52 protein-coding genes are annotated in these 53155 nt (G+C 67.8%); 15 read left to right on the forward strand and 37 right to left on the reverse strand.

Annotated elements, in window-relative coordinates:
* Position 1 precedes the first annotated feature (1 nt).
* Positions 2-1186 carry a cysteine desulfurase family protein gene (locus tag E3O62_RS08005; protein ID WP_134398123.1) on the reverse strand — a complete coding sequence of 395 codons (1185 nt, stop codon included), beginning with the start codon at positions 1184-1186 and terminating at the stop codon, positions 2-4.
* 95 nt (positions 1187-1281) lie between these two features.
* Here E3O62_RS08005 and glgX point away from each other — a divergent pair, with 95 nt between their 5' ends.
* Complete coding sequence (gene glgX, locus E3O62_RS08010) at positions 1282-3324, forward strand: glycogen debranching protein GlgX (RefSeq protein WP_134396258.1); 2043 nt, start codon at positions 1282-1284, stop codon at positions 3322-3324.
* A 46-nt stretch (positions 3325-3370) separates the two neighbouring features.
* Complete coding sequence (ybaK, locus tag E3O62_RS08015; protein WP_134398124.1) at positions 3371-3865, forward strand: Cys-tRNA(Pro) deacylase; 495 nt, start codon at positions 3371-3373, stop codon at positions 3863-3865.
* Positions 3866-3923: 58 nt separating this feature from the next.
* Here ybaK and glgP read toward each other — a convergent pair whose 3' ends face one another.
* Positions 3924-6497: an alpha-glucan family phosphorylase gene (glgP, locus tag E3O62_RS08020; protein ID WP_134398126.1), complete on the reverse strand. Its 2574-nt coding sequence runs from the start codon at positions 6495-6497 to the stop codon at positions 3924-3926.
* 185 nt (positions 6498-6682) lie between these two features.
* Between glgP and E3O62_RS08025 the strand changes: the two genes are divergently transcribed.
* On the forward strand, positions 6683-8653 hold the full coding sequence (locus E3O62_RS08025; protein WP_134396322.1) for a maltotransferase domain-containing protein: 1971 nt from the start codon (positions 6683-6685) through the stop codon (positions 8651-8653).
* The gene (gene glgB, locus E3O62_RS08030) at positions 8650-11040 is read left to right on the forward strand and encodes a 1,4-alpha-glucan branching protein GlgB (RefSeq protein WP_134398127.1); all 2391 of its coding nucleotides are present in this window, start codon (positions 8650-8652) and stop codon (positions 11038-11040) included. Before E3O62_RS08025 ends, glgB begins: the two co-directional genes overlap by 4 nt.
* Before the next feature lie 122 nt (positions 11041-11162).
* Here the strand turns inward: glgB and E3O62_RS08035 are convergent, their stop codons facing one another.
* Both E3O62_RS08035 and E3O62_RS08040 read right to left on the reverse strand, forming a co-directional pair.
* Entirely contained in the window at positions 11163-12164 is a 1002-nt protein-coding gene (locus tag E3O62_RS08035) for a tetratricopeptide repeat protein (protein WP_134396262.1), read from the reverse strand.
* The gene (locus E3O62_RS08040) at positions 12161-13963 is read right to left on the reverse strand and encodes a hypothetical protein (protein ID WP_174720123.1); all 1803 of its coding nucleotides are present in this window, start codon (positions 13961-13963) and stop codon (positions 12161-12163) included. Before E3O62_RS08040 ends, E3O62_RS08035 begins: the two co-directional genes overlap by 4 nt.
* 251 nt (positions 13964-14214) lie before the next feature.
* Here E3O62_RS08040 and E3O62_RS08045 point away from each other — a divergent pair, with 251 nt between their 5' ends.
* Together E3O62_RS08045 and E3O62_RS08050 are read left to right on the forward strand one after the other, a co-directional pair.
* Entirely contained in the window at positions 14215-15837 is a 1623-nt protein-coding gene (locus E3O62_RS08045; RefSeq protein ID WP_134398131.1) for a hypothetical protein, read from the forward strand.
* Positions 15838-15857: 20 nt separating this feature from the next.
* Positions 15858-16928 (forward strand): AI-2E family transporter, encoded by a 1071-nt coding sequence (locus E3O62_RS08050; RefSeq protein WP_134398133.1) that lies wholly within the window; start codon positions 15858-15860, stop codon positions 16926-16928.
* Between the two features lie 12 nt (positions 16929-16940).
* Here E3O62_RS08050 and E3O62_RS08055 read toward each other — a convergent pair whose 3' ends face one another.
* The 9 genes from E3O62_RS08055 to rpsB form a co-directional block, all read right to left on the reverse strand.
* Positions 16941-17669, reverse strand: coding sequence for an alpha/beta hydrolase (locus tag E3O62_RS08055; protein WP_134398134.1), 729 nt, complete (start codon positions 17667-17669; stop codon positions 16941-16943).
* 28 nt (positions 17670-17697) lie between these two features.
* Positions 17698-17994 carry a hypothetical protein gene (locus E3O62_RS08060; RefSeq protein WP_134396267.1) on the reverse strand — a complete coding sequence of 99 codons (297 nt, stop codon included), beginning with the start codon at positions 17992-17994 and terminating at the stop codon, positions 17698-17700.
* Positions 17995-18033: 39 nt separating this feature from the next.
* Positions 18034-18642, reverse strand: a complete 609-nt coding sequence (locus tag E3O62_RS08065) for a lytic transglycosylase domain-containing protein (RefSeq protein ID WP_134398136.1) — start codon at positions 18640-18642, stop codon at positions 18034-18036.
* Positions 18643-18782: 140 nt separating this feature from the next.
* Entirely contained in the window at positions 18783-19331 is a 549-nt protein-coding gene (locus tag E3O62_RS08070) for a DivIVA domain-containing protein (RefSeq protein ID WP_134398138.1), read from the reverse strand.
* A gap of 46 nt (positions 19332-19377) precedes the next feature.
* Positions 19378-20373, reverse strand: a complete 996-nt coding sequence (locus E3O62_RS08075; RefSeq protein ID WP_241973381.1) for a phosphatidate cytidylyltransferase — start codon at positions 20371-20373, stop codon at positions 19378-19380.
* Between the two features lie 15 nt (positions 20374-20388).
* Positions 20389-20943, reverse strand: coding sequence for a ribosome recycling factor (gene frr / locus E3O62_RS08080; RefSeq protein ID WP_104103176.1), 555 nt, complete (start codon positions 20941-20943; stop codon positions 20389-20391).
* 31 nt (positions 20944-20974) lie between these two features.
* Positions 20975-21691: a UMP kinase gene (gene pyrH, locus E3O62_RS08085; protein ID WP_134396269.1), complete on the reverse strand. Its 717-nt coding sequence runs from the start codon at positions 21689-21691 to the stop codon at positions 20975-20977.
* A 160-nt stretch (positions 21692-21851) separates the two neighbouring features.
* Entirely contained in the window at positions 21852-22679 is an 828-nt protein-coding gene (gene tsf, locus E3O62_RS08090) for a translation elongation factor Ts (protein WP_134398140.1), read from the reverse strand.
* A gap of 9 nt (positions 22680-22688) precedes the next feature.
* The gene (gene rpsB, locus E3O62_RS08095) at positions 22689-23609 is read right to left on the reverse strand and encodes a 30S ribosomal protein S2 (RefSeq protein WP_134398142.1); all 921 of its coding nucleotides are present in this window, start codon (positions 23607-23609) and stop codon (positions 22689-22691) included.
* 323 nt (positions 23610-23932) lie between these two features.
* Between rpsB and E3O62_RS08100 the strand changes: the two genes are divergently transcribed.
* Positions 23933-24508, forward strand: a complete 576-nt coding sequence (locus E3O62_RS08100; protein ID WP_134398144.1) for a M23 family metallopeptidase — start codon at positions 23933-23935, stop codon at positions 24506-24508.
* Between the two features lie 68 nt (positions 24509-24576).
* Here the strand turns inward: E3O62_RS08100 and E3O62_RS08105 are convergent, their stop codons facing one another.
* Positions 24577-25572, reverse strand: a complete 996-nt coding sequence (locus tag E3O62_RS08105; RefSeq protein ID WP_134396273.1) for a tyrosine recombinase — start codon at positions 25570-25572, stop codon at positions 24577-24579.
* A gap of 11 nt (positions 25573-25583) precedes the next feature.
* Entirely contained in the window at positions 25584-26483 is a 900-nt protein-coding gene (locus E3O62_RS08110) for a phosphodiesterase (protein WP_134396274.1), read from the reverse strand.
* A 285-nt stretch (positions 26484-26768) separates the two neighbouring features.
* Between E3O62_RS08110 and E3O62_RS08115 the strand changes: the two genes are divergently transcribed.
* Both E3O62_RS08115 and E3O62_RS08120 read left to right on the forward strand, forming a co-directional pair.
* The gene (locus tag E3O62_RS08115; protein ID WP_134398145.1) at positions 26769-27221 is read left to right on the forward strand and encodes a hypothetical protein; all 453 of its coding nucleotides are present in this window, start codon (positions 26769-26771) and stop codon (positions 27219-27221) included.
* A gap of 113 nt (positions 27222-27334) precedes the next feature.
* The gene (locus E3O62_RS08120; protein ID WP_134398147.1) at positions 27335-28897 is read left to right on the forward strand and encodes a hypothetical protein; all 1563 of its coding nucleotides are present in this window, start codon (positions 27335-27337) and stop codon (positions 28895-28897) included.
* A 12-nt stretch (positions 28898-28909) separates the two neighbouring features.
* Here the strand turns inward: E3O62_RS08120 and E3O62_RS08125 are convergent, their stop codons facing one another.
* From E3O62_RS08125 to E3O62_RS08150, 6 genes are all read right to left on the reverse strand, one after another.
* A complete protein-coding gene (locus E3O62_RS08125; RefSeq protein WP_134398149.1) occupies positions 28910-29092 on the reverse strand; it encodes a hypothetical protein in 183 nt (60 codons plus the stop codon).
* A 521-nt stretch (positions 29093-29613) separates the two neighbouring features.
* A complete protein-coding gene (gene dprA, locus E3O62_RS08130; RefSeq protein WP_134398151.1) occupies positions 29614-30873 on the reverse strand; it encodes a DNA-processing protein DprA in 1260 nt (419 codons plus the stop codon).
* Positions 30870-32405, reverse strand: a complete 1536-nt coding sequence (locus tag E3O62_RS08135; protein ID WP_134396283.1) for a YifB family Mg chelatase-like AAA ATPase — start codon at positions 32403-32405, stop codon at positions 30870-30872. The genes dprA and E3O62_RS08135 overlap by 4 nt, the downstream gene beginning before the upstream one ends.
* Positions 32405-32761, reverse strand: coding sequence for a YraN family protein (locus E3O62_RS08140; RefSeq protein ID WP_134396285.1), 357 nt, complete (start codon positions 32759-32761; stop codon positions 32405-32407). Before E3O62_RS08140 ends, E3O62_RS08135 begins: the two co-directional genes overlap by 1 nt.
* A 244-nt stretch (positions 32762-33005) precedes the next feature.
* Positions 33006-33719 carry an SGNH/GDSL hydrolase family protein gene (locus E3O62_RS08145; protein WP_241973382.1) on the reverse strand — a complete coding sequence of 238 codons (714 nt, stop codon included), beginning with the start codon at positions 33717-33719 and terminating at the stop codon, positions 33006-33008.
* A 58-nt stretch (positions 33720-33777) separates the two neighbouring features.
* Positions 33778-34917 (reverse strand): dipeptidase, encoded by a 1140-nt coding sequence (locus E3O62_RS08150; protein WP_134398152.1) that lies wholly within the window; start codon positions 34915-34917, stop codon positions 33778-33780.
* A 141-nt stretch (positions 34918-35058) separates the two neighbouring features.
* Between E3O62_RS08150 and E3O62_RS08155 the strand changes: the two genes are divergently transcribed.
* Both E3O62_RS08155 and E3O62_RS08160 read left to right on the forward strand, forming a co-directional pair.
* The gene (locus E3O62_RS08155) at positions 35059-35871 is read left to right on the forward strand and encodes a metal-dependent hydrolase (protein WP_134396289.1); all 813 of its coding nucleotides are present in this window, start codon (positions 35059-35061) and stop codon (positions 35869-35871) included.
* A gap of 60 nt (positions 35872-35931) precedes the next feature.
* Positions 35932-36378 (forward strand): nitroreductase family deazaflavin-dependent oxidoreductase, encoded by a 447-nt coding sequence (locus tag E3O62_RS08160; protein WP_104103135.1) that lies wholly within the window; start codon positions 35932-35934, stop codon positions 36376-36378.
* Positions 36379-36453: 75 nt separating this feature from the next.
* Here the strand turns inward: E3O62_RS08160 and E3O62_RS08165 are convergent, their stop codons facing one another.
* From E3O62_RS08165 to rpsP, 11 genes are all read right to left on the reverse strand, one after another.
* Positions 36454-37923: a glyceraldehyde-3-phosphate dehydrogenase gene (locus E3O62_RS08165; RefSeq protein WP_134398154.1), complete on the reverse strand. Its 1470-nt coding sequence runs from the start codon at positions 37921-37923 to the stop codon at positions 36454-36456.
* A gap of 72 nt (positions 37924-37995) precedes the next feature.
* Entirely contained in the window at positions 37996-38319 is a 324-nt protein-coding gene (locus E3O62_RS08170) for a DUF2469 family protein (protein ID WP_066596196.1), read from the reverse strand.
* 12 nt (positions 38320-38331) lie between these two features.
* A complete protein-coding gene (locus E3O62_RS08175) occupies positions 38332-38973 on the reverse strand; it encodes a ribonuclease HII (RefSeq protein WP_134396293.1) in 642 nt (213 codons plus the stop codon).
* A gap of 3 nt (positions 38974-38976) precedes the next feature.
* Positions 38977-39723 (reverse strand): signal peptidase I, encoded by a 747-nt coding sequence (gene lepB / locus E3O62_RS08180; protein WP_134396295.1) that lies wholly within the window; start codon positions 39721-39723, stop codon positions 38977-38979.
* Positions 39724-39808: 85 nt separating this feature from the next.
* Positions 39809-40153, reverse strand: a complete 345-nt coding sequence (gene rplS / locus E3O62_RS08185; RefSeq protein WP_104169856.1) for a 50S ribosomal protein L19 — start codon at positions 40151-40153, stop codon at positions 39809-39811.
* Between the two features lie 192 nt (positions 40154-40345).
* Positions 40346-40924 (reverse strand): MFS transporter, encoded by a 579-nt coding sequence (locus tag E3O62_RS08190; RefSeq protein WP_134398156.1) that lies wholly within the window; start codon positions 40922-40924, stop codon positions 40346-40348.
* 36 nt (positions 40925-40960) lie between these two features.
* On the reverse strand, positions 40961-41704 hold the full coding sequence (gene trmD / locus E3O62_RS08195; protein WP_134396299.1) for a tRNA (guanosine(37)-N1)-methyltransferase TrmD: 744 nt from the start codon (positions 41702-41704) through the stop codon (positions 40961-40963).
* A gap of 9 nt (positions 41705-41713) precedes the next feature.
* Positions 41714-42595 carry a formate/nitrite transporter family protein gene (locus tag E3O62_RS08200; protein WP_134398157.1) on the reverse strand — a complete coding sequence of 294 codons (882 nt, stop codon included), beginning with the start codon at positions 42593-42595 and terminating at the stop codon, positions 41714-41716.
* Positions 42596-42682: 87 nt separating this feature from the next.
* Positions 42683-43372 carry a ribosome maturation factor RimM gene (rimM, locus tag E3O62_RS08205; protein WP_134398159.1) on the reverse strand — a complete coding sequence of 230 codons (690 nt, stop codon included), beginning with the start codon at positions 43370-43372 and terminating at the stop codon, positions 42683-42685.
* 22 nt (positions 43373-43394) lie between these two features.
* Positions 43395-43631, reverse strand: a complete 237-nt coding sequence (locus E3O62_RS08210) for an RNA-binding protein (RefSeq protein ID WP_134396304.1) — start codon at positions 43629-43631, stop codon at positions 43395-43397.
* 2 nt (positions 43632-43633) lie between these two features.
* Entirely contained in the window at positions 43634-44059 is a 426-nt protein-coding gene (gene rpsP / locus E3O62_RS08215) for a 30S ribosomal protein S16 (RefSeq protein ID WP_134396306.1), read from the reverse strand.
* A gap of 285 nt (positions 44060-44344) precedes the next feature.
* Between rpsP and E3O62_RS08220 the strand changes: the two genes are divergently transcribed.
* Positions 44345-45481, forward strand: a complete 1137-nt coding sequence (locus E3O62_RS08220; protein WP_134398160.1) for a glutamate--cysteine ligase — start codon at positions 44345-44347, stop codon at positions 45479-45481.
* A gap of 152 nt (positions 45482-45633) precedes the next feature.
* Here E3O62_RS08220 and E3O62_RS08225 read toward each other — a convergent pair whose 3' ends face one another.
* Positions 45634-46473: an LLM class F420-dependent oxidoreductase gene (locus E3O62_RS08225; protein WP_134396310.1), complete on the reverse strand. Its 840-nt coding sequence runs from the start codon at positions 46471-46473 to the stop codon at positions 45634-45636.
* Positions 46474-46543: 70 nt separating this feature from the next.
* A complete protein-coding gene (gene ffh / locus E3O62_RS08230; RefSeq protein WP_134398162.1) occupies positions 46544-48118 on the reverse strand; it encodes a signal recognition particle protein in 1575 nt (524 codons plus the stop codon).
* 83 nt (positions 48119-48201) lie between these two features.
* Between ffh and E3O62_RS08235 the strand changes: the two genes are divergently transcribed.
* Complete coding sequence (locus tag E3O62_RS08235; protein WP_134398164.1) at positions 48202-48513, forward strand: putative quinol monooxygenase; 312 nt, start codon at positions 48202-48204, stop codon at positions 48511-48513.
* A 30-nt stretch (positions 48514-48543) separates the two neighbouring features.
* On the opposite strand, the gene E3O62_RS08240 is transcribed toward E3O62_RS08235, so the two are convergent.
* Both E3O62_RS08240 and ftsY read right to left on the reverse strand, forming a co-directional pair.
* Positions 48544-49047: a DUF2004 domain-containing protein gene (locus E3O62_RS08240; RefSeq protein ID WP_166784589.1), complete on the reverse strand. Its 504-nt coding sequence runs from the start codon at positions 49045-49047 to the stop codon at positions 48544-48546.
* A gap of 7 nt (positions 49048-49054) precedes the next feature.
* Entirely contained in the window at positions 49055-49930 is an 876-nt protein-coding gene (ftsY, locus tag E3O62_RS08245; RefSeq protein WP_134396317.1) for a signal recognition particle-docking protein FtsY, read from the reverse strand.
* 147 nt (positions 49931-50077) lie between these two features.
* Between ftsY and E3O62_RS08250 the strand changes: the two genes are divergently transcribed.
* Positions 50078-50308 (forward strand): hypothetical protein, encoded by a 231-nt coding sequence (locus E3O62_RS08250; RefSeq protein ID WP_134398166.1) that lies wholly within the window; start codon positions 50078-50080, stop codon positions 50306-50308.
* A 104-nt stretch (positions 50309-50412) separates the two neighbouring features.
* The gene (locus tag E3O62_RS08255; protein WP_134398167.1) at positions 50413-50793 is read left to right on the forward strand and encodes a four-helix bundle copper-binding protein; all 381 of its coding nucleotides are present in this window, start codon (positions 50413-50415) and stop codon (positions 50791-50793) included.
* A gap of 37 nt (positions 50794-50830) precedes the next feature.
* Here the strand turns inward: E3O62_RS08255 and E3O62_RS08260 are convergent.
* The coding region (locus E3O62_RS08260; protein ID WP_166786445.1) for an AAA family ATPase at positions 50831-53155 on the reverse strand (2325 nt) is incomplete at its 5' end.

Raw genomic sequence — 53155 nt, forward strand, 5'->3', positions numbered from 1 at the left:
CTCAGCGGCCCGGCATCCGGTCGGCCAGGCCGGCCCGGGCCGCCCGGGCGTGGGCGGCCGGGAGGGCGGCGAGCAGAGCGTCGACGTCGGCCTCGGTGTTGGTGCGGCCGAGGGTGATCCGCAGGGCGCCGCGCGCCTCCACTTCGCTGCGGCCCATGGCGCGCAGCACGTGGGAGGGCTCGGGCACGCCCGCCTGGCAGGCGGACCCCGTGGACACCGAGATGCCCGCCACGTCGAGCAGGAACAGGAGCGAGTCACCCTCGCAGCCCGGGAAGCTGAAATGCGCGGTGCCCGGCAGATGGTTTTGCGGGTCCGGGTCGCCGTTCACCACAGCGGAGGGCACGGCCGCGGAGACGCCGACGACGAGGCGCTCGCGCAGCGCGGAGATCCGCGCGTTCTCGGCCTGAAGGTCGTGCAGGGCGTTGGCCGCGACCGCGAACGCCACGGCCGCCGCGACGTCCTGAGTGCCGCTGCGTACCTGACGCTGCTGCCCGCCGCCGTGCAGCAGCGGCTCGACCGTGGCCCGGCGCGCGAGGGCGAGCGCCCCGATCCCGACCGGGCCGCCGATCTTGTGCGCCGAGACGCTGAGCGCGGCCACGCCGGCCTGGCTGAGGGCGTGGAAATCGATCGGAACGTGACCGTACGCCGCCACCGCGTCGACGTGCACCGGGATGCCGTACGCCGCGGCGAGCGCGGCCACCTCGGCGACCGGTTGCAGGGTCCCGACCTCGTTGTTGGCGCTGAGACAGGTGACCAGGGCGATGTCGTCGGGGTTCGCGGCGATGGATTGGGCAACCGCTGACAGGTCGATCCGGCCGAGGGCGTCCAGCGGCAGCCACTCGACCACGGCCCCCTCGTGGCGTTCGAGCCACTCGACCGTGTCCATGGTGGCGTGGTGCTCGCCGCCGGGAACGAGGATGCGGGTGCGCGGCTGCCTGGCCCAGAACAGCCCCTTGATGCCGAGGTTGATCGCCTCGGTGCCGCCGCCGGTGAAGACTACCTCGATCGGGTCGCAGCCGAGGCTGGCGGCGACCTGCTCGCGGGCCTCCTCGAGCATCCGTTTCGCGTTCTGACCCTGACTGTGAACGGATGCAGGATTGCCCACCACCCCCATCGCCCGCACGTAGGCGTCAATGGCTTCGGGCAGCATGGGGGTGGTTGCCGCATGGTCCAGATAGATCGCCATCTCACTCCTTTCGCGCTCGCTCGAGTTTCGCCGGGTCCCACCGGCGGTTCTCCGGGTGGTAATACACGGCTTCTGCACTCATTACTCTAGAACGCATGACCCCGCCTGATCCCCTGCACAGCCTCGGCGTGCGAGTCACGACCCACGGCGGCGAACTCCGCGTGTGGTCGGAGACCGCTGACGCCATCGACCTGTGCATCTTCGACGCCACCGACCCCCATTGGATCATCAAGACCGTGCCCATGGTCAAGGATGAGCACGGCGTCTGGTCCGGACACTCTCGAACCCTCTCCCCCGGACGCCGCTACGGCATCCGCGTCTCTGGTCCCGCCGCCCCCCGCAACTCCTTCCACCCCGAGAAGACACTGGTCGAACCCTATTCCCGGGGACTCGTGCGGGTCGGTCCCGACCAGTGGCAGTCTTCCGTAGTCGATGGCGATTTCGACTGGGCCGGTTCGGTCAAACCGAGGATCGCTCTGGACCACACCGTGGTCTACGAGGCCCACGTTCGCGGCCTCACCAACCTCAGCCCTTCGGTGCCGGCGAACCTCCGCGGCACCTATGCGGGCCTTGCCCACGAGTCGACCATCGGCTACCTGAAGAACCTCGGCGTGACCAGCGTCGAACTGCTGCCGGTGCAGGCATTCGTGTCCGAGCAGCGCCTGCTCAAGCAGGGTCTGAGCAATTATTGGGGTTACAACACCTTCAACTTCTTTTCACCGCACGCCGACTACGCCACCCAGAAGTCCCAGGCCGCCGGTCCCGAAGCGGTGCTCCGGGAATTCAAGGGCATGGTCAAGCTCCTGCACGAGGCCGGCCTCGAGGTCATCCTGGACGTGGTCTACAACCACACCGCCGAGGAGGGCCCGAACGGCCCCGTCAGCAGCCTCCGCGGCATCGACAACGCCGCCTACTACCGGCAGAACAGCGCCGGCGGATACATCGACGTCACGGGTTGCGGCAACACCCTGAACGTCTCCCACGACGTTCCCCGCCGGCTCGTGCTCGACTCTCTGCGCTACTGGGCGAACGAGGTGCAGATCGACGGTTTCCGCTTCGACCTGTCGGCCACGCTCGCCCGGGACGAGAACGTCGACTTTCAGGCGGACAGCCCGCTGCTCGCCTCGATCACGGCCGACCCGGAACTCTCGACGGTCAAGCTGATCGCCGAGCCTTGGGACATCGGGATGGGCGGCTGGCAGACCGGCAATTTCCCGGACGGCTGGACCGAGTGGAACGACCGCTACCGCGACCGCATGCGTTCGTTCTGGCTGACCGACCTGGCGGCCGCCCGCGACGGGCACGCCGGGAGCGGGATCGGGCGCTTCGCGACCCGCCTGGCAGGTTCCGCGAACACATTCTCCCGGGAGCGCGGCCCGCTCGCCTCGCTCAACTTCATCACGGCCCACGACGGTTTCACGATGGCCGACCTGACCTCGTACAACGTCAAGCACAACGTCGGCAACGGGGAGTCGAACCGCGACGGCACCGACTCCAACAACTCGTTCAACCACGGCGCGGAGGGCCCGACCCGAGACCGGGACATCCTGACCGCCCGGCGCAAGGCCATGCGCAACCTGCTCGCGACCCTGCTGCTGTCGGCCGGTGTGCCGATGATCACCGCGGGCGACGAATTCGGTCGCAGCCAGCGCGGCAACAACAACGCCTACTGCCACGACAGTGAGCTCACCTGGTTGAACTGGGACCTCGACGACTGGCAGGAGGACCTGCACCGGGTAACCCGGCGCCTGCTCCAGCTGCGCCGCGAGAACCCGGCGCTGCGCCCGGTGCGGTTCGGACGCCCCGGCGAGACGACCCTCAGCGCCAGCGAAATGGACTGGTACAACGCGGAGGGCCGGTCCATGTCCGAGGACGACTGGCACTCGTCTGATGAGCGCACTCTGCAGTACCTGGCGGCGAGCACCCCGGAGCACGAGGATTTCAACCGAATCCTGCTGATCGTGCAGGGTCGTGAGGAAGAGGTGACGGTGACGCTGCCCCTGCACGCGGGCGTCACCTCGTACTCGCTGCTCTGGGATTCCAGCCACGACGACCTGAGCGACGCCGTCATCGAGCACGCCCCCGGCGACCAGTTCCTCGTTCCGGCCGCCTCGATGCAGCTGCTCCGGGCGCACTGAGCGTGGGCGCACGAAGCGTGGGCAACCGGACCGGGGGCCGCTGACCGTGGCCAAACGGGTGGAGGGAAGCGCCGGAACTCCGGCGACGGTGGCGCTCGTGCGCGCCGGCATACCGTTCACCCCGCACGTCTACCCGCACGAGGCGTCGTCGACGAGTTTCGGCCTGGAAGCGGCGGAGAAACTCGACGTCGCCGCCGGCCGGGTGTTCAAAACCCTGCTGACGGATGTCGACGGCCGGTTGGTCGTCGGCGTCGTGCCGGTCACCGGCCAGCTCGACCTCAAGGCCCTGGCCACCGCCGTGGGTGCAAAGAAAGCCGTGATGGCAGACCCGTCGCTCGCCGAGCGCAAGACCGGCTACGTGGTGGGCGGCATCAGCCCGATCGGTCAGAAGAGCCGGCTCACGACCGTGGTCGACGAGAGCGCCCTGACGTTCGACACCGTCTTCGTCTCCGGCGGGCGCCGCGGCTTCGACATCGAGCTGACACCGGCCGATCTGGCCCGGGCAGCCTCCGCGGTCTTCGCGGCGATCGCACGCCCGTAACCGCACGAAAAAACACCCCCGTCGGAGCGAAGGTGCTTTTTCGTGAGGCCGGTCAGCGCTAGCCGGCGACGGCGATCAGACCCATCTCGGCGGGGCTCACCAGGAGCTCGTTGCGCGGCACGACCCGCACCGTGTAGCCGAATGCGCCGCCACGGTCGAGTTCTATCGTGCCGGTGAAGAGCGTCGGCGAGCTGGCATCCGTCGCACCGGTCCCGAACGGTTCCGTATTGAGCGGCAGGGTACTGACGTCACTCAGGTCGTCATTGGCGAGGCTCTTGCCGTAGACGACCTCGACGGTGACGTCCTCGGGCGCAAGACCGTTCAGCTGCACGTGTGCGCGGAGGTGCAGTTCGTCGCCGACCTGCGGCACCGAGGCGACGCCGCCGGATTCGACGTGGGTCACGGCGACGCCGGGCCAGGCCGAGACGATCCGCCCCTTCCAGGCGGCCAATTCCCGGGCGGCCCGGTAGTTGTTCTCGGACAGGCGGGCCTCGGCCGTGCCGGCAGGCCGGTACAGCTCCTGGACGTACTGGCGCACCATCCGACCGGCGTTGAGTTCCGGTGAGAGCTTCGCGAGCGTCTGCCGAATCGAGGAGACCCAGCGTTCGGGCACTCCGTCGGCGTTGCGGTCGTAGAACTTCGGTGCGACCTGGTGCTCGATCAGCTCGTACAGCGCGTCCGCCTCGAGCCGGTCACGTTCGGCCGCGTCACCGGCGGCGTCTGCGGTGGGGATCGCCCAACCGTTGTTGCCGTCGTAGTATTCCGGCCACCAGCCGTCGAGGATCGACAGGTTGAGGGCGCCGTTCAGGGCCGCCTTCATGCCGGACGTGCCGCACGCCTCGAGCGGGCGCAGCGGATTGTTGAGCCAGACATCCGTGCCTGGGTACATCAGCTGGGCCATACCGATGTTGTAGTCGGGCAGGAACGCGATCTTGGTGCGCAGCGCCGGGTCGGCCGCGAACTGCACGATCCTCTGGATCAGGCGCTTGCCCTCCTCGTCGGCCGGATGCGATTTGCCCGCGATTACGATTTGGATCGGGTGTTCGGAGTGCAGCAGCAGCGCGCGCAACCGCTCGGGGTCGTGCAGCATCAGGGTCAGACGCTTGTAGGTCGGCACGCGGCGGGCGAACCCGATCGTGAGAACGTTCGGGTCGAAGACCCGCCCGATCCAGGACGGCACGATGCCGCCCGGGTTCTGCCCCTCCCAGGCCGCGGCGATCCGTCGGCGGGCGTCCTCGACGAACTGCAGGCGCATCTGGCCGCGCACCTGCCACAGATCCGTGTCGGACACGGCGGGCGACGCCCAATCGGCGGCGGACGTGTCGCTGGTGCCCAGTCGGCTCTGCGCGAGCGCGAGAAGGGCCGGGTCGGTCCAGGTGGGGGCGTGCACACCGTTCGTGATCGAGGCGATCGGCACGTCGTCGGCGTCGAAACCGGGCCATAGACCCTTGAACATCACCCTGCTGACCTCGCCGTGCAGCTTCGAGACGCCGTTGGCGCGCTGCCCCAGTCGCAGGCCCATCAGGGCCATGTTGAAGACGTCCGGGTTGCCATCCTCGAAGTTCTCCGCGCCGAGGGCGAGGAGGTCGTCGACGGCGACGCCCGGAAGCAGGTCGGTCTCGAAGTAGCGCCGCACCAGGCTGCGCTCGAACCGGTCAATGCCGGCGGCGACCGGCGTGTGGGTCGTGAACACCGTTCCGGCCCGGGCTACCTGCAGCGCCTCCGAGAAACTGAGCCCCTCGCCGATCAGGCTGGAGATGCGTTCGAGGCCGAGGAAACCGGCGTGACCCTCGTTGGTGTGGAACACCTCAGGGTCGGCCTGGCCGTTGAGGCTGCTCCACTTCTTCACGGCGCGCGCGCCGCCGATGCCGAGCAGCAGCTCCTGCAGCAGACGGTGTTCGCCGCCGCCGCCGTACAGGCGGTCGGTGACCAGTCGCAGGTCGTCGGTGTTCTCGGGGATGTCGGTGTCGAGCATCAAGAGCCGGATGCGGCCGACCATCGCCTGCCAGACCCGCGCGTGCAGGGTTCGGTCGTCGGGAAGTGCGAGGGAGACCTGCACGGGCGAGCCGTCGGCCCGGCGCAGCACCGACAGCGGCAGGCCGTCGGGGTCGAGCAGCGGGTAGCTCTCCAGCTGCCAGCCGTCGGGTGAGATGGCCTGGCTGAAGTACCCGGCACGGTAGAAGAGGCCAACACCGACCAGCGGCACGCCAAGGTCCGAGGCGCTCTTCAGGTGGTCGCCGGCGAGGATGCCGAGGCCGCCCGAGTACTGCGGCAACGCGGCGGCGATGCCGAACTCCGGGGAGAAATAGGCGATCGATGCCGGCTTGTCGCCCTCGAGCCCCTGGTACCAGCGGGGCTTCTCGAGGTAGTCGCGCAGCTCGTCGCGGGTGGCGTTCGCCCACGCCACGTAGTCGTTGTCCTGGGCGAGCGCTTCGAGGCGGGCCGTGTCGACGGCCCCCAGCAACGCGACCGGGTCGGTACCGCTCTCACGCCACAATTCGGGGGCGATGTGCTCGAACAACTGGCGGGTCGGCTCATGCCAGGACCAGCGCAGGTTGCCGGCAAGCTCGTCGAGCGCGGCGAGCGACTCGGGCAGCACGGTTCGGACGGTAAATTTGCGGATCGCTTTCACATCCTCAGCCTAGGTGCGTGACGTGTCCGGCGGGTGAATAGAGGCAGCAATACACCCCCGATCCGCGCTACGGTCAGTAGGTGGCTAAGACAGTAAAACGCACAGGCGCGGCTCCTGAAACCCTCGGCGCGGTTCAGGAAGTCCAGACGACAGTCCCGGCAGAACCTCGGATCGGCCGTATCCCGATCCTCGATCTGTCCCCTCAATTAAACGACGACCTTTGGCCCGCGAAGGCGTTCGTGGGCGAAGCGGTTCCGTTCGCCGCGACCGCGTTCAGGGAGGGGCACGACCTCATCGGCGTCATGCTGCTGCTGACCGCTCCCGATGGAACCGAGTCGCAGCATCCGATGTCCCTGAACTCCCCCGGAACCGACCGCTGGGAGAGCCTCGTCACCCTCGGAACCCAGGGCCGCTGGACCTACCGCGTGCGCGCCTACGCCGACGACTGGGCCACCTGGCGGCACAACGCCTCGCTGAAGATCCCCGCCGAGGTCGATGTGGAACTCATGTTCCTGATCGGCTCTGAGCTGCTCATCCGTGAGAGCGCCGTCAAGACCCGCCCTCTGAACGAGCGGCGCACGTTCACCGCGGCCGCGAAGTCCCTCGTCGACCCGGCCAAGTCCGTCGCCGCCCGCTTCGAAGTGCTCAGCAGCCCGAAGCTGGCTGCCGCGGCCGCCGTGCGCCCGATGGCCGGGCTCGAATCGGTCTCGGAATCCCGGACCGTGCTGGTCGAACGCACCCGGGCCGGCGTCGGCTCCTGGTACGAGTTCTTCCCTCGGTCGGAGGGCGCCGTGAAGCGCGCCGACGGCTCCTGGCAGAGCGGCACCTTCCGCACCGCGGCCAACCGGCTTCCGGCCGTCGCCGCGATGGGATTCAACGTGCTCTACCTGCCGCCGATCCACCCGATCGGCCTGGCTTTCCGCAAGGGACCCAACAACACGCTCGACGCCGGACCGAACGACCCCGGCTCGCCCTGGGCGATCGGGTCGGCGCACGGCGGCCACGACGCCATCCACCCGGACCTCGGCACCGTCGCCGACTTCCAGTTCTTTCTTGCGGTTGCTCGCGAGAACGGCCTCGAGGTCGCGCTCGACCTGGCCCTGCAGGCGTCGCCCGACCACCCCTGGGTCACCGAGCACCCGGAGTGGTTCACCACGCTTCCCGACGAGTCCATCGCCTACGCCGAGAACCCGCCGAAGAAGTATCAGGACATCTACCCGGTCAACTTCGACAATGACCCTCTGGGTATCCGCGCTGAGGTGCTGCGGATCGTGCGGTACTGGATCGGAGTGGGCGTCAATATTTTCCGGGTCGACAACCCGCACACGAAGCCGCTCGATTTCTGGGAGTGGCTGATTTTTGAGATCAACGCCGAATTCCCGGATGTCTTCTTCCTCGCCGAGGCCTTCACCCGGCCTGCCCTGCTGCAGGGTCTGGGCAAGGTGGGGTTCCAGCAGTCGTACACCTACTTCACCTGGCGCAACACGAAGCAGGAACTCGCGGAATTCTTCGATGGCCTTGCCCACAAGACCGCCGACTTCCTGCGGCCGAACCTGTTCGTGAACACGCCCGACATCCTCTCCGAGTATCTGCAGTTCGGCGGTCCGGCGGCGTTTAAGATCCGGGCGGCCCTCGCGGCCACCGCGGCGCCGACCTGGGGCGTGTACACGGGCTTCGACCTGTTTGAGTGCGTGGCCCGGCCCGGCGCCGAGGAGAACATCGACAACGAGAAGTACCAGTACCGGCCGCGTGACTTCGCGGGCGCCGAAGCGGCCGGCGCGTCCCTGGCGCCCTACCTCACCCTTCTCAACCGGATCCGCGCCGAGCACCCGGCCCTCGGGCAGCTGCGCAACCTCGATCTCCACGAGAGCGAAGACGAGGGGATCCTTGTCTACAGCAAATTCCTCGACGCGCCGTTCACGGGCAGCGGGCACTCGGATGCGTTGATCATCGTCGCCAACGTCGACCCCCACTCCGTGCGCCAAACCGTCGTGCACCTCGACGTCGCCCGGTTCGGTCTGCCGTACGGCTCCGTGTTCGAGGTCGAGGACCTGATCACCGGCGCCATCTGGACCTGGTCGGCCGACAACTTCGTGCGCCTCGACGCATTCACCGAACCGGTGCACATCCTGCACGTGAAAGGACCAGCTCAATGAAGCACGCACAGGGAGGTCCGGCGGCCAAAAAGGCCGAAGACACGAAGACCGCAGACACGAAGACCGCAGACGCGAAGACCGCAGCCAAGAAGACCACTGACCAGAAGTTCCTGGACGAGTCGGTTGCCGCCCAGCCGCAGGGAGCCGTGAAGGCGAGCGTGCCGAAGCCTGCCGGAGCGCTGCACTCCGCCGGGCCGTTCGAGCTGCCGGTCATCGCCGACCACGTCCTCCAGGCCGTCTCCACGGGCAGCTACTACAACCCGCACGAGGTCCTCGGCCAGCACCTGATCGAGCAGGCCGGTATCGCGGACCCGCTCACCGTCATCCGTGCCCTCCGCCCGCTCGCGACCGAGGTCTTCGCCGTGCTGCCCACGGGCGCGCATGTGGAGCTGGCGCACCTGGGCCACGGTATCTGGCAGGGCGTGAGCACTCTCGGCCTTCAGGACTACCTGCTGGAGGCCCGCTACAGCGACGCCCCCACCTGGATCGTCGACGACCCCTATCGCTACCTGCCCACCCTCGGCGAGCTCGATCTGCACCTTCTCGGCGAGGGTCGCCACGAACGCCTGTGGGATGTTCTCGGCGCCCACTACCGGCCGAACGCGGGCCCGCTGGGCACCACGTCTGGAACATCCTTCGCCGTGTGGGCCCCGCATGCCCGGGCCGTCCGCGTGATCGGCGACTTCAACGCCTGGACCGGCACGCTGCACGCCATGCGCAACATGGGCAGCACCGGGGTCTGGGAGTTGTTCGTGCCTGGGCTGACCGCCGGCTCCAACTACAAGTTCGAGCTGCTGACCCGCTCGGGCGACTGGGTGCGCAAGGCCGACCCGATGGCCCGCTACACCGAGATCCCGCCCAAGACGGCCTCCATCATCGGTGAGACCAGCTACGAGTGGGCGGATGCCGGCTGGCTCACCGACCGTTCGGCCACCGACCCCCACAACCGGGCCATGAGCATCTACGAGATGCACGTCGGGTCGTGGCGTCCGGGGCTGAGCTACCGCGACCTCGCCGACCAGCTGATCGACTATCTGAACGAACTGGCGTTCACGCACGTGGAGTTCATGCCACTCACCGAGCATCCGTTCGGCGGCTCGTGGGGCTACCAGGTCAGCGGCTACTACGCGCCGACGAGCCGGTTCGGCCACCCCGACGACCTGCGCTACCTGATCGACCGGCTGCACCGGGCCGGCATCGGCGTCTTGATGGACTGGGTGCCCGGGCACTTCCCGAAAGACGACTTTGCGCTGGCCCGCTTCGACGGCGAAGCGCTGTACGAGCACCCCGACCCCCGCCGCGGCGAGCAGATGGACTGGGGCACCTACGTCTTCGACTTCGGCCAGAAACAGGTTCGCAACTTTCTGGTCGCGAACGCCCTCTACTGGCTCGAGGAGTTCCACATCGACGGGCTGCGGGTCGACGCCGTGGCCTCGATGCTCTACCTGGACTACTCCCGCGAGGACGGCCAGTGGGAGCCGAATATCCACGGCGGCAACGAGAACCTCGAGGCGATCAGCCTGTTGCAGGAGATCACGGCCACCGCCTACAAGCGGAATCCCGGCACGGTCATGATCGCCGAGGAGTCCACCAACTGGGGTGGGGTCACGGCGCAGACCAGTGCCGGTGGTCTCGGGTTCGGTTTCAAATGGAACATGGGCTGGATGCACGACACGCTGGAGTACATGCAGATCGACCCGATGTATCGGGCGCACCACCACAACCAGATCACGTTCTCATTCGTCTACGCGTTCAGCGAGAATTTCCTGTTGCCGATCAGCCACGACGAGGTCGTGCACGGCAAGGGCTCGCTGGTCGCGAAGATGCCCGGTGACTCCTGGCAGCAGCTCGCCAACGTGCGTGCCTATCTCGCCTTCATGTGGGCGCACCCCGGCAAGCAACTTCTGTTCATGGGTCAGGAATTCGGGCAGCGCTCCGAGTGGAGCGAGGAGCGCGGCCTGGACTGGTGGACCCTCGACCAGCCGGCTCACCGCGGCCTGTTCACGCTTGTCGGCCAGCTGAACCGGGTGTACCGGTCGAACCCGAGCCTTTGGGCCCAGGACAACGACCCGAGCGGCTTCGAGCTGCTCGAGGGCGGCGCGGCCGCCCAGAACGTGGTTTCGTTCCTGCGCTGGGACGCCGACGGCAACCCCATTGCCTGCCTGTTCAACTTCTCTGGGGCACCGCACAACGGTTACCAGGTCGGCCTGCCGTTCGCCGGGGTGTGGGAGGAGATTCTGAACACGGATGCCGCGGACTTCGGCGGCTCCGGGGTCGGAAACCTGGGTGCCGTGACCGCGCTCGCCGTGCCGTGGGCCGGACGCCCGGCATCCGCCGTGGTGACCCTGCCCCCGCTGGCCGGTCTCTGGCTGCGCCTACACCGCTGACCCGCTTCGCCCCAGTGCGCGAGAGCGCGCAAATGGCCCCGTCGGAAACGCCGACGGGGCCATTTTTTGCCGCTGCAGAGCGTGGGACTGAGCGACCCCATCCCGAACGAGTTCGATGCCGTCTAGTACAGCAGCGCGGTCAGGCGGGAGCGGGTGGGCGGCACCCGCGGGTCGTCCTGGCCGATGACCTCGAACAATTCCAGGATACGCTCGCGGATCAGGTTGCGGCCGGCCGGCTCCTGCGCGGGGAAGAGGGCGAGCAGCCGATCGAAGGCATCCTCGATGTGACCGCCGGAAAGGTCGAGGTCGGCGACCGCGAGCTGCGTCTGAAGGTCGTGGGGCGCGGCCGCCGCGGCGGAGCGGATATCGGCCATGGTCTTGCCGTGCAACCGGGCCAGGAGGCTCACCTGGGCCAGGCCGGCGACGGCCATCTGGTCCCGGGGGTCCCGCGCCAGCGCCGTCTTGTAGAGGGCGATCGCCGCGTCATAGTCTCCGCGCTCGATGGCGTCGTAGGCCTCCTGGTGCAGCGGCGGCAGCTCGGGTTCTTCGGCGGCCGGCGCCTCCGCTTCGGCGTCGCCGGCGGCCTCCGGGGCGGCGGCCATGGCGGTGACGCCGTGCTGCGCCGCGAGCTCGAAGACCCGGTGCAGAACCTCGCGCACCTGGCCCTCAGGCAGTGCGCCACTGAACAGCTGCACCGGCTGACCGCCGATCACGGCGGCCACGGTCGGGATCGATTGCGCCTGGAAGGCCTGGGTGAGCTGCGGGTTCGAGTCCACGTCGACCTTGGCCAGCACGAACTGGCCGGCGTATTCCAGGACGAGCTTTTCCAGGATCGGCGTGAGCTGCTTGCACGGCTCACACCATTCGGCCCAGAGGTCCACGATGACCGGAACGCTCATCGAGAGTTCCAGTATCTCGCCGAAATTCGCATCCGTGCCCTCGAGCACGAGACTGGGTACGGCGACCGGACCCACCGCGGGTGTACCGGGCGCGCCCGGCGCCCCTGGCCCCACCGGCGCCGGCGGTGCGCCCGCGGCCGGCGCCGCCGGACGGTTCACCAGCGTAGACAGGTCTACGGCTCCACGCAGGTTCATGCCGGACAGGGACGGGGGGACAACACTCATGGAAGCTCCGTTGATGAGATCAGACCCTGGGAAAAACCAAGGAGGACGATTTTTTCGTTCGAACCGGCGGCCGGAACATGGAACAGGAGTTGGTCGCCGTAGGTGCTGGTGATGCCCTTGGCCGTGGCGGTAATGCCGGAGAGGGCCTTGCTGGCACCCTCGGGGCTCACGGTCGCGCCGGCATCCACCGGTTTCACCGTCTCGGTCTCGGTCAGGCTCACGGCGACGATACTGCCGGAGTCGTTGGTCGCCAATGCCACGGTGCGCCCGGTGCCGGCGGCCGCACCGAATTCGATCGACGCCGTCGAGGGCAGGCCGGCCTGGCGTGAGGTCTTCAGTTCGGTGACCTGGGTGCGGAAGCTGTCGCCCTCCGCCTCGAACAGGGCGTAGGAGGGGCTGGCCTCCCCCAGCTGGAGCACGTCGGCGTAGGCCGCGGCGACCTGGTCGGGTGAGAGCAGGAGGAACGTGGAGTCGGGCGCAATGATCGGGGCGCCGATGGTCGCCGGGGCGACCTTGGGGACCGTGGCGGCCGCTTCAAGCTGAATCATGTATTCGACCAGGTAGTCGGCCCGCGGCGACTCCTGTCGCAGCACGAGGGCCGTCGGCGCGGCGGCGGTGTCAGCCTCGTCCTGGAGGACCGTCATGACGACGCGCGGCCAGGTGGAGGACTGCTGCGGCAGCGTGAGCCGGAGGGGCGACGTGGGCAGCGCCGGAAGCGCGGCGATGGCCGGGTCGGCCCCGCGGATCTTGTAGTTCGCCAGTCGCTTCTCCAATGCCGGGCCGGTGAACCGGGTGGCGAGGGTGTCGGCATTGAGGCTCGCATCGGCATCCGCGGTCACCGAGGCGATATCGGTCACGATGCGTTCGAGTTGCGGCACCGTCACGGCGGGCGGCGGCACGTCCTGGGCCGGGCCGGCGGTGTCGGTCGGAGTCGGCGTCCCACTGGCGGCAGCGTCGGGAGAGGACGTGGCCGGCCAGAAATCGGCCGAGCAACCGCTGAGCACCAAACCGCTGACCAGGATCACGGGCACGGCGACCATGGACCGGGCGATCGATTTACCGGATCGGTTGATCTGGCTCGCCTTGATGGCCTTTGGACGGGGCACGCGCGGGAGCCGGGGCATCCGTGGTCCGCGGGGCAGATTGCGGCGGGGGCCGCGGGAGCGGCGCAGGTGCAGGAGCGCCAGGAGGTAGATGATCAAGCCGATCAGGCCGACGGCAGCGCCGCCGACGATCAGCGGGCCTGCCCAGGGAGTGGAGTTGTCGGTAGGCCAGGACAGGCTGACATCTGTGGGCGCGGGGGCCGTGCCGTCGGAGGCCACGATCAGGGAGATGCCGTCGGGAACCTTGAGGGTGGTGGTCAGCGCGTTCTCAGCCGTGAACTCCTGCAGCCACAGGTCGGAGCCCGCCGGGTTGGCGACCGTCTCCGGCTGAGCCGCGGGGTCCGCCGGCGCCGCGGGGCCGGACTCAGACTCGGTGGCCGATTCGGCCTCCGTGGCCGGATCGATGAGCGTGCTGCTGAGGGCGACCGTGTCCTTGGCCTTGCGGATGTCGACGTACGGTTCATCTCCGAGCCACGCCTTGACGTCGTCGGTGCGCCCGTAGGCCAGGAAAACCTTTTCGGAACCACTGACGGTGATCGTCTGGCTTCCCGGCACCGCATTGAGCGCACTGGACTCGACCACCGCGAAGCGGGCGTCCTCCACGGATGCGCTCAGGCTCACCGAGGCCGGATCGAGAAAAATGGTCCGCTGGGCGATGCCGAGCACAATCATCGCCGCAGCAAGGACGAATGCCACTATGGCAAGAACAAAACGCACGTCAACCCTCCTGTGTCGCCGGCCGCTCATCGCGCACACGGGCACGTTGGACCCGGATGCGGGCCCGATCAGCAACAGACAGGACGTCTTACGATACTGGTTGCCCCTGAGAGGCACCTAATAGTCCCTCGGGTTGGGACGCGCCAGTGCGGTCTGAACAGACTAAAATCGTGGAGGCTCCCTCTGTCAGTCCGTAAACGGGGGTCAGAGCCCCATTTTGAGGAGACAGCGTGGCGAACGACGAAGCAGACTTCACCCAGGTATTCCGCGGCTACGACCGCGACGAAGTCGACAAGACCATCCAGGGACTGCGCCGCGACCTGATTCAGGCGAATACCCAGGGCACCGAGGCGAAGAAGGAAATCAAACGCCTCACCACCCAGATCGACGATCTGAACGCGGAAATCGAAGAGGTCGGCAGCCCCACGTTCTCCGGCCTCGGCACCAAGCTCGAGAACACCCTGCGCGTGGCGGAAGAGCAGTCGACGAGGGTGATCGCCCAGGCGGACATCGACGCCGAACGGCTGCGCGCCTCCGCAGCGAGCGAAGTGCAGACCCTGCTCCGCGAGGGCAAGGAGCACGCCGAACGGGCTCTGTCGGATGCCGCGGTCAAGGCCGGCCGCATCCTCAATGATGCCGTCGCTGAAGCCGACGACTTACTCGCCCGGGCCCACGAGGACTCCACCACGCTCACCCAGGACGCCGTGCACGAAGCGGCGGCCATCCGCGGAGCGGTGGCCACCGAGGCCGCCGAGCTGCGCGCAACCGTGAAGCGGGAAGTGGCCGCGATCCGCTCAGAGGCGGAGCGCGAGGCCGCCGAGGTTCGCGTGGTGGCGCAGCGGGAGGCGACCGAGGCCCGTGAGGTCGCGGCCGGGCTCACGAGCGAGACCGAGTTGACCCGCGCCGAAGTCGCCCACGAACTCGACCAGCAACGCGCCGACCTGGCCCGGGAAACCGAACAGGCTCGCATCGACCTCGCCGCCGAGACGGATCAGCACCGCATCGACCTCGTCCGGGAAACCGAACAGGCTCGCATCGACCTCGCCCACGAGACCGAACAGGCCCGCAACCTTCTCGCAATCGAAATCGAGCAGGCGAGAACCGACCTCGAACGGGAGACGCTGCAGCAGCGCGCGGATCTGTCCGTCGAAAGCGAGCAGGCCCAGACCGACCTGGCCCGCGACCTCGAACGCCAGCGCGCCGACCTCAGCCGTGAGATCGACAAGGCACGCGTCGGCCTCGCGGCCGAGATCGAGCAGGCCCACGCCGACCTTGGTCGTGACAATGAGCAGACCCGCGCCGACTTCACCGCCGAAAGCGAGCAGCTGCGCATCGACCTGGAGAACCATCTGACGGCCGCTCGCAAGCGGGGAGAGCACGAAGCCGCCAAGCTCAAGCGCGAGATCGATCAGACCAGGGCCGACCTCGACGTCGAGCTGAAGGCCCGGCGAGACGAAGCGGAGCAGGGCCAGCTGCAGCGCCACCAGGAGGCGGTGGCCCAGACGCAGAAGTTCGTCGCGGATGCCACCAAGCAGCTTGCCGAGACGAACCGGCGCACGGTCGAACTGCGCGCATTGAACGACCAGCTGGACGCCTCCGCCCGCGATGAGGTCAGGGCATCGAAGAAGGTTGCCGAGGAATCGGTGGAACGTCTGGTGCGAGACGCCGAGACGCGGGCCGCCGCGCTGGTGACCGATGCCGAACTGCGCACGCGCGTGCTCGTGGCCGACGCGGAGGAGCGCCTGTCCCAGATTAGGATTGAGCGTGACGCCGTGGCCGGCTACTTCGAGAGCCTGCGCGGTCTGCTCACGCAGGCGGAAAAGGTCGCCGCCAACGACGACGACGAGCACTGACACCAGCCGAGGGGACATCAGTGAAGATTCAGAATGCTTTTCGCGTCGGACTGATCGGCACCCTCGGCGTCGGCGTCGGCCTGCTCATCATCACGTCGGTGANGCTCATCATCACGTCGGTGATCACTCTGCAAACGATCATCACCTACATCGGTGCGGCACTGTTCCTCGCGCTCGGGCTCGACCCGGCCGTCTCCTGGCTCGAGAAGAAGAGGTTTCCCCGCTGGGCAGCCATGCTCACGGTGCTCGTCGCCGTGATCGGGGTTCTGACCGGAGTGATCTTCGCCGTCGTGCCGATCATCGTCGACCAGGTCTCCAAGCTCTCCAAGGCCATCCCGGACCTGGTCACGTCCATCAACACCTCCACCTTTCTCGCCGATGTGCAGAAGCAGTTTCCGGCTCTCCCGCTGTCGAAAATCACAGAGTCGGTCACCGATTTCGTCGGCGGCAACATCACCAACATCACGAGCACGATCATCCAGTCCGGCCTCGCCATCGTCAGCGGCCTTTTCGGCGCCCTGATCATCCTGATCCTCACGCTGTACTTCACGGCATCGCTGAACAGCATCAAGCAGGCCGTGTATCAGCTGGTACCGGCCTCGAAGCGGGCTCGGTTCGCCGATCTCAGCGAGCAGATCACGACATCCGTCGGCCGATTCGTGATCGGCCAGGGAGCCCTGGCGCTCTGCAACGGCGTGCTCAGCTTCATCTTCCTGTCGATCATCGGCGCGCCGTTCCCGGCGCTGCTCGCGCTGATCGCGTTCCTGTTCTCGCTGATCCCCCTCGTGGGCACGATCTCCGGGTCGATCATCATCGTGCTGACCTGCCTGATCCCCGGAATCGGCAGCTCGATGTTCACGGCGTTGGTCGCCGCGATCTACTACCTGATCTATATGCAGGTGGAGGCCTACCTGCTCAGCCCCAACATCATGAACCGGGCCGTGGCCGTTCCCGGCGCCGTCGTCGTGGTCGCCGCTCTCGCGGGCGGCAGTCTGCTCGGCATCCTCGGCGCGCTGATCGCCATCCCCGTCGCCGCGGCAACCATCATGATCATCAAGCAGGTCGTGATCCCCCGACAGAACGAGCTCTAGGACGGTCGGGTACTAGGCCGATGCAGTCCACTCCGTGGGCAGAGGCGCGGCGGCCGGGTTGACCACGGCGACGATCTCGTCGAGTACGCGGCGGGTGGCACTCTCCCCCACCCACAGGTGCTTCCCGCCCTCCACGGCGATGAGCCGGGTGTCCGGCACGCTCGCGAAGCGTTCCCGGGCCTCCTCGGGGCGGAGGTAGTCGTCGAACTCGGGGATGACGGCCACCAGCCTCGCGTCCCGGCCGGCCCAGGCGGCCAGCTCGGCGTCAGACGCCCGGTTCAGCGGCGGCGACAGGAGAATGGCACCCCGGACCGGGTGCTCCAGGCCGTACTTGATTGCGAGTTCCGTGCCGAACGACCAGCCGAGCAGCCAGGGATCGGGCAGCCCGCGCTCGGCGACGAACGCCATCGCGGCGGCAACGTCGAGGCGCTCATCGAGGCCGTCGCCGAAGCTGCCGCCACTCGTGCCGCGCGGCGAGGTCGTGCCGCGCGTATTGAAGCGCAACACCGCCAGGTCGGCCAGGGCCGGCAGCCGCCCGGCCGCCTTACGCAGGATGTGTGAGTCCATGAAGCCGCCGTGAGTGGGCAGCGGATGCAGCGTTACCAGCGTCGCCACCGGTGCCCGGCTCACGGGCGTGGCCAGTTCGCCGACCAGGGTCAGGCCGTCCGCGGTGTGCAGCTCGATCTGCTCGCGCACGGCCGGCAGCTCGACGCCGCCACGAATTTCCACACTCGACGTCATGGTTTCTCCCCTGGTGCCGCTTGGGCGGTTATTTGATCTTCCAGCAGTGCGAGTGCCAGTGGCGCCTCGCGGCAAGGTCGGATGCCTCACCCATGACGCCGTCGCCGCGCCAGGCGACCACGTGCGCGGTGCCGGGGGCAACCTCGCCGTGGCAGCCGGGGCAGAGGTACGATTTCACGGCTTGCGGCCCCGGTACGGGTTGCACCGTCCAGAGGCCGTCGCGGCGGGTTTCCGTGCGTCGCCAGCCGGCACGCATCCGCTCAAGGCCGTCATCATCGGCTCCCGGACCGGGCTTGCGGCCACGGGGTCGGTTGCTGCGGGCCATTGAGCCAGTCTACGTGCGACCCTGGACGAACACAGAGCGCTAGTACCAGCCGACGTCGCCGGAGTGCGCCCAGGCGCCGCAGGGGGTGCCATAGCGGCCCGAGATGTAGCCGAGGCCCCACTGGATCTGGGTCGCGGGGTTGGTCGCCCAGTCATCACCGGCGGTGGCCATCTTGGAGCCCGGCAGCGACTGCGGGATTCCGTAGGCACCGCTGGAGCTGTTCTCCGCATTGACGCGCCAGCCGGACTCCTTGTTCCAGAGCGACACGAGACAGTTGAACTGATCGTCGCCCCAGCCGCGGGCGGCCACCGCATCGGCGGCAATCGCCTGCGCGGAACCGGGGTCAGGAACGGCCGCCGATGGAGCCGAACTCGACGCGGACCGGGACGCGACGGGAGCGGCGACGGGAACGGGAACGGGCTTGGGTTTCTCGGTGACGGTGAAACTGTCACGCGTGAAGATGTTCGAGGCTGCGGCAGTGACCTGGATCTCCTGGGCTGCCTCACCGTTGAATCGGTCACCGGCAACCTGGAAGTAGGGTGAGGCCGTCGCGCCGGAATACGGGTCGACGACCGTGACGAGTACGAACGCCGCTGCGGCGGTGAAGGCGACGAGGGGGATGCGCCCTCGCGGGCGGGACCTTCTCATTCTGACCTTGACGGGCCTGACGGCGTGTTCGGACTCAATGATGTTCAGATGTCTACCCACGATTTTTCGAGCCTATCGGAAATCCGACATAACAGCCAGATAACGGTGCCGATTGACCTCGACACGGCGCGCGACGCACCTCAACGGACGGCCAGGATCACGTCGACGACGCTGTCCAGCACAACGTCGACCTGGGCTTCCCGGTAACCGCCGTGCTGGGGCCGGAAGACGGCACAGCGCACATCTTGCACCGTTATGGGGAGCCCGTCTTCGAAGTACCGGACGAGCTTGTGGGAGAGCCGGTCGACATCCGCCCGGCTGTAGCCGACGCTGAGGACGCTCACCCGGTGGAAGCGGTGTCCGTCCTTCCGGCTGAGCCGGTTCACGAGCACCTGAGCGAGGTCATGCACCTCGGCCAGCCACGCCTCGGTGCCCTGCGCCTGCGCCGCACGGTCCCGGTCGCGGGTCGCGAAAGCGTCTTCGAGACGCTCGAGGGCCGCATCCACGTGCGCAGGCGAATATCCGCCCTTGTGCATGCTGAACGCGGTGTGACGGATGTCCTCGGCGGTCAACCCGACGCTGTCGTCGGTGGCGTCATACGCTTTTCGGGCGACGGCGAGGAACTCCTCCACCTGCGGAGCGCTGTAGCCGAGCGTCTTCTTGCCGGTCCGAGGGAAGGTGGAGGTCACTGGGACATTCTGCCTCACTGCCGCGCGCCTGACTAAACCGAGGCCGCTAAGCGAAGATCAGGTAGAGGGCGTACGCGGCTGCGGCCGACGGCAGGATCGAATCCAACCGGTCGAGGAGACCGCCGTGACCAGGCAGCCAGGAACTCATATCCTTGATGCCGAGGTCACGCTTGATCAGGGATTCGGCCAGGTCGCCGAAAGTCGCGCTGAACAAGATGACCACCCCGAAGACGAGGCCGAACCACCAGGGCTGGTCGAGCATGAACACGGCGAGCAACACGCCGATCCCGAGACAGGCGACGCCGGCGCCGGCGAACCCTTCCCAGGTCTTCTTCGGGCTGATCGAGGGGACCATGCGGTGCTTGCCGAAGCTGAGGCCGGCGGCGTACGCCGCGGTGTCGGCGGAGATGACCAGCAGCAGGAAGGCGAGGGTCCACCACTGGCCGTCGGGTTGGGCGACCAGGAGCACAGAAAAGCTGCCGAGGAAGACGACGTAGGCCTGGATCAGGAAGCCACCACCGATGTCGCCGAGCACCTCCCGGGCGGGAGCGCGGTGGGCGCGCCGGACGAGAAAAGCCAGCCGCCACAGGGCGATCAATCCAATGCCGGCGAGCGTGGCCAGCCACTGGCCGGCCGCGCCGAGGTAGAACGCGGCAGGCACGACGCCCACGGATGCCAGGACAACCGGCACGCGCGGCACGTTGCGTCCGGCGAGACGGAGCGCCTGAGCAAGTTCAAAGGCCGTGAAACCCACGAACGCGATCGCGCAGACCATGAACAGGTCTTTGATGAAGATGAGGCTGAACAGCATGAACAAACCAAGCGCGAGCCCGATCAGGGTTGCCAGGATCAGGTTACGCCCGGTGCGCGCCTGGATGCGTTCCTGAGTCGCATCCAGTTGCGCCCGGGTCGCCAGCATCTGACGTTCGAGATCGGCCTTCTTCGACTGCATCTGGGCCCTGAACTCGGCGCGACTGACACCATGCTCACGCTTGGCGCGCAACCCTTCGCGTTCTCCGGAATCGCCTAATTCGTCCGTCATGAGGCTGGATCGTCCTTAGATCTCGAGGAGTTCTGCTTCTTTGCGCTTCAGGGCGTCATCGATGGCATCCACGTGGGTCTTGGTAATGTGTTCGAGTTCTTTCTCGCCGCGGGCCACGTCGTCGTCTCCCACTTCACTCTTGAGCGCGTCGAGGTCGTCCTTGGCCTTGCGGCGCAGGTTGCGCACCGACACCTTGGCATCTTCGGCCTTGGTGCGTACGATCTTGACATATTCCTTGCGGCGGTCCGCGGTCAGCTCCGGCAGTGTGGCCCGGATGACGTTGCCGTCGTTTCCGAGGTTGGCGCCCAGGTTCGGGGTGTCGCGAATGGCCTGCTCGATGTCTCGCAGGGCGCCCTTGTCGTACGGCCCGATCAGGAGCGTGCGGGCCTCCTGGTTCTGCAGCGAGGCGAGCTGTTCCAGCGGCGTCGGTGTGCCGTAGTAGTTCACCAGGATCTTGGCGAACATCTGCGGGTTCGCACGACCGGTTCGCACGGTCGCGAAGTCGTCTTTGGCGGCTTCCACGGCCTTGTGCATGCGGGCGGTGGCGTCGGACAGAACATCCGTGATCACGATGACTCCTTCTTCGATGGCATTGTCAAGCTTAGTTGGAGACGAGGGTTCCCAGATCGGCGCCGAGAATGGCGGCCGTCACGTTGCCGTGCGGGGCCATCCCGAACACCTGCATGGGCATTCCGTTGTCCATGCAGAGGCTGAAGGCGGTCGAGTCGACGACCTTGAGGCCGCGCTGCAGGGCCTCCTGATAGGTGATGTGGTCGATCTTGTGCGCGTCCGGGTTGGTGCGCGGGTCGTCGGAGTAAACCCCGTCGACGCCGTTCTTGGCGACGAGCACGATGTCCGCATCGATTTCCAGGGCACGCTGAGCCGCAACCGTATCGGTGGAGAAGTAGGGCAGCCCGGCGCCGGCGCCGAAGATGACCACGCGGCCCTTTTCGAGGTGGCGTTCCGCGCGACGAGGGATGTACGGTTCGGCGACCTGGGTCATCGCGATCGCGGACTGCACCCGTGTCTCGGCTCCGGCCTGCTCGAGGAAGTCCTGGAGGGCCAGGGCGTTCATGACGGTGCCGAGCATGCCCATGTAGTCGGCACGGCCGCGGTCCATTCCACGCTGCGACAATTCGGCACCGCGGAAGAAGTTGCCGCCGCCGACGACGATCGCGATCTCGACCTGCTTGGCCGCCTCGGCGATCTCGCGGGCGAGGGCACTGATGACGTCGGGATTGACGCCCAGGCTGCCTGCTCCGAAGGCTTCGCCGGAAAGTTTGAGGAGGACCCTGCGCTTCTTGACCGTGTCTGACATTCTGTGCGCTTCTTCCCTCGTGATGCTCTGTGCCGTGCCGTGCTGTGCCGTGTTCCGGCGGTGTTCTAAAACTACTGGGTGGGCTGGTGGGTGCCCACACACAGAAGGAGACCGGATTGCGACTGCAACCCGATCTCCTTCACTACGATCAAACGACCGGTTACGCGCCGACCTTGAATCGGGCGAAGCCCGAGACGGTCAGTCCGGCATCAGCCAGGACCTTGCTGACGGACAGCTTGTTGTCCTTGGCATAATCCTGCTCGAGGAGTGCAACCTGCTTGAAGTACGCGGTCACGCGACCCTCGACAATCTTGGGCAGTGCAGCCTCCGGCTTGCCCTCGTTCTTCGAGATCTCGGTGACGATCCGGCGTTCGGCCTCAACGAGGTCGGAAGGAACGTCTTCGCGAGCGAGGTACTCGGGGTTCGCGAAAGAAATGTGCTGAGCCACGCTGCGCGCGGTCTCCGCGTCATCTCCGGAGTAACCCAGAACGACGCCGACCTGCGGGGGCAGGTCCTTGCTGGTCTTGTGCAGGTAGATCGCGAACTTCTCACCCGTGACGGATGCGACGCGGCGAAGTTCGAACTTCTCGCCAATGATCGCGGCCTCGCCGTCGATGAGCTGGCCGACGGTCTGACCGTCGACCGGAGCGGCCAGGCCTTCCTCGACCGTGGTGGCCGTGGCAGCGGCGACCGCGTCCAAGACCTTCTCCGCTAGTGCAACGAACTTATCGCCCTTGGCGACGAAGTCGGTCTCGCAGGCGAGTTCGATCAGGGTGGCGGTGTTGCCGATTTCCTTGGCGGCGACGAGTCCCTCGGAGGTGGAACGATCGGCGCGTTTGGCGTTACCCTTCGCACCCTTCATTCGAAGGAGTTCGACGGCCTTTTCCATGTCGCCTTCGGCTTCAACGAGGGCGTTCTTGGTGTCGACCATGCCGGTACCGAGGCGCTCGCGCAGCGCTTTGACGTCTGCGAGGCTGATGCTTGCCATGCTTGGTCCTTACTTGGTTTCTTCGGCGGGAGCGTCGGCTGCGACAACGGCTGCGGCTTCGGCTTCTGCGGTGGGGGCTGCGGCGGCTTCCTCGTCGGCAACCGGCGCGGCCACGACGGCCTCGGCGGTCTCGTCGGAGACGGCGACGGCTTCGTCAGCTGCCGGGGCGTTCTCGGCAGGAGCGGCCAGGAGTTCGGCTTCCCACGCGGCGAGAGGCTCGATTTCGGCCTCCGGCTTGGCGTGGCGCTGGATGAGACCCTCGGCTGCAGCGTCCGCGATGATGCGGGTCAGCAGGCCGACGGAACGAATGGCGTCGTCGTTGCCCGGGATCGGGTACTGGACGTCGTCCGGGTCGCAGTTGGTGTCAAGGATCGCGATGACGGGGATGCCGAGCTTGCGGGCTTCGTCAATGGCGAGGTGCTCCTTGTTGGTGTCCACAACCCACAGCGCCGACGGCGTCTTCGTGAGGTTGCGGATGCCGCCGAGGCTCTTGTGCAGCTTGACGAGCTCGCGCTTCTTGATGAGCATTTCCTTCTTCGTGAAACCGCTCTTGGCGGTGTCCTCGAAGTCGAGCTCTTCAAGCTCTTTCATGCGGGCCAGACGCTTGGAAACGGTCTGGAAGTTGGTGAGGAGGCCACCGAGCCAGCGCTGGTTGACGTAGGGCTGGCCCACGCGGATGGCCTGTTCGGCGATCGATTCCTGCGCCTGCTTCTTCGTTCCGACGAAGAGGATGGTGCCACCGTGGGCAACCGTCTCCTTGACGAAGTCATAGGCCTTGTCGACAAACCCGAGCGACTGCTGCAGGTCGATGATGTAGATGCCGGATCGCTCCGTGAAGATGAAGCGCTTCATCTTCGGGTTCCAACGGCGGGTCTGGTGCCCGAAGTGCACGCCGCTGTCGAGCAGCTGGCGGATGGTTACGACGGCCATGAGCCGTTCTCCTTGTCCGGCGCGCGCTGCGATGCAGGCGAACGCCAATCGGTTTGTGTCGTGATCGGATGATCACTACTCCTGGTGCCCGGCACAGAACCGCCCCGCATCTGAAAGAAACGAGGACCGAGTGGGTCTGGAGGCCGAATGGGCACGCGTAGTCAGCGCGCAAGCGCTGCTCCGGGAAGTTTAGCACCCACGGGGGTGCCTCGCGCGCGCGCCGGCACGTGCGGGCGTCCCTCCCCAGGCGGGGTGGTCCGGGATCCGGTCACGAATACCGCCCTCACCGGTTTCGGGTGGGACGGAGGCCGCACGGTGGTGGCATGAATGCCTTCCGTCTGCTCCTCGCGGCCGCGCTGCTGCCGCTGTCCTGCCTGTCCATCGTGCGGAGCGACGCGGCGGGTGTGACACCATCCGGGGCGGCGTCAGTCACGGAGACGGCTCCGGAGACGGCTGCGGAGTCGGCTGCGGAGACGGCCACCTCCGGCACCTGGCACTGGCCGCTGGCTCCGCCGCATCCGGTGCTCCGGGGTTTCCAGGCGCCGGCCACGCTGTATGCGCCGGGCCATCGGGGTCTGGATCTGTCGGCCAAGGTCGGCCGACAGGTGGTCGCACCGGCCGACGGTATCGTCTCGTTCGCCGGGGTCGTGGTCGACCGCCCCGTGCTCTCGATCGAACATGCCGACGGCCTGGTGTCCAGCATCGAGCCGGTGTCGGCCAGTGTCGCGGTCGGTGACCGGGTCGCGGCAGGGCAACCCGTCGGCCAGGTTGCTGACGGCGGGCACTGCGCTGGGCAGTGCCTGCATCTTGGCGCCCGGTTGAACGGTGGCTATGTGTCACCACTGCTGTATCTGGTCGGCGTTCCTCGCGCGGTGCTGCTGCCGGCCCTGCTCCTGTGAGGAGACAGCTGAGGGGCCGGCAGCCGCGAGGTAGTCGCGGAGCAGTCCCGGAACCCGTCGCCGGGGAGTCAGGCGCGCGGGTGCGCGGTGCGGTAGCTCTGTTTGAGGCGTTCGGCCGAGACATGAGTGTAGATCTGGGTGGTGCCGAGGCTGGAGTGGCCGAGCAGCTCCTGCACGGCCCGGAGATCGGCTCCGCCGTCGAGCAGGTGGGTGGCCGCCGTGTGGCGGAGGGCGTGCGGGCCGGCCGGGCCATTGCCGGGCACATCGGCGAGCAGAGTGGCGACCAGCCGGTAGACCGCCCGCACGCCGAGGCGCTGGCGGCGCGCACCGAGGAACAGCGCGCCCACCGACGTCCCCGCGGTCTCGGCAGCGGTGCCCGCGGTCTCGGCGGGCGCTGCGGTCTCAACGAGCCGGGGGCGGCCCCGTTCGAGATAGGCGAGGATCGCGTGCTGGGCCGGCACGCCGAAGGGAACGACGCGTTCCTTGGAACCCTTGCCGGTGACCCGCACAGTGAGTCGGTGCAGATCGACGTCGGTGACGTCGAGGCCAACGAGCTCCGACACCCGCAACCCCGACGCATAGAGCAGTTCCACTATCGCGAGGTCGCGCAGCGCCGCCGGGTCGGGACCCGCGGCACGAAGTTCCAGGTGGGTGAGTAGCTCCTGCATTTGGGTGTGGTTGATCACGCGGGGCAGTGGTCTGCCGGGTTTCGGCGAGCGCAGCCGCACGGCGGGGTCGGTTGCGCTGCCGCCGGTGCGTGCCAGCCAGGCCGTGAAGCTGCGGGCGGAGGCCGACCGCCGGGCAATGGTCGCCCGCGCCAGCCCCGACTGGGTTCCGACCCACAGCCAATCGCGGAGCAGATCGAGGCTCAGCGCCGCCGGGTCGATGACGCTGCGGGTTTCGGCGAAGGCGATCAGTCCCGCCAGGTCGGTGCGGTAGGCGCGCACGGTGTGCACGGAGAAGCCGCGCTCAACGGCCAGGTAGACCACGAAGTCGTCGACAGACGCATCGAGGAGGTGCACCGGCGCGGGAACCGGCGGTGGTACACGAACGGACTCAGGCATAGTCACCTCGGTCAGACCTGCCGCGAGAAGGCCTCGGTGCGCTCGTCGGGCGTGAGCGCCTTCATCCGGTCGAGGAAGGCCGCGTCGAAGCCGGTCGCTGCCGGAAACTCGCCGAGAGCCACATGCGAGTGCACGATCTGGTCGTCGTAGACATGCACGAGGTTGATCGATTGCCCACCCTGCAGACCGCTGAGCGCCCCCTGCGGCGCGGTCGGATCGATCGTATAGCAGGTCGCCGCGGCGACCGACACCGGGATACCCGCGAAGAGTCCGGTCGTCGCGTAGTGCAGGTGTCCGCCCAGGATCGCCCGGATATCGCTGCCGGCCACCACCTCAGCCAGTCGGGGCTGCCCCCGCAGCTCGAGAATGGACATCAGCGGCAACATCGTCGGCACCGGCGGATGATGAAGCGCCAGCAGGGAGCCGTGCGGAGCAGACTCGCTGAGCACCTCGGCCAGCCACGCCAACTGCGCGCCGGACAGGTCGCCGTGGTGATAACCCGGAACACTCGTGTCCAGTGCGATGATGCGCACTCCCCCGATGTCGAAGACCCGGTCGATCGGCGCCGAGGATGCTTTTTCCCGGAGCAGCTCGGTGCGGAAGGCCTCGCGCTTGTCGTGGTTCCCCATCACCCAGATGACGGGCGCGCCCATCCGTTCGGCCGCGGCCTCGACGATGTCACGCACCCGGCGGTACGCAGCGGCTTCACCGCGGTCCGCGATGTCACCGGTGAAGAGCAGCGCGTCGGGCCGAAGGCCGGACCGCTCCAACTGCGCCATCGCCTGGTACACGGTGGTGTCGGTGTCGACCGCGCCGTAAAGCGCTCGACCTCCGCCGAGGAAGTGGGTGTCGCTGATATGCGCGATGAGGTGGGTGGCTGGAGGGTATTGGCCCAGTTGCACGACTGACATGACTCACCTTTCGTGGGTGCCGCCCAGACTACGGCCTGCCCCCGACGTCGGCCTGTCGTCGCGCCAATTCACCCTTCGGCGGGAATCGCGCGAGCTCACTATTGGGGGTACCCGTAGTCCCGTTCTGGAGGCGCATCCGGCCTAACGGCGCACACGAGACCGCCCTCGCTTTCAGCACGTGTCCTCACAGATGAGGACTGTCGAGACCCGAGATCGATAGAAGGGCATCACATGACCGAAAAGACCACACCCTAGGCAACTGCCGGCACCGCCAAGCAGCTGCGGGTGAGGAGCATCGCGCTCGTCGCGGCCGCGATGCTCCTGGTCGGCGGAGCCGGAGCGTACGCCTACTGGTCGACGACCGACTCCGGCACCGGTGCGGCGGCCAACGCCAAGTCCAACGGCACGCTGGCGCTGAGCGCCCACCTGGCCGACAGTCTGACCCCGGGCGCCTCCGTGCCGGTCACGTACTCCGCAAAAAATACGGGCACGTCCAGCCTCAAGGTCGCAACCATCTCCCAGACCGGCACCACCGACGCCCCGGGGTGTGTCTTCGCCGACAACTTCACGATCGCCCCGTCCGTCGTCTCCGACACGCGCGTGATGCGCACACCCAGGAACCAGACCGCCGTCGATGTGACCATCACGGGAACCTCGACGCTCGAGTTCCTTGACGCCCCTGACGACCAGGACGCCTGGAAGGGCGCCACCGTCACGCTGACGCTCACGTCCAACTAGCTCGATCACAGGTGGACAGGCTCCCTTCGAGCCTGCCCCCCTGTGCGATTTTCATTTTGGTATATCTGAGTCCTTGAATATTCTTGCTCGTTCGATAGCTGTGAGAGGTTGACGTGACTTCCCTCCGTCCCCACCGTTCCGCATCCGGAAACACCCGCCTCTCACTCTTCGGCCTCACCGCCGCCGTGACCCTTGCCGTGTTGGTCGTGTCCGTCACCGGTGGCGCCTCCGCGTATTACACCGCCCCCGGGCTCGGCTCCGGCTCGGCAGCCCTCGGCACGCTTCTTCCGCCGACCGAAGTAATCGTTCCCGCGACGAGCGCCGGCACCGTGAGCCTGCGCTGGACGGCATCCGTCGGCACGCCCGCGCCGACCGGCTACTACGCCACCCGCACCGAGACCGGCACCGGCACCGGCACGGCGACCCCGGCCTGCGGCACCAGCCCGACCATCACCGTGGCCACCGCGTTTTGCGAGGACCTGCTCGTTCTGACCGGCGACTATACCTACATGGTCACCGCCGTCTACAACGGCTGGACCGCGGCGAGCGCCCCCAGTGGCAGCGTGACGGTCTCGAATCCGACGAACGTCGCGTTCCAGGCCCAACCGTCCGACGCGACCAGCGGTACCGTCTTCACAGCCCAGCCCAGCGTCGCGATCCAGAATGCCGCCGGAGAGACCGTCCCGACCAGTACCAGCCCGGTCACCCTGGCAATCACCGGGTCGCCCGCCGGAGCGAACCTCACCTGCGACCAGAATCCGCTGCCAGCCGGATCCGGCATCGCGGTCTTCTCCGGCTGCCAGTTCGACAAGGCCGGCACGTACACACTCACCGCGACCGCGAACGGGCTCACCGCCGCCACAAGCGGCAGTATCACCATCGCCGCCGGCAGCGCCACGCAGCTCGTGTTCGCAACGCAACCTTCCAACAGCACCGGCGGGATGGTCCCCACCCAGACTGTGGTCACGGTGCTGGACGCGTTCGGAAATACCGTCACCGTCAGCAACGCCCCCATAACCCTCAGCATCACGACGCCCGGCGGTGCCAGGCTCACGCACCCAACCAACCCGCTGGCGGCAGCATCCGGTGTCGCGGTCTTCACCGGCTGCGCCGTCGACAGGGCCGGCACCTACACGCTCACCGCGGCCTCCGGCGCCCTGACCGCCGCCACGACCACCGCCCTGACCGTTTCCGTGGGCTCCGTGAAGAACCTGTCCTTCACTCAACCTGCCGTTGATTTCTCCGCCACCAGCCAGTCCACGTTCGCCGCGCCCGTCCAACCGGTTGTCACCGTTCAGGACGCCGGCGGAAACACCATCACCGGCAGCACCGCAACGATCAGCCTCGGCCTCACCTCACCCGCCGGGGCCATCCTGACCTGCGCCGCGAACACCCGGGCCGCCGTCTCGGGCTTCGCCGCCTTCGCCGGCTGCCAGATCGACACGGCCGGCAGCTACACACTCACCGCCACCTCGGCCGGGCTCGCCGACGCCACGAGCAACGGCATCAACGTCACTGCCGGGCCCGCTCAGAGACTCGCTTTCACCGCACAGCCCGCCAATAGCAGTAGCGGCGGAACCCCGTTCTCAACCCAACCTGTCATTGATCGACAAACCCGGCAGCATCACCATTTCGGTCGGCTCCGTAGCAAAACTAGCCATCGCCTTCCCGACTAGCACTGCCATCAGTCAGAGTGCCTTCTTCACCCAACCGGTTGTCACGGTGCAGGATGCCGGTGGCAACACCGTCACGAACAGCACCGCCGCCGTGACATTGAGCCTCACCAATGCACCCGTCGGGGTCACCCTGTCCGCGTGTGCTTCCGCCAGCACCGCCGGCGTCACGACCTTCACCGGTTGACGGATCGACAAGGCCGTCGCCTACACACTGACGGCCGCCGTGGCAGGCCCCATCACGGCCGCGAGCAACACCATCACGATCTCGGCCGGGGCCGCGTCCAAACTCGCTTTCACCGGAACATTCCCTCAGAAGAGCTACAAGAGGAACGCCCCCTTCGTGCCTCAGCCGGAAATCACGATCCAGGATGCCTTCGGCAACACAGCGAACGTCGCTGTAAGCGTCACGCTCTCTGCGAGTCCGCCTCCCAACAGAGCCGGCACGCTGTTGTGCGCAGCGACAACCGGGACTTCTCTCAACGGTGTTGCTACGTTCAGTGACTGCCAGGTCAGTTACCAAGGCAATCAATCGGGCCTGTACACGTTCAGGGCGGAAGCTCCGGGGCTTGTGAGCGCCTCCGTCATCGTCACGATCGTCCAGTGATCAGGAGTCTTGCAGTGATCATGGATGACAACGACGGGGCCACGGTCGATGTGCTGAAACGTCGACAGGACGGGGGACGACCAGTGGGGGTGGTCGTGTGAACGGCGAACCGTTACCGGCCGCGCACCCAGCCGGTCTCTTTCTCCCGAACCACTCCCTCCAGATCGAGGGCGCCGAGGGACCCCTGCACCGCTGACATCGACAGTCCGGCCCGGCGGGCGATGTCGGTCACGCTGCGCGCCGCCCGCGTGCTCAGAGCGTCGAACACGCGCACCTGCTCGCTCGTGCGGCCGCCGAACCCGGCCGTGTCTCCGTCGGCTGGCGGCAGGTCGAGGGTGAGCCTCAGCATCCGTTCGCCCACCAGTTCGGCCATCTCCGCGGCTGTGCTGACGCAGACGGCGTCATACTCGCGGATCAGCCGATGACAGCCGGCCGACGTCGGCGAGGTCACCGGGCCCGGAACGGCCCCGAGCGGCCGGCCGAGAGCGGCGGCATGCCCGGCCGTGTTGAGCGAACCCGAGCGCCAGCCGGCCTCGAGCACGACCGTGGCCGCGCTGGCGGCGGCGATCAACCGGTTGCGTTGCAGGAACCTCCATTTGGTGGGCGCGGCCCCGCAGGGCAGTTCGGAAATGATCGCCCCCATCGTGGCGATGCGGCTCAGCAGGGCGTCGTGGCCGCTCGGATAGAAGCGGTCCACTCCCCCGGCGAGGAACGCGACGGTCAGCCCCGAGCTGGCCAGTGCCGCCCGGTGCGCCATACCGTCAATGCCGTACGCCGCCCCGGAGACAATGAGGAAGCCGCGGTCGACGAGCCCGGCGGAGGCCTCCATCGTCACATGCTCGCCGTAGCCGGTGGCCGCGCGGGCACCCACCAGGGCGATCGAGTTGGACAGCGCCGTCAGAGCGGTCGGGATGCCCCGCCACCAGAGTGCGATCGGCGCGTGGACTGCCAGGTCGTCGACGCCACTCGGCCAATGTGCATCGGTGGGCACCAGGAGCCCGGCGGACGCGCGTGCCGCCTGCTGCAGGGAACGGATCACCTCGGCCGAGGATAATCGCGGCCGCCAGCGTTGCAGGGCCAGCTCCAGTAGGGCCTGCAGGTCGTCGGTCAGTGGTAACCCTGTTGCGGCCAGCGCGCCCGCGAGCCGGGCCCCGGTCCACAGGTCGAGGACGGCAGTGAGTGCGGGCCCAGCCCCCAGTCCCTGCACGAGCAGTCCGGCGGCGCCGTCGCCCGGCTCCGAGATGCCGGTCCACGCGGCGCGCGCGAACACATCGGCGGCGGCCGCGGCATCCGCCGGGCCAGACCCGGCGGTTGACCGCACGCCCCCGGTCAGCGCAACCACCGTGGATTCCTCCAGCCCAAACAGCATCATGACGTCATTCCCTTCCGCAGATACAAGGCCTGCCCTACCTGTTCGATGCCGGGCCGGGACACGCCCTCGAGGTCGGCGATGGACCAGGCCACCCGCAGTACACGGTCATATCCGCGCATGGTGATGCCTCCGCGTTCAAGCGCCCGGTCAAGGATGGCCGTGGCCGCTCTGCCCAGCCGGGCCTGGGAACCGCGCAGCCAGGGGCCGGGCACATCGGAGTTCAGCGTCCACGGCGTGCCGGCGAGGCGCTGGGCCGCGGCGGCTCGGGCCTCGATCACCCGTCCGCGGGCAACGGCGCTCACCAGTCGGGGCGTCTCAGTGGCCAGCCGCAGCTGGGCGGCAGTGATGCGCTGCACTCGCAGCTGAATGTCGATGCGGTCCAGCAGCGGTCCCGAAATGCGCGCCAAGTAGCGTCGCCGGGAGCTCGGCGGGCAGGTGCAGTTCAGGTCAGGGGCGCCGTACTGCCCGCAGGGGCACGGGTTGGCCGCCATCACCAGCTGGAAGCGGGCCGGGAAGTGGGCGACCGCGTTGGCGCGGTGAATGCTGATCACCCCGGATTCCAGCGGCTGCCGGAGCGCGTCCAGCACCGCCGAGGCGAATTCGGGAGCCTCATCGAGGAAGAGCACCCCGTGCGAGGCGCGCGCCGCCGCGCCCGGCCGGATCTGCCCGCTGCCGCCGCCGACCATGGCCGCCGCCGTCGCCGTGTGGTGCGGGGCCTCAAGCGGCGGGCGGGTGATCAGGGCGCGCCCAACGGCGCAGCCGCTGAGCGACCGCATAGAGCTGACCTCGAGGGAGGCCTCAGCGTCGAGGTCGGGCAGCAGCCCGGGCAGCCGGGCCGCCAGCATGGTCTTGCCGGCGCCGGGCGGCCCCACCATGAACACGTGGTGACCGCCGGCCGCCGCGATCTGCAACGCCAGGATCGCGTCGTCATTACCGATGATGTCGACCAGGTCGGGTTCGGCCGTCTCCGCCGCGGCGTCGCCGGAAACGAGGATGGGGTCAACCGGGATCGGTTCGAGTTCGGCGCCGTGCCAGATCGCGGCGTCCCGCAGGGAGGCGACACCGATCACCCGCACGCCCGGCACGAGGGACGCCTCATCGACGTTGCCGGCTGGCACCATCACCGTGCCGTGGCCAAGCCGGGAGGCCGCGATCACCGCCGGGAGCATGCCCGGCGTCGGCCGCAGCCGCCCGTCGAGGGCCAGCTCGCCGATGTGCACTACCCGGCCAACCGACGCGGCCGAGACCACCTGGTCGGCCCCGAGGCAGGCCAGCGCGATGGCCAGGTCGAAGCCCGACCCGTGCTTCGGCAACGACGCCGGGGAGAGGTTGATGGTGAGCTTGTTGCGGGTGAGCGGACAGCCCGAGTTCTTCGCCGCCGCCCGCACCCGCTCGGTGGCCTCCGACAGGGCCGCATCGGGCAGCCCGATCAGGATGATGCCCGGCAGCTGCCCGGAGATGTCGGCCTCCACCTCGACCAGTGCCCCGGTCAACCCGACCAGGGCCACCGCATGCGTGCGGGCGAGCCCCATCAGAACACCCCCGTCAGGTGCTCGATCACGGGCTCGGTGCCGGGACGGATGATCACGGCGATGGCGTCGACACGGATGCGGGCGGGCCGGGCATCCGCCTGTTCGCACCACGCCGCCGCGAGGCGACGCAGCCGGGTGAGCTTGGCGACCGTGATGGCCTCGAACGGATGCCCGAAGCGGGTTCCCGAACGCGTCTTCACCTCGACGAAGACGACCTCTCCCCCGAGCTCGGCGACCAGATCGATCTCACCCTGCCCGCAGCGCCAGTTGCGCTCCACGACCCGGTAGCCGGCGGCGGCGAGGAAGAGGGCGGCGCACTCCTCGCCCTGTCTGCCCAGTTCGTCTTTGCGTGCCACGAGCACCTCCGCCCCCAGCGTGCCGGGTAGGCACTCCCGGCACTCCCGGGGTCGACAAGCTGTGCGGTCGGCGGCGCGGCCTCGTCTGGGGAGGACCACCCCCGGCCCGCCTCCAGCACCACCATCCCGAACGCATTCGACGCCGGCCCGCGGTCCGTCTGTGCTGTTCAGTGCTGCGTCCACGCGGTGCAATCAGCTCTGCCGTTCCGGGAGCGACACAACTAAACGATCAGGATTCCCTCCGCTACAGCCCCAGTGCGGCGAGCTCCGCGTCCATCCGCTCGGCGAGGGCGGCGTAGCCGGCGTCGTTGGGGTGCAGGCCGTCGTCGGCCATCCACTCGGGGTGCCCGTCGAGCCAGTGGGAGGCGCCGGAGATGTAGTCTGCGTCGGCGCCGAGCGCGGCCGCCTGAACCCAGCCGATGATCTGCTCCACGGAGTCCGGGCGCTCCTCGGTGTACCAGAACGGCTCCACGACGATGAGGCGCGTCTCTGGCAGGGCCACCCGGATCGTCTCGAAGTCGCGGGTGATCGCCGCCTCGATCTCGTCGGCGCGGGACGGCATCGAGAAGTTGTCGTTGAGCCCCATGGTGCTGATCACGATGTCCGGCCGGGCAGCGATGACCTGGTCGATCAGATCATCCCCCCGCCGCTGGTTCACGAAGCCGAGGCCGTTGCGGCTCGGGTTGACCTCGGTCCAGTCGCGCTCGGCCGAGACGATGGTCGACCAACGTTTGTCCGCGGATGAGCCGCCGGTGCCGCGCGTGTAGGAGTCACCGTAGAAGGCAACCACGGTCTCGCCGGGGCCGCGGGCCGCGGGGCCCGAGTCCGCCTCGCCCAGGCCGCGGCCCTGGACGCCGCTCTGGGCGAGCATTGCCAGGGCCACCGCCCCCGCGAGCAGCACGGCGGCGGCGGCGATCCACACGGTGATCCGGAGGGCAGGGCGTCGTCGAGGGGTCATGACACTGATTCGGAGCCGGGCACCGGCCGGGTTGGCGGAACACGCCGGCCCGGCATGCTCAGCGCACCAACCTAGTTACCGAGGAGCCGGATGCCGCGTGTCCGGCGGCCGCGAACGCGGCATCCGTCTCGCGCAACACCCGCAGCACGTTGGCGCCGGCAAGGGCCGCGAGGTCGGCGGCCGGCCAGTCGCGCCGGGCCAGCTCGGACAGCAGCGCGGGGTAACCGTCGACGCCTTCGAGGCCGGCGGGGAACTCGTCGGTGCCGTCGAAGTCGCCTCCGAGGCCGATGTGGGCCATCCCGGCGACGCGGCGGGCGTGTTCGACGTGGTCCGCGACATCCGTCAGCGTCACGACGGGCGCCGGCCCGTCCCGGTCGCCCTCGGACCAGACCGAGTAGTCCTCGGACAGGAATTGCGGCACGAAGGTGAGCATGAGCACCCCGCCGTTGACGGCCAGGCGGCGCAGCACGTCGTCGGGCACATTGCGGGGGTGGTCGCTGAGGGCCCGGCAGGAGCTGTGACTGAAGATGACGGGCGAGTCGGACGCGTCCAACGCCGCGTGCGCCGTGGCCGGGGAGACGTGCGAGAGGTCGACCAGCATGCCCAGCCGGTTCAGTTCGTGCACGTAGTCGACGCCGCGGGGTGTAAGGCCACCGTGCTCGGGTTCATCGGTGGCCGAGTCGGCCCACGTCGTGTTGTGCACGTGGGTGAGGGTGAGGTAGCGCACGCCCAGCCGGGCGAACATGCGCAGCGCGGCCGGTGAGTCGTTGAGGCTGTGTCCGCCCTCGGCGCCGAGCAGGGAGGCGATGCGCCCGGTCGCGCGGGCGGCCTCCACGTCGGCGGCACTGCGCGCGATGCCGAAGTCGTCAGGGTAGCGTGCGGCGAGGCGGTAGACCCAGTCGATCTGCTCAAGCGTGCCCTGCACGGCGTCGGCGCCTGTGTGGTCGTCGCTGACGTAGACCGACCAGAACTGCGCCCCGACCTGCCCTGCCCGCAGCCTGGCGATGTCGGTGTCGGTGGACAGACCGCCCCCGAGACCCTCCACGGAGCAGTCGCGGCTCTGCCGGCACTCCCACGCCCAGTCGTTGTGGCCGTCGATCAGAGGGGCCAGGGCCAGCGCCTGCTCCACGACGACGGATACCGCGACGCTGACAACGACGGATGCCGGGGCGGGCGCGGACGGAACCGGTGTGCTCATGCCCCCACGCTAGTGCCGGCCGGCACGGGCGGGGAGCGGAAGCCACCTACAGTTGAACCGGCCCTGGTGAACCGGCCCAGTCGAGGCTCGGCCTGCCCCCGACGGCCTGAATCAGACCTGGACCAGTTAGGACCCCCTCTCATGATGGGTGCACACCATGCCATGACCGGCGCCGCCGCCTGGATCGCCGTCACGGCGACCGCCGGGCACGGTCTCGGGCTCTTCCCCGTGACGCCCGTCGGAACGATCGCCGGCTCGCTGCTCTGCGCCGGGGCGGCCCTCCTCGCCGACGCCGACCACAACTCGGCCACCATCTCGCAATCCGTCCCCGTGCTCGGCCGGCTCGTCACCACGGGGATCTCCCGGGCCTCCGGCGGGCACCGGCACGGCCTGCACAGCCTGCTCGGCCTGTTCTCGGCGTGGCTGCTCGCCACCGTGATCGGTCTCGTGCTCTGGGAGCCCGTCTGGGCCACGGAACCGGTGCGCGTCGGCCCGGCCCTGATGAGCGCCGCGGCGATCGCGTTTGCGGCCAAGGTGCTCGGCCTCTCGAAGCAGTCGTGGGGGCTGGCGTGGGCGATCGGCTTCGCCGTGGCGGCCTTCATCGCCGTTTTCGCCCCGGAGCAGCACTCGTGGTTCGTGATCTGCTTCACACTGGGCTACGGCGTGCACCTGCTGGGCGACCTGCTCACCACCGGCGGGCTGCCCCTGTTCTGGCCGTGGATCCCGAAACCGCCCAGATGGTGGCGCCGGGTGCCGGTGCTCGAGAATCTGTGGTCATCGGGCGGCTACCTGTCCGTGCCGGTGCTGGGCAACGCCGGCTCCCTGCGGGAGTGGCTGCTGCTGATCCCGGTCACCGCCTATGCGGGCTACGGCGTGCTGTTCGCGCTGCTGGAGACCTGGGACGTCAACCTGGAGGCCGCGCTGGTGGACATTGCCGGGGCACTGCCGCTGTAGCGGGGGAGAAGACGCCGGGACATCCGTCGGTCGCCCCTGTTCACCTCGTAGGCTGGAGGCATGGGACTGCGTAATCGGCTGACGGATCTGCAGATGAAGACGATGAGCGTGCTGCACCGCGCGGTACTAACGGCCTCCGGCGGGCGCCTGCTCGCCTCGTTCGGGTCGATGCCGGCGGTCGAACTGCACACCATCGGCCGCTCCAGCGGCAAGCGTCGCACAACCATGCTCACCGCGCCCGTGCACGGGCACCAGCGCTTCGTGCTGATCGCCTCGAAGGGCGGCGACGACCGCCACCCTCAGTGGTATCTCAACCTGGTCGCGAACCCCGACGTCGAACTGACCGTGCGCGGCACCACCCTGAAGCTGCGGGCGCGAACGGCGTCCCCCGCGGAGAAAGCCGAGCTGTGGCCGCAGATCGTGGCGGCCTATCGGGGTTACGACGGCTACCAGCAGAAAACCGGCCGTGATATCCCGGTCGTGATCTGCGAGCCCCGGCCGCGCTGACCCGAACCCGGGCCAACGCCGCTCGGTGACTCCGTCCAGAGTGACCCAGACCAGAGTCACTCAGACCAGAGTGACTCAGACCAGGGCGACCGGCTCGATCAACATCTTCGGGAACACCGGAGGATGCACGCCCGCCATCTCCTCCAGCACCCGGATGACCTGGCAGCTGTACCCGTATTCGTTGTCGTACCAGACGTACAGCACGGCCTTCGTGTCGGTGCAGATGGTAGCCAGACCGTCGACGATGCCGGCCCGGCGAGAGCCGAGGAAGTCACTGGAGACCACCTCGGGCGAGTCGATGTAGTCGATCTGCTTGTGCAGCTCGGAGTGCAGCGACATGGTGCGCAGGTAGGTGTTGAGCTCGTCCTTGGTGGTGCCCTGCGTGAGGGTGAGGTTGAGGATCGCCATCGACACGTCGGGCGTGGGCACCCGGATGGCGTTGCCGGTGAGCTTGCCGGCCAGCTCGGGCAGCGCCTTGGCGACGGCCTTCGCGGCCCCTGTCTCGGTGATCACCATGTTCAGGGCGGCGCTGCGCCCGCGGCGGTCGCCCGAATGGAAGTTGTCGATCAGGTTCTGGTCGTTGGTGAACGAGTGCACCGTCTCCACATGGCCTTCCCGGATACCGAAGCGGTCATTCACGGCCTTGAGCACGGGCGTGATCGCGTTGGTGGTGCAGGATGCCGCCGTGATGATGGTGTCGTCCGCGGTGATGGCGTCATGGTTGATGCCGTGCACGATGTTCTTCAGCGCGCCCTTGCCCGGCGCCGTGAGCAGCACCCGGGCGACACCCGGGCAGGCCAGGTGCTGGCGGAGTCCGTCGGCGTCGCGCCAGCGCCCCGTGTTGTCGACCACGACAGCGTTCTGGATGCCGTACCGGGTGTAGTCGACGGTGGCCGGGTCGCTCGAGTAGATGACCTGGATCAGCGTGCCGTTAGCGAGGATCGTGTTGCCCACCGGGTCGACGGTGATGGTGCCCTCGAATGGTCCGTGCACCGAGTCGCGGCGCAGCAGGCTCGCCCGCTTGACGATGTCGTTGTCCGACCCGCGGCGCACCACGATGGCCCGCAGGCGCAAACCCTGTCCCCCGCCGGCGTGGTCGATCAGGATGCGCGCGAGGAGACGTCCGATCCGGCCGAAGCCGTACAGCACGACATCCGTGCCCGCGGTGACGAAGTCACCCTGCCGGTCGACGACATCCGCCAGCTCGGCCCGGAGGAATTCCTCCCGGCCGCGCCCGGCGCCCTCCAGCTTGTAGGCCATGGCCAGCCGGCCGAGGTCGATCGACGCGGTCCCGAGCCGGAGGGTGCTGAGGGTCTGCAGCAGCGGCAGGGTCTCCTCCAGGGGCAGTTCCACATCGTCGATGTGGCGCGCGAAGCGGTGCGCCTTGAGCAGTCCGATCACCGACTGGTTGACCAGTCCCCGGCCGTGCACGCTCGTGACGACGTGATTTTCCCGATACAGACGGCCGATCAAGGGGATCATCTCTTCAGCGAGTGCCTCCCGGTTGATCCACGAGGCCAGAGCGCGATCAGATTCCTGCAGCAAAAGACATACCCTTCGTTCTCGACCGCATCGTTGCGCCGAGTGTGCAGGCCCCCGGCCTGAGTCTTCGTTGTGCTACTCGTCGAGCGCGAGTTCCTTCGGCAGTTCGAACTCCTTGGACGCGAGTTCCTCGACGTTGACGTCTTTGAAGGTCAGCACCCGCACCGACTTCACGAACCGGTCGGAACGGTAGACGTCCCAGACCCAGACATCTTTCATGGTCAATTCGAAGTAGAAATCGTGCTCCGTGTCACGGCGCACCAGTTCGACCTCGTTCGCGAGGTAGAAGCGTCGTTCGGTCTCCACGACGTACTGAAACTGCCCCACAACGTCTCGGTACTCGCGGTACAGGGCCAGCTCGACCTCGCGGTCGTAGTCCTCGAATTCATCTTCTTCCATGGTTCCTCAATCCTACGCTGTGATCTTCAGCCAGGATTTGCGATGCAGCAGGGTGGGTCCGAGCAGGGCGATCGCCGCCATGTGGGCGGGGCTGCCGTAGCCCTTGTTGCCGGCCCACTCGTAGCCGGGCGTCGCGGCATCCGCCTCGATCATCAGAGCGTCGCGGTGCACCTTCGCGATCACGGATGCCGCGGCCACCGATGCGCAGTCCTGGTCGGCCCGCACACGGGTCACCACGTTGAGCGGAGTGCTCAGTGCCCTGTTCAGCCAGTCGTCGTTGCCGTCCAGGAGCACCACGGCGCCGGTGATGTCGACTCCGGCCGCGAACAGTTGCGCGAGGGCCCGCTTGCCGGCGAGGCCGAGCGCAGCGATGATGCCCCGTTGGTCGACCTCCAGCGGCGTCGCGAGGCCGACCGCTGAGTGCAGCGCCCAGGCGACGGCCAGCGGCGCGAGGAGCCCGCGCCGGGGTTCACTGAGCATCTTTGAGTCGCGCAAACCGGCCGGGAAGGCCGGAGCTGAGGCGTTGACGACGGCCACACCTACCCCCACCGGGCCGGCAAGGGCGCCGCGGCCGACCTCGTCGACGCCGATCACGCAGGTCGCCCCGGCGGCCAGCAACGCCCGTTCGACGTCGAGGGTCGGATCCACGACCATTCCCTACCTCGTCTCCGTGGAGACGCCCTGGAAGACCTCCGAGTAGTCGTCGAGCCAAGACCAGCGCGCGGTCGGCCAGCTGATCACGAGGGCGCGCCCGACAACGTTGTCGATGGGCACGAACCCCTTGCCGGGGGTCTCGGTGTTGTAGCGGGAGTCCTTGGAGTTGTAGCGGTTGTCACCCATCACCCAGAGCGAGCCGTCCGGAACGACGATGTCGAAGTCGTCCTGCGAAACGCTCGTCTCCCCGGTCGGCAGAGACACATAGGGTTCGGACAGAGGCACGTCGTTGACGCTCATCTGGCCGAGCGGGTTGCAGCAGGTGACGTGGTCGCCCGGCAGCCCGATGACGCGTTTGATCAGGTGGTCGTTGCTGTCCGGCGCCGACAGCCCCACCGCGGCCATGACCCAGTCCACGGCGGCGATGACGGCGTTCTGCTCAAGGGGCGCCTGCGGCAGCAGCCAGCCGCCCGGATCCCGGAACACGACGACGTCGCCGCGTTCGACCGGGATCAGCTTCGGTTCGAGCTGGTTCACGATGATCCGGTCGTTGATCAGGAGGGTGGTCTCCATCGACCCGGAGGGAATGTAGAACGAGCGCACCAGGAACGTCTTGATCAGGAACGAGATGAGCAGGGCCACCACGAAGATGACCAGAAGGTCACGTATAAAGAGTGCAACGCCGCGCTTCTTGCGCTTTGTTTCTGTTCCCGGGCGATTGGATCGCGTGGGCAGAGAATTTTCTGTCATTAAACCGCCTGAGCTCCTGACCCAGTGTACGGGTGAGGAGCTCAGGGGGAATCCAGCGCAAGCCGGGAGTCGACTGCGACGGGTGTTAGTCGCGCTTCTCCTTGATCTTGGCCTTCTTGCCGCGCAGGTTGCGCAGGTAGTACAGCTTCGCGCGACGCACGTCACCACGGGTGATGACCTCGATGCGGTCGATCACCGGGGAGTGCACCGGGAAGGTACGCTCGACGCCGACCTGGAAGCTGACCTTGCGAACGCAGAACGTTTCGCGCACGCCTTCGCCGGAGCGTCCGATGACGACTCCCTGGAAGACCTGCACACGAGAGCGAGCGCCCTCAACGATGTTGACGTGGACCTTGACGGTGTCGCCGGCGCGGAACGCCGGGATGTCCTTGCGGAGGGATGGGGCATCCACCTGGTCGAGAATATGCATACTGTTCGCTCTCTGTATCCGCCACAGGACGACTACGGCTTATGCGATGCGACACGCGAGGCGTGCGGATCCGCAAATGAATGAGTGTGTTTCGTGCCGATACGTTGCAGCTCCCCTGTGGCAGAGGCTTGCCACGGCACAAGCGATGATTATGTCACGAAACGCACCATCCCCGCAAAAGCTGGGTGAAGGTCAGGCCTCCGGCGCCTGACCGTGCTTCTTCCCGGATTCCTTCTTCTCGACCGACTCCTCGGGCGGGTGGAGTGGATGCTCGCGCACGATGATGACGGAGGGATCCGGGGTGGCGCTGAAACCGTCGGTCGGCGGCAGCGTGGGCGGCACGCTCGGCGGGAACGCGGGGCCCCTCGCCGTCTCCTCGACCAGGAGCATCATGGCCCGCATGCTGCGGCGGGCGGCGGCGATCAGCTCCCAGATGGCGAACCAGAACGCGCCGATTCCGACCACTATCACCAGCGCGGCGAGGCCCGGCGCGACGTCGTAGGTGAACCCCATGCCCACGATCAGGGCGTGCCAGAGCGTGAGGATGCCCACGTCGGCCCACGACACCATGCGGGTGCTGCGCACCTCGGTGCGGGCGAAGAAGATCATGCTCACGGCGAGCAGGCCCACACCGACCACGAGGCCGCTGAAGAAGCTGCCGACCACGTCCCAGCCGCCGCTGCCGTAAACGGAGGCGCCGACCAGGAGCCACGCCGGAAGCACGAGGACGGCAATGAACTGCCAGAAGTAGAAGAATCTGCGTACGAACACGACACCAGACTACCCGGGCGACCTGCGCCGGCGAGCTCAGTTCGCTGGCGGCAGAAGGTCCGGGCGCACCCGCGCCGTGCGCAAGAATTGCTGCTCCCGCCGCCACGCGGCGACGGCGCCGTGGTTGCCACTGAGCAACACCGAGGGAACGTCGAGGCCGCGCCACGCCGCGGGCTTCGTGTAGCTCGGATATTCGAGGAGGCCGTCCTCGTGGGACTCCTCGACAAGGCTTTCCGGGTTGCCGACGACCCCCGGGATCAGACGACCGACGGCCTCGATCATGGCCATCACGGCCACCTCTCCCCCGTTGAGCACGTAGTCGCCGAGACTGACCAGGCGCACCCGGCCGTCCTGCTCGAAGTGGTCGAAGACCCGCTGGTCGATGCCCTCGTAACGTCCGCAGCCGAAGATGAGATTCGATTCCTCGGCCAGCTCCCGGGCCATGGCCTGCGTGAACAACTCCCCGGCCGGGGACGGGAAGATCAGGAGCGGACCGGCATCCGTCGTTTCGGGCATGGCGGATGCATCCGTCGGCTCGCCACCCGGGTGCACGTCGGTGAGGATCGCGTCGATCGCGTCACCCCATGGCTCCGGCTTCATCACCATGCCGGCGCCGCCGCCGTAGGGCGTGTCGTCGACGGAGTGGTGCCGGTCGTGGGTGTGGTCGCGCAGGTTGTGCACCCGAAGGTCGATCAGCCCCGATTGCCGGGCCTTGCCGACCAGGGAGACGTCGAGGACGGAGAAGAACTCCGGAAAGATCGTGATGATGTCGATACGCACGGGAGCAGTCTACGAGCGAACGAGCGTCGGTTCGGCATGCTCGGTCGTCTCGGCGGCCACCTCCGCGTCGACGTCGCCTGCGTCACCGGATGCCGGGGCGCGGTTCACATGGGTGCGGTGCGAGAAGTAGATGGGCAGCGCGGTGAAGAGGATGGCCCCGAGGACGTTGCCGAGGAGAACCGGGGCCTGGTTCCATACCCACCATTGGCCAACCGTGACGTCGGCGCCGAGCATGATGCCGGCCGGAATGGCGAACATGTTGACGATAGCGTGCTCGAGGCCGAGGCTGAAGAAGGTCGTCACAGGCAGCCACATCGCGAGGACCTTGCCCGCCGTGGACGTGGACGTGTAGAACATGATGGTGCCGATGGCGACCATCCAGTTGCAGAGCATGGCCTTGATGATCACGACAAGGATGCCGCCGGCACCGACCGCCTCGTAGGGCAGCACCTTGTGCTCGGCGAGGTCGATGATGGCCTGGACCATCGGGTCGGACATGTCCGTGCCCAGATACGTGATCGACGTCGTGTAGAGGAAGGCGTACAGTCCGGCCCCGAAGAGGTGGGCGAGAATGACCACGAAGAAGTTCCTGAGTCCCCGGGTGACCGTCGTGCGCCTTTCCATGATCGCAAGCGGGACAAGAGCGAAGCTACCGGTGACCAGCTCGAGACCCAACAACAGGATCATCGCGAAGCCGACCGGGAAGAGCACGGCCCCGACGATGGGCAGGCCGGTCTGGGCCGTGGCGGTTAAGGCGACGGTCGTGGCCGCTCCGAGAATCGCCCCGGCCAGCACCCCCCGCATCGCCATTTGCCCCAGGGTCAGTTGCGTTTTAAGCAGACCGGAGTGAGTAATGTCATCGATGAGTTGGCTCGGTTTAACGTACGACATGCGACGGTGCTCCTATAAGAGGTCTGCCGCGTCGTGACGAGGTGGGGAGACGGTCGGGCGCGGCGCGCCTCTCCCCGAGGACGTGTTTCAGCTCCGGCCGGGGGCTCCGTCGATCTCGGCCTGGGGTTCTGATCCAGTTTCGGGGGCAGCCGTGGCTGCGGTGTTGTCACTATTGTCGACGTTGTCATCGACGGCGTTGTCATCGTCGTCGTCCGGTTCCTCCGGGAGCTCTTCGAGCAAGCCGGGAGGCGGGGTGATGGTGACGATGCCGGTCGCGATGTCGACGGAGGGCACGATGGCCTTCACGAAGGGGATCATGACCTCGGCGGCGGGGGTCTTCACGATCAACAGGTCCTGCGCGGGAAGGTGCTCCAGCCGCGCGATGGTTCCGATCTGGACGCCGTCGCGCACGACGGAGAGGCCGATCAGCTGGTGGTCGTACCAGGCGTCTTCTTCGCCGGACTGTTCCGCGTCGTCCTGGTCGATCCAGAGGATCGCTTTGGCCAGGGCTTCGGCCGCTTCGCGGTCGGGGACATCCTTGAAGAAGCCGACCGCGTGCTGGTTGTACCAGCGGAGCTCGACGAGCTCGATTTTCTTGCCGTGCCAGGGTGAACCCGTGGGGACCTGCAGCGTGAACACGGCGCCCGGGACGAAACGACGCCCCGGGTCATCCGTGAACAATTCCAGCTTGATCGCTCCCTTGAGGCCGTGCGCCTTGGTCAGGCGCCCCACCCTCAACTGGCTGCGCGGAGTCGTACTGTCGTTCACCGAACTCATATCCAACTACTCATTTACCAGTTCAGTAATCGGTGTCGACGACGTCAACGCGCACGCGGCGGCCGTCGGCCAGCGCGGCCACGAGGGTGCGCAGTGCCTTGGCGGTGCGCCCGGAACGCCCGATCACGCGGCCGAGGTCCTCGGGGCTCACACGAACCTCAAGGACCTCGCCCCGAGGGGACGTCTGGGTCACAACATGCACATCGTCCGGGTGATCAACGATCCCCTTGACGAGGTGCTCAAGCGCGGGAGCGAGCAAAATTACGCCTTGTCCTCTTCGGTTGCCTCCGCGGCAGCCTCGGTCTCCTTGGGTGCCTCTTCCTTGGCCACAGGCTTGTCGGCCTTCGGCTTCAGAACCGGCTTCTTCTTCTCGTCGGCGACGAACGGAGCCTTCGGCTCCTTGAACTTCACGGTACTGACGGCGTTCTTGTCACCCTTGAAGATGCCCCAGTCGCCGGTCAGCTTGAGGAGAGCCTCAACCTGCTCTGTCGGCTGTGCTCCAACGCCCAGCCAGTACAGGGCACGCTCGGACTTGACCTCGATGACGGAGGGCTCCTGCGTGGGGTGGTAGACGCCGATCTCTTCGATGACACGACCATCGCGCTTGGTGCGCGCGTCGGCAACGACGATGCGGTAGTACGGTGCACGGATCTTGCCCATGCGCTTCAAACGAATTTTGACAGCCACAATTCTCCTGTGTATTTGATTTTTGGCGAACTGAGGGCCGTGAGCGTGGGGGCACACTCGGCACAAGCTCAATAAGGTTTTTTCCTGCGCCTGAGTAGAGGGTCGGACGCAAGAGAACTCGACTAATCATTCTGTCAGACATCGACGACTTTCTGATAATCGACCGGCTGGGCGGCGCGGTCATCACCGGACTCGCGGCCGGCTGGAGCGCCGCTTCGCCAATCGGTGTCAGGATTGTCACACACCCGCGCTCGTAGGGTTGAACCAGGATCGGAAGGACCGCGCATGGGGATCGAATTTGCCCGGTCGTTACGGTCCACCATTGGCATCGAGTGGGAACTCGCCCTCGTCGATCGCGAGTCGGGTGACCTGGTCTGCCTGGCAGATGAGGTGCTGACGGCTCTGGCCGCGCGCGACGGCACGCCGCATCCGCACATCACCGGGGAATTGCTTCTGAACACAGTCGAACTCGTGTCGGGGGTGCACCATACAGTTGCGGGCGCCGTCACGGATGTCGCCGCCCAAGTTGACGAGGTGCGCGCCATCACGGATCCGCGGGGCGTCGAACTCATCTGTAGCGGGTCGCATCCGTTCAGCCAGTGGTTCGACCAGAAGGTCACGGACAAGGCCCGCTACCACCGGTTGATCGACCGCACCCAGTGGTGGGGCCGCAACATGATGATCTGGGGCATCCACGTGCATGTGGGGATCGAGGACAAGGCCAAGGTCATCCCGATTTTGAACGGCCTGCTCGGCTACCTGCCGCACCTGCAGGCCCTGTCGGCGTCGAGCCCGTTCTGGGCCGGCGTGAACACCGGCTACGCCTCCAACCGCGCTCTCATGTTCCAGCAGTTGCCCACCGCCGGCCTGCCGTGGATCCTGCACGACTGGGAGGCCTGGGAGCGCTACGTGGCCGATATGACCGCCACCGGGGTGATTGAGGATGCGACCGAGGTGCGCTGGGACATCCGTCCGTCGCCGCGATGGGGAACCATCGAGGTGCGCGCCTGCGACGGCGTGTCCACGACGGAGGAACTCGGCGCCATCGCCGCGTTCATCCAGTGCCTGGTCGACTGGATGTCGGGGCGTCTCGACGCCGGCGAGACGGTCGGGTCGATGCAGCCGTGGTTCGTTCGCGAGAACAAATGGCGGGCCGCTCGCTACGGCCTGGACGCCGAGATCATCACGGATGCCGCGGGCGCCGAAAGCCTGGTGACCGACGATGTGCGCCGGCTGATCGGCATCCTCTCCCCCGTCGCCGAGCGACTGGGCTGCCTGGGCGAGCTGCAGAGCCTGAACCGGATCATCACCGGGGGTGCGAGCTACCAGCGGCAGCTGCGGGTCGCCGAGGCGCACGGCGGCAGCCTGCCTGCCGTCGTGAAGGCGCTGACCAACGAACTCCGCACGGGCCTCCCCGCATAGCTGAGTGAGCCCTCATGGCCGCGGACGATGCGGGATCGCGGCTTGGGGGTTCCGAGCCGGGTGTTCGTGATGTCGACTCAGGCAGGCAGGCAGCGGACCGTGACACGGGCCGTGAGTGCGTTCCGGGAGCGTTACCACCACTCGATAAGGACTCACGCATCTCGGGCGCAGCCCGTCTCGAGCGCGTTTTTTTGGTCGCGCCAGGCGAGCCAGTCAGTGAGCGAGGCCAGGTCGTAGTGCGGGCCGGACAGCCCAAGGGTGAACAGGCGGGCGCCAAGGTCATAGAGCTCGTCGGCCTCGGTCACGGTGCGGGACCGCAGTTCGGTCGAGATCTCGATCTCGGAGAGGTCCCGGCCCACCGTGTCACACCACTTCGAGAGCACGCCGAGCTTGTGCTCGAGCACCGCCGGAGTGGAAAACGAATGCCAGATGTCCGCATGTCTCGCCACGATTCGGAGGGTCTTCTTCTCGCCCCCGCCGCCGATCAGCACCGGGATGTCGCGCAGGGGCGGCGGGTTCAGCTTCGCCCAGCGCGCCTCGATCCGCGGGAGGTCGGCCTCGAGGGCGTCCAGGCGGGTGCCCGCGGTGCCGAACTCGAAGCCGTACTCGTCGTAGTCGCGCTCGAACCAGCCGGAGCCGGTGCCGAAGATGAACCGGCCGCCGCTGATGTGGTCGATGGTGCGCGCCATGTCGGCCTGCAGGTCGGGGTTGCGGTAGCCGTTGCAGTTGACCAGCGCGCCCAGCTCGATGGTGGAGGTCTGCTCCGCCCAGGCCGCGAGGAGCGTCCAGGACTCGAAGTGGAGGCCGTTCTTCTCGCCGGAGAGCGGAAAGAAGTGGTCCCAGTCGAACGCGATGTCCGTGCCCAGGGCCTCGACCTCCGCCACGGTCACCCGGATCTTCGGATAGAGGGCGTGCTGCGGGGCGATTTGCACGCCGATACGCACCCGGCCGGCCGTGGAGGACGGCGTGGAAGTCGGCGTGGAGGAGGTCATGCGCTCATCCTAAACCGGCGGCCGGGCGCATCCGCAGCCCAGTCAGCGGCTCAGCGTTTGCGGCGAAGTGTCACCGGCCGAGCATCTTCTGCAGGGCGGCCATCTCGTCTTCGGTGGGACCGCCGGCCTTCCCGGCGCCGCCGAGGCCGAAGCCCGTGCCGCCGCCCGCACCGGGGCCCGCGCCAGCGGGCCTCTCACCGGACGCGATCGCCATGTTCTCCGCCGCGCGCTTGGCCGGGTTGCCCGACTTCGAGCCCTTCTTCTTGGGCTGTGGCTTGCCACGGCCGCCGCCGCCCATGCCGCCGGGGACCGGGCCCATTCCGGGGATGTTGGGCATGCCGCCCTTGGCAACCGTCTTCATCATCTTGGCGGCCTGCTCGAACCGGGACACGAGCTGGTTGACCTCGGTCACGGTCGAGCCGGCGCCGCGGGCTATGCGCAGCCGGCGGGATCCGTTCAACAGCTTCGGGGTGGTGCGCTCGGCCTTGGTCATCGACTGGATGATGGCCTCCGTGCGCACGATCTCGCGCTCGTCGAAGTTCTCGAGCTGCTGCTTCATGGCGCCGGCGCCCGGGAGCATGCTCATCATCTTCTTGATCGAACCCATGTTGCGCAGCTGCTGCATCTGGCCGAGGAAGTCGTCGAGGGTGAAACTGTCGGTGGAGAACTTCTCCGCCATCTTGCGCGCTTCGTCTTCGTCGAAGGCACCCTGCGCCTGCTCAATCAGGGTAAGGATGTCACCGAGGTCGAGGATGCGGCTGGCCATGCGGTCGGGGTGGAACGGCTCGAAGTCGTCGAGGCTCTCACCGGTCGACGCGAATATGATGGGGCGGCCGGTGATCGAGGCCACCGACAGGGCCGCACCGCCTCGCGCGTCACCGTCGAGTTTGGAGAGCACCACGCCGGTGAAGTCGACGCCGTCCTGGAACGCCTTGGCGGTGGCCACGGCATCCTGCCCGATCATGGCGTCGATCACGAAGAGCACTTCGTCGGGGTCGATGGCCGTGCGGATGTCCGCGGCCTGCTTCATCATCTCCGCGTCGACGCCGAGGCGTCCAGCGGTGTCGACGATGACCACGTCGTGCATCTTCTGTTTGGCGTACTTGACGCCGTCGCGGGCGACCTTGACCGGGTTGCCGACGCCGTTGCCGGGCTCGGGCGCGTAGACGGGCACGCCCGCCTGGGCGCCGACGACCTCGAGCTGGGTGACCGCGTTGGGGCGCTGCAGGTCGGCCGCGACCAGGATCGGGGTGTGGCCGTCTTTGGCGAGCCACTTGGCGAGCTTGCCGGCAAGAGTGGTCTTACCGGCACCCTGGAGGCCGGCGAGCATGATGATGGTCGGCGGCTTCTTGGCGAATTCGAGTCGGCGCTGCTGACCGCCGAGGATCTCGACGAGCTCCTCGTTGACGATCTTAACGACCTGCTGGGCCGGGTTCAGCGCCGTGCTGACCTCGTCGCCGAGGGCACGCTCGCGCACCTTGCCGGTGAAGTCCTTGACCACCTCGAGGGCAACGTCGGCGTCGAGCAGCGCGCGCCGGATCTCGCGAACGGTGCCGTCGACATCCGCCGCGCTGAGCTTGCCCTTGGTGCGGAGATTCTTGAACGTCTCGGCCAGGCGATCTGAGAGGTTTCCAAAAGTAGCCATGATGCGTTTAGTTTAACCGGTCGCGGAGCCTACGGTTGTTCGGGTGCGCAAACCGCATCCGAAGTCAGGAGTCAGGAGTCAGCATGTCCGTTGTCGTCGTCGCCGTACTCACCCCGAAGCCCGGTCGCAGCCAGGAGATTTTGGACGCGTTCGCCGTGGTCTCCCCCACGGTGCACGCCGAGCCCGGCTGCGAACTGTATGCCGCGCACACCGACGGTGACCTGGTGGTCATGGTCGAGCGCTGGGCCAGCGCCGCCGACCTCGCGGTGCACGCGACCGGCGCGGGAATCACCGAGCTTGGTGCGCGCACGGATGACGCACTGGCCGCCGCCACGGACGTCAAGGTGCTGCAGAACGTGCCGTTCGGCGACCCGGCCAAGGGCACCATCCAGTAGGGAGCGCCGACGTCCGACCGGACAGCTGCGCTACTGCTCGACGGCGATCAGCACGGGGTCGCCGTGCACGTCGATCGTGACCACGAGCAGGGCGTCGGTGTCATCGGGGCTGATCGAGTACTCGAGCACCGCGAAGTGCTCCTCGCTGCGGAAATGATGCGGGTGGAAGCCGATCCGCTGCAGCTGGATGGAGCGCAGAAAATCGATCTGCTTGTCGCCCGAATCCCAGATCAGGGCGTCGTCGAGAACCTCGGGATCCATTTCGTCGAGTTCGGTCGTGATGTAGGCACCCGTCACCGAGCCCTCCTTGCTGAGGTCGGCCACGAGCGATTCGCGGGCCTGCGAATCGAGTTCCTCGATGTCGTTGACCATGGCCGCCGCAATGTCGAGCGCTTCGGCCGAGACGGACTCCTCGTCAGGGGAGCTGAGGTCGATCTGCACGTCCTGGTCGCCCAGTTCGGCCGAATCCGACCAGTAGACCTCTGCAGCGTCGTCACTGCCGAGAATTCCGAAGAAATCGTGTTCGATGGTCATGACTGTCCTATCCGACGAGTTTTTGTGCGAAAACGTGCGGCGTGAAACCGGTGAGGTCATTGATGCCCTCGCCCTGGCCCACGAGCTTGATGGGGATGCCGGTCTTCTCCTGCACGGCGAGCACGAAGCCGCCCTTGGCGGATCCGTCCAGTTTGGTGAGAACGAGCCCGGTCACGCCGGCATGCTGGATAAAGGCCTCGGCCTGGGCCAGGCCGTTCTGGCCGGTCGTCGCGTCGAGCACGAGGAGCACCTCGGCGATCGGGGTCTGCTTCTCGATCACCTTGCGGATCTTGGTGAGCTCGTCCATCAGGCCGCCCTTGGTCTGCAGCCGCCCGGCGGTGTCGATGATCACGATCTCCGTGCCGTCTTGCATGGCCCGCTCGACGGTCTGGAAGGCGACGGATGCCGGGTCCTGGCCGTGGGCCTGCGGCCGCACGATGTCGGCGCCGGCACGTTCGGCCCAGGTGGCCAGCTGTTCCACAGCGGCCGCGCGGAACGTGTCGGCCGCCCCGATCAGCACACTGCGGTTGTAGGTGCGTAGGAACTTCGCGAATTTGCCGATCGTGGTGGTCTTGCCGACACCGTTGACGCCGACGACGAGCACGACGGCGGGCCGGGCGCTGAGATTGAGGGTGGAGTCGAGCTTGGAGAGCCGCTCCTCGAGGCCTTCGCGCAGCATCCGTTGCAGGTCGGCCGGGTCGGTCGTGTTGTACCTGGCGACCTTGGCCCGCAGGTCGGCCACGATCGCCTCGGTGATGCTGGGACCGAAGTCGGCCTGGATGAGCGCGTCTTCGAGGTCTTCCCACGTCTCGGCGTCGATGAGCTTCTTCGCGAACATGCCGCGCAGTGCGCCGGAGAGAGACCAGGGGGTGCGTTCTGCCATGACTACAGCCTATGGCTCGCGCGGTACCTGCGCCGCTGCGCCCCAGGTGTGCTTCGCGCGAAGCGGCGCAGCCGGCGCGTACCGAGCGAAGGACCCCCGAACCGATAATGCGGACCGGGTGCGGCACCGCCCGGATAAGGCTCGTTCGTGCGACTCGTGCCGTCACACGAGCGACTCGACCCGGCAGAATGCTGGGTGGCGGCCCAGACCTCACCCGCTGGTGTCGGCATCGTCCACGGCACCTCCTTCCCGCACGGCCCGGCGGCGGTCGCCGCCCTGATGCGTGCGCTGGCGTCCGCGCGGCCGGAGCCGACCGTTGCCCTCGGCTTCGTCGATGTGCAGCGACCGGACACGCCGGAGACGCTCAGCCCGGTGTGAGGGTGCTGTTCTGAGGGACTTTCGGTCCTGGAACGACCACCCGTAACCGAGCAGGAATGCGCAAGCCCCCCGACAGCCGCCCGGACCCGGTCTAGGGTGTCGGCATGGCAGTCAGCACAGGGCCCGACAGTGTGCGCACCGGGATCAACCGGTGCATCGCGGCGTGCGACGCGCTCGTGACGGTGAGCGAGGACTGCGCGGACGCCTGCCTCCGCATCGAGGGCAACGGCGACATCACCCGCTGCTTCCTCGCCGACCTGGACTGCATCGAGGTGTGCTCGTCGACGAGCCGGCTGCTGTCCTGGCATGCGCGGAAGGACGCTCTGACGACCATCGCGCTGCTGGAAACCTGCCGCGAGGCCGCCTGGGCATCGATCGCGGCCTGCGAGAACATGGCCCGGCTGCATCCGGGCTGGCACACCTGCAGCATGGCCTGCCGCCGGGTCGACGAGGCCTGCGCGCGACTCCTGGCCGCGCTGCGCTAGCACTCTTCACTCGTCAGCGGCGATCAGCGGCGACGTGTCAGGATGCCTGCTCGTCGTCCTTCGCGATGCGCTGCCCGACCACGGCCGAGACCCCATCGAGGCGCATCGAGACGCCGTAAAGGGCATCCGCGATCTCCATTGTGCGTTTCTGGTGGGTGATCACGATGAGCTGGCTGGTGGTGCGCAGGTCCTCGAAGATAGTCAGCAGCCGGCCGAGGTTGGCGTCGTCGAGGGCAGCCTCGACCTCGTCCATAATGTAGAACGGACTCGGGCGGGCCTTGAAGATGGCGATCAGCAGGGCCACGGCGGCGAGCGAGCGCTCCCCGCCTGACAGCAGTGAGAGCCGCTCGATCTTCTTGCCGGCGGGCTTGACCGAAACCTCGATGCCGGTCGTGAGCAGGCTGTCGGGATCGGTGAGACGGATGCTGCCGCTCCCGCCCGGGAACAGCACCGGGAACACCTCGGCGAACGCCGCCTGGGTGTCGTCGAAGGCGCTGCCGAAGATGGCACCCATCTTCTCGTCGATCTCCTCGATGATGGTGAGCAGGTCGCGGCGCGTCTTGGTGAGGTCGGTGAGCTGCTCAGTGAGGAAGCGGTGCCGCTGCTCGAGCGCGGCAAACTCCTCGAGGGCCAGCGGGTTCACTCGGCCGAGCTGGGCGTAGCGGCGTTCGGCGACGGTGAGGCGGCGCTGTTGCTCGTCCCGGTCGAAGCGGACGGGTTCGGCGGTCGGGTCTGCGCTGTTCTGGACGGCGCCCGGGATCGGCTGGTCGGGCCCGTACTCGGCCACGAGCACGTCTTCGGTCAGACCGAGGTCGCTGACGGCGCGCTCGAGCAGCCCGGACAGGTGCAGCTTCTTCTCGTAGATGGCCAGTTCCAGGCCGTGCACGGTCTCGGTGACAGCCTGCAACCGGGCGCGCAGGGTGCTGTCCTCCCGGCGCAGCGCCGCGATTTCCTCGTTCTGGCTGCTGCGCTCCGCCTCGGCGGTGGCCAGGCGCTGCCTGGCCTCGCTGACGGAGGCGTCGACCGAGGCAAGCACCAGCGGGAGCGCCTCGGCCACCCGGCTGGCGGCATCCACCTGACGGCGACGGATGACCGCACGCCGGGCTGCCTCCTCGGCCGCCGCCCGCGCGGCAGTCTGCTGTTTCGCGAGCGCGTCGGCCCGCGCCTGCCCGGCGCGCACGCGTTCACGGGCGGTCTCAACCTGGAGCCGGGCCTCGACCTCGGCTTCGCGCGCGACCTCGAGGGCGGCGACGAGCGCGTCGCGAGGCCCGGTATCCGGCACCGGGCGCGGCCGGGCGCGCTGTTCGTCCCGCGCGGTGTGGGCCGTCTCGCTTTCGGCCTCGCGGGCGGCGACGGTTTCGGCCTGCAGCAGGAGGGCGGCGGAGAGCCGACTCAGTTCGGCGGTGGCCGCCTCGAGCTGCACGGTGGCCCGGTTGGTCTTCTCGGCCTGCACGGTCGTGCGGGACTCGAACGCCCGCACCCGGGCGGCGGCCGCCTGGGCCTGGGTCTTGCGGGCGGACAGCATGACGCGGGCCTCGGCGAGGTCGGCAACGACCCGCTCGAGCCGGGTGCGCACCGCTGCGAGCGAGTCGGCGGCCGCATCGCGGTCGGCGATGAGCTCGAGGCGGCTGCGCCGGGCCCCGGAACCACCGCACAGCACGGTGTCGCTGAGTACGTCTCCGGCCCGGGTGATGACGGTGATCGGGAGGGCTGCGCACGCGGCGGTCTCCACGCCGACGGTCTCCACTTCCTCGGATCGGGATCCGAATCGGTCCACGGCGGCTCGGGCGGCATCGAGGTCGTCGGCGATCGCCGTACGCCGGAGCAGGCCGAGCACCCCGGGTGGAGCGTCGATCACCGATTCGGCCCAGAGCAGCCCGGGCTGCACGGCGAGGTCGGGCAGGGTGCCGGGTGCGAGGGCATCCGTCGTGCCGGTACCGGGCGCGTCGGCGTCGATCGTGCCGGCCACGATCAGCTCGACCCGGCCGAGATCGTCGGCGCGGGCGCGCACGATGGCGTCGACGGCCGCGCTCCGGGTGTCGGCGAGCACGGCGTCGGCGAGGGAGCCGAGGGCGGCGGCGATGGCGGCCTCGTAGCCGGGCCGCACGCGCACGTGTTCGGCCACCAGACCACGGATGCCCGCCGGCGCTGCAGCGAGCAGCGCCGCCGAGCCGTCCTTCTGGTCCAGGGCGAGGCTCAGTGCCCCCGCGCGGGCGGCGAGGGCGTCCCGTTCGCGTTCGCTGAGGTGCAGTTCGTCGCGCAGGCGTTCGACCTCGACCTCTGCCTGGGCGACGGCGGACCGGGCCGCGGCGGCGGCCTCGGCCGGGTGGCTCTCGCCGGCGTCGACGGCGGCCGCGTCGAG

The sequence above is a fragment of the Cryobacterium sp. TMT2-15-1 genome, assembly GCF_004402345.1.
Classification (GTDB): domain Bacteria; phylum Actinomycetota; class Actinomycetes; order Actinomycetales; family Microbacteriaceae; genus Cryobacterium; species Cryobacterium sandaracinum.

Excerpts from the sequence above, each read along its gene's own strand:
- E3O62_RS08150 (WP_134398152.1), bottom strand. The coding sequence starts at position 34,917 with ATGAGCACACCGGTTCCGTCCGCGCCCGCCCCGGCATCCGTCGTTGTC.
- E3O62_RS08175 (WP_134396293.1), bottom strand. The coding sequence starts at position 38,973 with ATGGTCGTGGATCCGACCCTCGACGTCGAACGGGCGTTGCTGGCCGCC.
- E3O62_RS08055 (WP_134398134.1), bottom strand. The coding sequence starts at position 17,669 with ATGACGTCGAGTGTGGAAATTCGTGGCGGCGTCGAGCTGCCGGCCGTG.
- E3O62_RS08035 (WP_134396262.1), bottom strand. The coding sequence starts at position 12,164 with ATGAGTGTTGTCCCCCCGTCCCTGTCCGGCATGAACCTGCGTGGAGCC.
- E3O62_RS08075 (WP_241973381.1), bottom strand. The coding sequence starts at position 20,373 with ATGACGGACGAATTAGGCGATTCCGGAGAACGCGAAGGGTTGCGCGCC.
- E3O62_RS08155 (WP_134396289.1), top strand. The coding sequence starts at position 35,059 with ATGATGGGTGCACACCATGCCATGACCGGCGCCGCCGCCTGGATCGCC.
- pyrH (WP_134396269.1), bottom strand. The coding sequence starts at position 21,691 with ATGTCAGACACGGTCAAGAAGCGCAGGGTCCTCCTCAAACTTTCCGGC.
- E3O62_RS08170 (WP_066596196.1), bottom strand. The coding sequence starts at position 38,319 with ATGGAAGAAGATGAATTCGAGGACTACGACCGCGAGGTCGAGCTGGCC.
- ffh (WP_134398162.1), bottom strand. The coding sequence starts at position 48,118 with ATGGCTACTTTTGGAAACCTCTCAGATCGCCTGGCCGAGACGTTCAAG.
- E3O62_RS08240 (WP_166784589.1), bottom strand. The coding sequence starts at position 49,047 with ATGACCATCGAACACGATTTCTTCGGAATTCTCGGCAGTGACGACGCT.
- glgB (WP_134398127.1), top strand. The coding sequence starts at position 8,650 with ATGAAGCACGCACAGGGAGGTCCGGCGGCCAAAAAGGCCGAAGACACG.
- rpsB (WP_134398142.1), bottom strand. The coding sequence starts at position 23,609 with ATGGCCGTCGTAACCATCCGCCAGCTGCTCGACAGCGGCGTGCACTTC.
- E3O62_RS08200 (WP_134398157.1), bottom strand. The coding sequence starts at position 42,595 with ATGTCGTACGTTAAACCGAGCCAACTCATCGATGACATTACTCACTCC.
- lepB (WP_134396295.1), bottom strand. The coding sequence starts at position 39,723 with ATGACAGAAAATTCTCTGCCCACGCGATCCAATCGCCCGGGAACAGAA.
- glgX (WP_134396258.1), top strand. The coding sequence starts at position 1,282 with ATGACCCCGCCTGATCCCCTGCACAGCCTCGGCGTGCGAGTCACGACC.
- E3O62_RS08110 (WP_134396274.1), bottom strand. The coding sequence starts at position 26,483 with ATGTCAGTCGTGCAACTGGGCCAATACCCTCCAGCCACCCACCTCATC.
- E3O62_RS08100 (WP_134398144.1), top strand. The coding sequence starts at position 23,933 with ATGAATGCCTTCCGTCTGCTCCTCGCGGCCGCGCTGCTGCCGCTGTCC.
- E3O62_RS08145 (WP_241973382.1), bottom strand. The coding sequence starts at position 33,719 with ATGACCCCTCGACGACGCCCTGCCCTCCGGATCACCGTGTGGATCGCC.
- dprA (WP_134398151.1), bottom strand. The coding sequence starts at position 30,873 with ATGATGCTGTTTGGGCTGGAGGAATCCACGGTGGTTGCGCTGACCGGG.
- E3O62_RS08065 (WP_134398136.1), bottom strand. The coding sequence starts at position 18,642 with ATGAGAAGGTCCCGCCCGCGAGGGCGCATCCCCCTCGTCGCCTTCACC.
- E3O62_RS08235 (WP_134398164.1), top strand. The coding sequence starts at position 48,202 with ATGTCCGTTGTCGTCGTCGCCGTACTCACCCCGAAGCCCGGTCGCAGC.
- ftsY (WP_134396317.1), bottom strand. The coding sequence starts at position 49,930 with ATGGCAGAACGCACCCCCTGGTCTCTCTCCGGCGCACTGCGCGGCATG.
- E3O62_RS08220 (WP_134398160.1), top strand. The coding sequence starts at position 44,345 with ATGGGGATCGAATTTGCCCGGTCGTTACGGTCCACCATTGGCATCGAG.
- rplS (WP_104169856.1), bottom strand. The coding sequence starts at position 40,153 with ATGCATATTCTCGACCAGGTGGATGCCCCATCCCTCCGCAAGGACATC.
- E3O62_RS08255 (WP_134398167.1), top strand. The coding sequence starts at position 50,413 with ATGGCAGTCAGCACAGGGCCCGACAGTGTGCGCACCGGGATCAACCGG.
- E3O62_RS08060 (WP_134396267.1), bottom strand. The coding sequence starts at position 17,994 with ATGGCCCGCAGCAACCGACCCCGTGGCCGCAAGCCCGGTCCGGGAGCC.
- tsf (WP_134398140.1), bottom strand. The coding sequence starts at position 22,679 with ATGGCAAGCATCAGCCTCGCAGACGTCAAAGCGCTGCGCGAGCGCCTC.
- E3O62_RS08105 (WP_134396273.1), bottom strand. The coding sequence starts at position 25,572 with ATGCCTGAGTCCGTTCGTGTACCACCGCCGGTTCCCGCGCCGGTGCAC.
- rimM (WP_134398159.1), bottom strand. The coding sequence starts at position 43,372 with ATGAGTTCGGTGAACGACAGTACGACTCCGCGCAGCCAGTTGAGGGTG.
- E3O62_RS08005 (WP_134398123.1), bottom strand. The coding sequence starts at position 1,186 with ATGGCGATCTATCTGGACCATGCGGCAACCACCCCCATGCTGCCCGAA.
- E3O62_RS08160 (WP_104103135.1), top strand. The coding sequence starts at position 35,932 with ATGGGACTGCGTAATCGGCTGACGGATCTGCAGATGAAGACGATGAGC.
- E3O62_RS08135 (WP_134396283.1), bottom strand. The coding sequence starts at position 32,405 with ATGGGGCTCGCCCGCACGCATGCGGTGGCCCTGGTCGGGTTGACCGGG.
- E3O62_RS08225 (WP_134396310.1), bottom strand. The coding sequence starts at position 46,473 with ATGACCTCCTCCACGCCGACTTCCACGCCGTCCTCCACGGCCGGCCGG.